The sequence below is a fragment of the Actinomadura montaniterrae genome, from assembly GCF_008923365.1.
Lineage (GTDB): Bacteria > Actinomycetota > Actinomycetes > Streptosporangiales > Streptosporangiaceae > Spirillospora > Spirillospora montaniterrae.
Genome location: NZ_WBMR01000068.1, coordinates 1 through 43,819, shown reverse-complemented (window position 1 = coordinate 43,819; position 43,819 = coordinate 1). Strand labels below are relative to the sequence as shown.

The following is a 43,819-nucleotide window of genomic DNA, read 5'->3' as shown; positions in this document are numbered from 1 at the left end:
GGCCTCGCGCTCCGCGGCGGCGGCGCGCTGCGCGGCACCGCCGGGCTGGCCGCGCTCGCCGTCGCGGGCTCGCTGACCGCCGCCTGCGAGGTCTCCATCGGGCACGGGAAGTCGGGGTCCGGGCCGTCCTCGGCCGCCGCCGCGGGCCCCGCCGGGCCGACCACCGCCGGCGACCCGTACGTCCCCGGCGACGGGAACGGCGGCTACGACGTCCAGAACTACAACCTGAAGCTGAACATCACGCCGGACGCGTCCACCGAGCTGACCGCGACGGCGACGATCACGGCGACGGCCAAGGAGCGGCTCGGCCGCTTCAACCTGGACCTGACCGGCCTGACGATCTCGTCCATCACCGTCGACGGCAAGCCGGCGCGGCAGCAGCGGGCGGGCAGCGAGCTGGAGGTCACCCCGGCCAAGGAGCTGGCGAAGGGCGCGAAGTTCACCACCGTGGTGAAGTACTCGGGGACGCCGCGCACCATCTCCGACCCGATCCTCGGCACCTACGGGTGGGTCCGCACGTCCGACGGGGTGTTCATCGCCTGCGAGCCGAGCGGCGCGCACACCTGGTTCCCCGCCAACGACCATCCGAGCGACAAGGCCACGTTCGACTTCGAGGTCACGGTGCCGCAGGGGCTGACGGCGATCGCCAACGGCGAGCCCACGACGCCGGTGACCGGCTCGGACGGAGGCGGCACGCCCGGCCTCCCCGGCGCGCCCGGCGGCGGCTCGGGCGGCGGTCCGGGCGGCGGGGAGTCGCCCGGCGGCGGGTCCCCGAACGGCGGCCCGTCGGTCGTGCCGGCCGCCGACCGCCGCGCCACGACCACCACGACCTGGCACGTCAAGGAGCCGATGGCGACGTACCTGGCGACCGTGGACGTCGGCCGGTTCGCGGTCCGCACCGGCAAGACCGCCGACGGCAAGCCGGTGATCACCGCGGTGGACCCGAGCGTCCCGGGCGTGAACGTGGACGCGTTCGCCAAGCTGAACGCCGACGTCATCGACCAGTGGTCGAAGCTGTTCGGCCCGTACCCGTTCGACTCCGCCGGCGGGCTGATCGACAACGCGCAGGTCGACTTCGCGCTGGAGACCCAGACCCGCCCGGTGTACGGGGCGTTCGGGCTGCAGCCGACGGTCGTCGCGCACGAGCTGTCGCACCAGTGGTTCGGCGACAGCGTGAGCGTCGGCCGCTGGCAGGACATCTGGCTGAACGAGGGCTTCGCGACGTACGCCGAGTGGCTGTGGGGCGAGAAGTCCGGCGGGCCGAGCGTCCAGCAGCAGTTCGACGAGCGGTACCGGGAGGGGTCGGCGGGCGAGCTGTGGGACGTGCCGCCGGGCAACCCGGGCCGCCGCCAGATGTTCGGCCGCTCGGTGTACGACCGGGGCGGCATGACGCTGGTCGCGCTGCGGAGCCGGATCGGCGAGCCGACGTTCTACAAGCTCCTGCAGACGTGGACGAAGCAGCACAAGTACTCGACCGGCACGACGAAGGAGTTCATCGCGCTGGCGAACGAGGTGTCCGGCAAGAAGCTCGACGCGTTCTTCGACGCCTGGCTGTACCGCAAGGGCCGCCCCGCGAAGTGACCTAGGGACGGCAACGGTCTCGGAAAATGCGGCCCGGTTCCCGCACCCGCGGGCCGCGCGTACGGCACCATCCAGCAGTGAACGGACCTTCCGGACCGTCCGCCGTCCGCGGCGGGCGGCCCCCTGGTCGGCTCGCCGGAGCGGCGGGCGGCGGCGCCTTGTCCACAGCCCGTACCGCCGGCCCCCGTTCCGGTTCCGCCGCGAAATCCGTCCCGGACCAACGAATTCGAGATGGAAACGCGCTTGAACACCGCCCCGGCAGCGGAAATTCTTGATCCACTTGTGTCGTCTCACCCGAGGACGAGATCGATGAGCAGAACCCCCAGAGCTCTTGCCGCCGTGGTGCTCGGCGCCGCGGCGGGCCTCATGGTGTCGGCGGCGGCCCCCGCCGGCGCCGACGCCGTGCGGTTCACCCCGGGCGCGCCCGGTGCCGGCGACCCCTACTTCCCGGACATGGGCAACGGCGGATTCGACGTCTCCCACTACGACATCGCGCTCCGCTACGACCCGAAGACGAAGGCGATCCAGGCCGTCACCACCGTCACCGCGCGCGCCACGCAGGACCTGTCGCGGTTCGACCTGGACTTCCAGGGCCCGCTGAAGATCTCCTCGCTGACCGTGGACGGCCACAAGGCCGCCTACACGCGCTCCGGCGCGCAGGAACTGGTGATCACGCCGCGGAAGGGGCTGCGCGAGCACCGCCGGTTCCAGGTCCGCGCCGTCTACTCCGGCGTCCCGCAGACCATCAACGACCCGGCGCTGGGCGTCTCCGGGTGGATCCCGACGGCCGACGGCGGGATCATGCTGAACCAGCCGATCGGCGCCGCCACCGTCTACCCGGTGAACGACCACCCGACCGACAAGGCGACGTACTCGTTCACGCTCACCGCGCCGCAGGACCTCACCACGCTCGCCAACGGCGACCTGACGGACAAGCGCACCAAGGCCGGGCTGACCACCACCCGCTGGGAGATGCGCAGCCCCATGGCCAGCGAGCTGGCCATGGTCGCGTTCGGCAGGTACGACGTGGTCACCGGGCGCACGAAGGGCGGCGTCCCGAACCTCACCGCGACGGACCGCGCGATGGCGATCTCCGCGGCGGACGCCAAGAAGTTCAACCAGCAGACGGCCGAGGTCGTGGACTTCGAGTCCGGGCTGTACGGCCGCTGGCCGTACTCCTCCACCGGCGGCGTCACGGTGAAGGCGGGCGTCGGCTACGCGCTGGAGACGCAGGGCCGCCCGGTGTACGACCTGGGCCGCCACCCCGGCGCGATCCCGTCCGGGGACCTCCTCGCGCACGAGCTCGGCCACCAGTGGTTCGGTGACTCGGTGTCGCCGGAGCGGTGGGCGGACATCTGGCTGAACGAGGGCTTCGCGACGTACTCGGAGTGGCTGTACGGCGCCGCGCACGGAGGCAAGACCGTCCAGCAGGCCTTCGACGACGACTACGCGACCCCGGCGAGCGACGACCTGTGGAAGGGCAAGGTCGCCGACCCGGGCCGCGACCACATCTTCGACGGCCTGGTGTACGACCGCGGCGCGATGGCGATCCACGTGCTGCGCCAGACCATCGGCGACAAGGCGTTCTTCAAGCTGCTGAAGGCGTGGCCCGCCCGCTACCGCTACGGCAACGCCTCGACGAAGGACTTCGTCGCGTTCGCCCAGCAGATCGGGCACAAGGACGTGAGCGACTGGGCCGCCAAGTGGCTCTACTCCGAGGGCAAGCCGGCCCTCTGACCGACGCTGCGGAGGGCGCGGCCCGCCCGCTCCCTCCGCAGCGGTCTCCTCAGCCGTTAACGACCCCGAGCGTCGCGATCGCGAGCGAAGCCGGATTCGAGCGAAGCGAGAATCCGATCGCGCAGCGAGCCCCTGGGCGAGCCGGAGCGATGCAGCGATCGCACGCAGTGCCCGTTGAAGGGAGGGCCCCCAGGGCCCGACCGCCAAGGGCGCTGCAATTCAACTCAGCGTCAGGGTGTAGCCCTTGGCGCGGAGGCGGCCGATGACGTCCTCGGAGTGGTCGGCGCCGCGGGTCTCCAGGTGCATGAGCACCTCCGCCTCCTCGACGTGCAGCCGCGCGGCGACCCGCTCGTGCATCACGTCCAGCACGTTGACGCCCAGCTCGGCCAGCTCGCTCAGCAGCGTGACGAGCGCGCCCGGACGGTCCTTCAGGCGGCAGCGGACGACCAGGTACCGGCCCGCGCCCGCCAGGCCGTGCCGCAGCACCTTCGACAGCAGCAGCGGGTCGATGTTGCCGCCCGACAGCAGCACGACGACCGGCGGCTTCACCGCGTACGAGTGCTCCAGCAGCGCCGCGACCCCGGCCGCGCCCGCGGGCTCGACGACCTGCTTCGCGCGCTCCAGGCACAGCAGCAGCGCCTGCGAGATCGACTCCTCGGTCACCGTGACGACGGCGTCGACCAGCTCGCTGACCAGCCCGTAGGTGATGTCGCCTGGACGGCCGACGGCGATGCCGTCCGCCATGGTGGGCTGCAGCTCGACGCGGACGGGCTGCCCGGCCGCGAGCGACGGCGGGAACGCGGCGGCGCGCTTGGCCTGCGCGCCGATGACCTTGACGCCGGAGTCGCGGCCGAGCTCCTTCGCGGCGCCCTTCACCGCCGCCGCGACGCCCGACATCAGCCCGCCGCCGCCGACCGCGCCGACGACGGTCGCGACGTCCGGGCACTGCTCGAGGATCTCCAGCCCGATCGTCGCCTGCCCGGCGACGACGTCGAGGTGGTCGAACGGGTGGATGAAGACCGCGCCGGTCTCCTCGGCGTGCTTCTGCGCGGCGACGAGGCAGTCGTCGACGGTCGGGCCGGGGAACCGCACCTGCGCGCCGTACCCCTTGGTCGCGGCGATCTTCGGCAGCGGCGCGCCGACCGGCATGAACACCGTCGACGCGCAGCCCAGCATGGACGCGGCGAGCGCGACGCCCTGCGCGTGGTTCCCGGCGCTGGCGGCGACGACCCCGCGGGCCCGCTCGTCCGCGCTCAGCCGGGCGATCCGCACGTACGCGCCGCGGATCTTGAAGGAGCCGGTGCGCTGCAGGTTCTCGCACTTCAGCAGCACCGGCCCGCCGATGAGCTCCGACAGCACCCGGGAGGAGATCAGCGGGGTGGGCACCGCCACGTCGCGCAGGAGGTCCCGTGCGGCGCGTACTTCGTCGATGAAGACGGCACTCATGCCACGATCTTCCCACGGGCGGCACCGGGCCCCGGCCCGCACGGTTCGGCCCCGCCCGGTTCGGTCCCGCCCGGTTCAGTCCCGCACGTTCCAGTAGCGGTCCGCGGCGAAGACCAGCGCGGCGGCGCCGATCAGCCCGGCGGTCTGCCCGAGCGCCGCCGGGACGATCTGCGTCTTGCGCGCGAAGGCCATCCACGCGTGCGCCCGGAACGCCTCCTCCACCGGGTCGAACAGCAGCGCGCCCGCCTGCGACACGCCGCCGCCGATCGCGACGACGTCCAGGTCGCACAGGTGGGTCGCGGACGCGATCGCGACGCCGATGGCGTGCCCCGCGCGGCGCATCGCGGCGACCGCGACCGGGTGGCCGCGGCGCGCGTCGGACGCCAGCTCGACGCCCGTGACGTCCTGCCCGCCGGGCCGCCAGCCCTCCCCGCGCGCCCAGGCGACCAGCCCGGGGCCGCGGGCGATCGCCTCCAGGCAGCCGTGCCCGCCGCACTCGCACGGCGGCCCGGACGGCTCGACGACCACGTGGCCGATGTGCCCCGCGTTGCCGCTCGCGCCGTCCACGAGCCGCCCGCCGAGGATCAGGCCGCCGCCGACGCCGGTGGACACCACCATGCCGAGCAGGTTGCTGCGCCCGCGCCCGGCGCCGCGCCAGTGCTCGCCGATCGCGACGCAGACGGCGTCGTTGTGGACGCGGACGGGCAGCCCCGGGTACCGGTCGCGGAGCCGCTCGCGCAGCGGGAACCCGCGCCAGGCCGGGATGTTGAGCGGCGACACCTCGGCGGCGGGCCAGGTCATCGGGCCGCCGCAGCCGCAGCCGACGCCCGCGAGCGCCGGCGAGCCCGCGTCGGCGTGCACCTTGTCGAGCAGGCCCTGGAGCGTCCGCCACAGGCCCTCGGCGTCCAGCCCCTCCCCGCTCGGGGTGGCGACGCGGTCGTAGGCGACGACGCGCCCGCCGGGCTCGACGACCGCCGCGGCCAGCTTCGTCCCGCCGATGTCCACCGCGAGGACGGGCGCGGCCCTGCCGCCGCCCGCCGCCGCGGCCTCGGCCGGATCCGCAGCCGCCATCACCGGTCCCCCGCCCGGCCGAACGCCAGGATGGACGCGGTGAACCCGTGCACGTGGTTGCGCCCGGCGACCGGGCCGATCTCGCCCGCGGCGAAGAACCCGCCGACCCCGGCCGGCCCGAACGCCCGGTCCAGCACCTTGGCGTCGTGGTCGGAGTCGGGGAACATCGCCTGCCCCCGCCCGTTGCAGGAGATCAGCAGCGCCCCCTCGACGGGCGCGAGGTCGAACCGCTCCAGCAGCGCGGTCAGCTCCTCCTCCGCGGCGCCCGCGTCGCGGACCTGGAACCGGACGGTCCGCCCCACGTCCACCACGTCGCCGATCGCGATCGCGCCGCTGTCGGTGTCGGCGCCGACCACCCCGCGGACGAGGAAGTCGCCGCGCTCGTGCTCGTCGGCGTACTCGTCCATCGCGACGCCGATCAGCAGGCCGCGGCCGGCCAGCTCCTGCTCGTCCTCGGGCAGCTCCAGGACGATCTGCTCCAGCTTCTCCAGCGCGGGCACGCCCGCCAGCTCGTACAGCACGTTCTCGTCGGCCTTCGTCACCACCATGTCGGGCCCGATCGGGCGGGCGCCCTGGCTGACGACGGTCGCGGCGCTGACGGCGCCGCCGATGACCACGCCGACCGCGCCGTCCTCGTACACGTCGCCGTCCACGAACAGCCGCGCCTCGCCGTGCTCGCCCGCCTCGGCGAGGCCGCCGACGAGCGCGAGGCCGGGCAGCGCGTCGTCGGAGCGCTCGACGAACGCGTCCACCGGGAAGCTGTAGGGGTCGGCCAGCAGCAGCCCGACCACGTCGTCGTCCTGCCCTTCCGGCATGCCGACCACGATCAGCTTGTCCTCGGCCTTCAGCGTCTCCAGCCGGAACGCCTCCAGCCGCGCGCCGGGCAGCACCGCCGCCCACGCGCTGACCGCGCCCGCGTCCTCCACGCCCCGGCCCCCGCCGATCACCCCGGACGCGCTGCAGCCGATCACCAGCGCGGGCGCCGCGGCCAGCGCCGCGCGCCGCGCCGCGGCCGCGATCTCCTCCGGGTCGTCCCCGGAGATGAAGACGCAGACCAGGTCGGGCGCCGCGGACAGCGGCGCGAGCGCCTGCTCGACCGCGGACACGGCGGCACTGGACAGATCGGGGCCGAGGGCCAGGCCGTCACCGAATCGCGCCATCGGCGCCGCCTCCCTCTCTCCGTTCACCGGGTCGCATCACACCTCCCAGTCTCCCCCGCCGGACGCATCTGACCCAACATCGAGGTCTCGCTCGGGTCTCGGCGCGCCCGGGCGCGGGGGCCGAGGAATCCGCGGCGGACGGGTGCGATCGCGCGCTTCGGCGACGTAGTGTCGATCGCGTGCGTTCATCCACACCACGCGAGACCACACTGGGCGAGCTGCGCACCAGCGGCCACGTCCAGCGATCGGTGAAGGCCGAGATCCGCCGCAACCTGCTCGCCCGGCTGAGATCCGGCGAGCCGCGCTTCCCCGGCATCCTCGGCTTCGACGACACCGTGCTCCCCCATCTCGAGCGCGCCCTGCTCGCCGGCCACGACCTCGTGCTGCTCGGCGAGCGCGGGCAGGGCAAGACGCGGCTGATCCGCACCCTGGTCGGGCTGCTGGACGAGTGGACCCCGGTGGTGGCCGGCTGCGAGATCAACGACCATCCCTACGACCCGGTGTGCGTGCGCTGCCGCCGGCTCGCCGCCGAGCTCGGCGACGAGCTGCCGGTCGAGTGGCGGCACCGCGACGACCGCTACGGCGAGAAGCTCGCGACGCCCGACACGAGCGTCGGCGACCTCATCGGCGACGTCGACCCCATCAAGGTGGCCGAGGGCCGCACCCTCGGCGACCCGGAGACCGTGCACTTCGGCCTCGTCCCGCGCACCAACCGCGGGATCTTCTCCATCAACGAGCTGCCCGACCTGGCCGAGCGGATCCAGGTGGCGCTGCTGAACGTGCTGGAGGAGCGGGACGTGCAGATCCGCGGCTACGCGCTGCGGCTGCCGCTGGACGTGCTGCTCGTCGCGTCCGCCAACCCGGAGGACTACACCAACCGGGGCCGGATCATCACCCCGCTGAAGGACCGCTTCGGCGCGGAGATCCGCACCCACTACCCCCTGGAGCTGGACGCCGAGCTGGCGCTGATCCGGCAGGAGTCCGACTTCGCGGACCTGGCGGGCCTGCCCGCCGAGGTGCCCGACCACCTGATCGAGGTCATCGCCCGCTTCACCCGGCTCGTCCGGGAGTCGACGGCGGTGGACGCGCGGTCGGGCGTGTCGGCGCGGTTCGCGCTGGCGGGCGCCGAGACGGTCGCGGCGGGCGCGGTGCGGCGCGCGGCGCTGGCCGGCGAGGAGCGCGCCGTCGCGCGGGTCTGCGACCTGCCGGCGGTGGTGCCGTCGCTGATGGGCAAGGTGGAGTTCGAGGTCAGCGAGGAGGGCCGCGAGCAGGAGGTGCTGGAGCACCTGCTGCGCCGCGCGGTCGCCGAGACCTACCGGCGCACGCTCGGCCCCGCCGACCTGTCCGGGCTGCTGGACAAGTTCGACTCCGGCGACACCGTCGAGTCGGGCGAGCTGGTGCCCTCCACCGAGCTGCTGCGGCGGATCGGGCAGGTGCCCGGCCTCGCCAAGATCATGGAGCGGCTCGGCATGTCCGGGGAGTCCCCCGAGCAGGCCGCGGCCGCGCTGGAGTTCGCCCTGGAGGGGCTGTTCCTGACCCGGCGGCTGTCCAAGGACGTGCAGGGCGGCCGGGCCGACGGGACGGCGACGTACCGGACCTGAGCGCGGGTCCTGGAGGCGCCATGTCCGAGGAGGTTCGATGAGCCGGTACAGGTACGGCGCGTACGAGGACGGGCCCGACCCGCTCGCACCGCCCTACGACGTCCGCGACGCGCTGGACGCGATGGGCGACTCGGTGCTGGACGGCACCCGTCCCGACGACGCGCTGCGGGAGCTGCTGCGCCGCGGGCTGCCGAACGCGCAGGGCCGCCGCGGCCTCGACGACCTGCTGCGGGAGGTGCGGGAGCGGCGGCGCGCGCTGCGCGAGCGGGGCCGTCTCGACGGCACGCTGGAGGAGGCGCGGGCGCTGCTCGACACGGCGATCGGGCAGGAGCGGGCCGAGCTGTTCCCGGACCCGTCCGACGACGCGCGGCTGCGGGAGGCGGAGCTGGACGCGCTGCCGTCCGACACCGCGCAGGCGATCCGCCGGCTGTCGGACTACCAGTGGCGGTCCGACGCGGCGCGGCAGACGTTCGAGCAGCTGAAGGACCTGCTGCGGCGGGAGGTGCTGGACTCGCAGTTCCAGGGCATGAAGCAGGCCCTGCAGAACCAGGATCCGGCGGCGATGCAGCGCGTCAAGGACATGATGGCGTCGCTGAACGAGATGCTGGAGAAGGACGCGCGGGGCGAGCACACCCAGGCCGACTTCGACCGGTTCATGGACGAGTACGGGGACATGTTCCCCGACCGTCCGGAGAACCTGGAGGAGCTGGTCGACCAGCTCGCCCGCCGCGCCGCCGCGATGGACCGGCTGCTCGCGTCGCTCAGCCCCGAGCAGCGGGCCGAGCTGGCGGGGCTGATGGAGCAGGCCATGCAGGACGCGGGCCTGGCCATGGAGATGACGCGGCTCGGTGACGCGCTGCGCGCGCGCCGTCCGGACCTCGGCTGGGGCCAGCCGGAGCAGATGGACGGCGAGAACCCGCTCGGGATGGGCGACGCGACGACCGCGCTGGCGGAACTCGCCGACCTGTCGGAGCTGGAGGCGGCGCTCGGGCAGGACTACCCGGGGGCGCGGCTCGACGACATCGACGAGGACGCCGTCCGGCGGGCGCTCGGCCGGCAGGCCGTCGACGACCTCGACGCGCTGCGCCGCCTGGAGAAGGAGCTGGAGAAGCAGGGCTACCTGCGGCGCAACCGCGGGAAGCTGGAGCTGACGCCGAAGGCGGTGCGGCGGCTCGGCGAGACGGCGCTGCGCCGGGTGTTCTCGCAGCTGACGTCCGGCCGGCAGGGCGACCACGACCAGCGCGACGCCGGCCAGGCGGGCGAGCTGACCGGGGCGAGCCGGGAGTGGCGGTTCGGCGACGAGCAGCCCCTCGACGTCGTCCGGACGGTCAGCAACGCGATCCGGCGCAGCGCGATGGAGGGCCCTCCGCCCGGCGCGGCGGCGGGGCTCGTCGCGGTCCCGGCGGCGTCCGTGGAGTCGCTCGCCGCGGCCGAGGTGCTGGAGCCGGTGGGCGCCGACGCGGTGGACCCGCGCGGTCCGGCGCGTCCGGCGCGGGTGCGGCTCGGCGTCGACGACTTCGAGGTGCACGAGACCGAGCGGCGCACCGGCGCGGCCGTCTGCCTGCTGGTGGACCTGTCGTACTCGATGGTGCTGCGCGGGACGTGGGCGGCGGCCAAGCAGACCACGCTGGCCCTGCACACCCTCGTGACCAGCAAGTTCCCGCAGGACGCGATCCAGATCATCGGGTTCTCCAACTACGCGCGGACGCTGCACCCCGAGGAGATGGCCGGGCTCGACTGGGACATGGTGCAGGGCACGAACCTGCACCACGCGCTGATGATCGCGGGCCGGCATCTGGACCGGCACCCCGACTTCGAGCCGATCGTCCTGGTCGTCACCGACGGGGAGCCGACCGCGCACCTGCGCCCGGACGGCCGCTCGCTGTTCGACTACCCGCCGTCCACCGACACGCTGGTGCTGACGCTCGCCGAGGTCGACAAGATGACCCGGCGCGGCGCCACGATGAACTTCTTCATGCTGGCCGACGACCGGCGGCTGGTGTCGTTCGTGGAGGAGGTCGCGCGCCGCAACGGCGGCCGGGTGTTCGCGCCGGACGCCGACCGGCTCGGCGAGTACGTCGTCAGCGACTACCTGAGGGTCCGCCGGGGCCGCCGGTAGGCCACAGGGCCGCCGGGCCAGGGCCGCCGGTGGCGCGGCGCCCCGGCACGCCGGGGGCTAGGGTCGGCACATGTCGACCTCCGACCGCATCCTGCTCATCCTGCACATCGGGTTCGCGATCTTCACGCTGGGCCCGCTGACCGCCGCGACGATGTCCACGCCGCGCTACATCCGCCACCGCAACGCCACGGTGGTGCGGTACCTCAACCGCACGACGCAGATCTACGGCGCGGGCACGCTGCTGATCTTCCTGTTCGGGCTGTGGCTGGCGAAGGGCGAGCTCGCGCACGTGTGGCTGTCGGCGTCGATGACGCTGTTCATCGTGGCGCTGGTGCTGCTGCTGATCGTCGAGCGGGACCAGCGGAAGGCCGCGAAGCTGCTGGACGAGGCGGGCCCCGCGCCGGCGGCGGTCGCGGCGGCCGCGCCCCAGGCGGAGGCCGAGGCGGCCGCCGAGGCCGAGGACGGCGGCGAGTCGGGCGCCGCGAAGACCACCGGGGAGACGCCGGTGGCGGCGAGGCCCGCGGCCGGCGAGGTCGCCCAGGTGGAGCGCGGACGCATCGCCGCCATCTCCGGCGTCATCGCGCTGATCTGGCTGGTGATCCTCGTCCTGATGGTCTGGAACGCCTGACGTCGCGCGGGGCGCGTCCCGCCGGGGTCAGGGGCGCGCCTTCGTGTGCGCCTTGATCCACTGCATGATCTCGGGCGTGACGCCGGGGACGTTCAGCATGTCCGAGGCGTGCATGACACCGTCGACCGTCTGCACCTTGACCTGGACGCCCGCGGCGCGCAGCGCGCTCGCGAGGCCCTGGCTCTGCGTCACCGGCACGAAGTCGCCGGTGGCGTGCAGCAGCAGCATCGGCGCGTCGCCGGCGGACGCGTGGGTGGTGGTGTCGGCGTCCTCGACGCGCTTCCAGCAGTCGGCGGCCTCGGCGGTCTCCTCCGCCGAGCCGGGCACGCAGTGGACGAGGTCGACGACGGCCTGGCGCAGCTTGCGCTGCCGGGACGAGGCGTCGAGCAGCGCGCCGTCCTTGTAGGCGAGGAACGGGTTGTTCGGCGGCGACAGGGCCACGACGCCGCGGACGAGATCGGTGCCGGTCCCGTGGGTGCCGATCTGCGTCGCGAGCTGCCCGCCGGACGACGAGCCGAGCACGACGATGCGGTCGGGGTCGAGGTTCCACGTGCGGGCGTGCTTCTTCATGAACCGGAGGGCGCCGAGGGCGTCGTCGCGCTGCGCCGGCCACTGCGCCTTCGGCGCGAGCCGGTAGTTCGCCGACAGGACGACGTAGCCGGCGTCGCTCAGCCTCCGCGCGAAGTACTTCCAGCTGTCCTTGCTGCCGCCCAGCCAGTACCCGCCGTGGATGATCAGCACGCCGGGCCGGGCCGCGGTCTGCGCGCCTGCGGCGCCGGCGGGGGCGCGCTTGGCGCCGCGGGCCTTGGCCCGCTGGGCGGGCGTCGGCTGCCAGTAGGCGTCGACGCGCTGGCTCGCGGACGGCCCGTAGCTGTACGTCGCGAACCGGGGGAGCTTGGGCGTCACCATGACGGCCTTGGCGCGGACGACGCCGTCGGTGCCGCCGGCGGTGCCCTGCGGCTCCCCGTCGGGGGCCTGCGACGACGGCGTGCCGGACGGCGACCCGGTGCCGGGCGCGCCGCTGCCGGAGGGACCGGTGGGGGCGTCGGATCCGGGGGCGTCCGTGGGGACGTCCGACGGGGCCGACACCGACGGCGTGGGGCTCGGGCCGGGAGTGGTGGCCTGGGCGGCCATCGGCACGGCTACGGCGGAGACACACGTCGCGGCGAACGCCGCCCCACTGACCAGTACTTTGCGCACCCCGGGCCCCTTCGTGAACGAACCTGGCGGGCTGAGTATAGATGTTTGATCACGTGCCTTGCGGGAAGCATGGGGCGTTCGGGGTTTTCGCCCTCCGGCACGGCGACGCCCCCGTCCGCGCGGACGGGGGCGTCTTCGCAGGTCGGAACGTTACCCCAGGGCGAGCTCCAGATCGCGGAGGAGGTCGTCGGCGTCCTCGATGCCGACCGACAGCCGGACCAGGTCGCCCGGGACCTCCAGCGGCGACCCGGCGGCCGACGCGTGGGTCATCCGGCCGGGGTGCTCGATCAGGGACTCGACGCCGCCGAGCGACTCGCCGAGCGTGAACAGCTTCGTCCGCTCGCACACCCGGACGGCGGCGTCCTCCGAGTCCATCCGGAACGAGACCATGCCGCCGAACGCCCGCATCTGCTTGGCGGCGACCTCGTGGCCGGGGTGGTCGGGCAGCCCCGGGTAGAGCACCTCCCGGACGGCCGGGTGCCGGGTGAGCAGCTCCACGACCTTCTCGGCGTTGGCGCAGTGCCGGTCCATCCGGACGCCGAGCGTCTTGATCCCGCGCAGCGTCAGCCAGGCGTCGAACGGGCCCGCGACGGCGCCCATCGCGTTCTGGTGGAACGCCAGGCGCTCGCCGAGCCCGCCGTCCGCGACGATCAGCGCCCCGCCGACGACGTCGGAGTGCCCGCCCATGTACTTGGTGGTGGAATGCACCACGACGTCCGCACCGAGCTCCAGGGGCCGCTGCAGGTAGGGCGAGGCGAAGGTGTTGTCGACCGCGAGCAGCGCGCCCGCGTCGTGCGCGATGCCCGCGAGCATGGCGATGTCGGCGATGCCGAGCAGCGGGTTCGTCGGCGTCTCCACCCAGATCAGCTTCGTCTCGGGACGGATCGCCGCGCGCACGGCCGCCGCGTCCCCGAGCGGCACCGGGTCGAACGAGACGCCCCACGGCTCGGCGACCTTCGCGAAGAGGCGGTAGGTGCCGCCGTAGGCGTCGTTCGGGATGATCACATGGTCGCCGGGTTTGCAGACGGTGCGGATGAGCGCGTCCTCGGCGGCGAGCCCCGACGCGAACGCCAGCCCGCGCGCCCCCGCCTCGATCTCGGCGAGGCATACCTCCAGCGCGGTACGCGTCGGATTGGCCGATCGGGAGTACTCGTAGCCGCCGCGCAGCCCCCCGATCCCGTCCTGCTTGTACGTGGAGACCTGGTAGATCGGCGGGACGACCGCCCCCGTGGCGGGGTCGGGCTCCTGTCCCGCGTGGATGGCCAGGGTCTCGAACCCCCGGTGAACCTCGTTGTCCATGGGTACGAGGCTATCCACCCTCCGCCCCTCCTCTGGGAGGAGGAGCTCCCCCGGAGGTATCAGCCCCCATTTCAGCACGCGGGTTGACGGCAGGAGCGCGAGCGTTCCCTACCGTTTAACGAGTATCCCGAGTTGACCCTTTATTTAAGGAAGACGCATGTTCGCTCGGCTCGCGCGCTTCGTCGTGAGACACCCATGGTGGACCATCGTGGCCTGGTTGGTGGCCGCCGGTCTCATCATCACGCTGTCCCCCAAGCTGTCCACCGAGTCCGACCAGGGCGACTTCCTGCCCTCCAAGTACGAGTCGGTGCAGGCGGCCAAGATCGCCCAAAAGGCGTTCCCGCAGCAGGAGGACACCTCCTCCATCGTCGTCGTCAAGCGCTCGGACGGAGGGAAGATCACCCCGGCGGACACCCGGGTGATCGACAAGGCCGCCGCGTCCATGAACGCGCACAAGCCGGCCACCGTGCTCAACTTCCTCACCGGCCAGCAGCTGGTGGCGCCCAACAAGGCCGTCCAGGTCATCTCCGTCCCGATGAAGGGCACCGACCAGGCGGCCAGCGAGAAGCAGGGCGACGCGGTCAAGGAGATACGCAAGCAGCTGCCGACGCTGCTGAAGGGCAGCGGCCTGGAGGCCAAGGTCGGCGGTGACGTCGCCGGCTTCGTCGACAACGAGGACTCGTTCAACAAGTCCTTCGAGATCGTCGGCATCGCCACCTTCGTACTGATCATCGGGCTGATCCTGGTGATCTTCCGGGCGCCGATCGCCGCGGTGCTGCCGATCGTCGTGATCATGCTGACGATGCAGGTCGCGATGGGCCTCATCGGCACCGCCTCGAAGCTGTTCGGCTTCTCCGGCGACGACAGTCTCAGCACCATCATCCTCATCGTGCTGTTCGGCATCGGCGCCGACTACTACCTGTTCGTGATGTTCCGGTTCCGCGAGCGGCTGCGGGCCGGCGAGGACAAGAAGACCGCGATGATCCACGCGGTGGAGCGGGTCGGCGAGGTCATCTCCTCGGCCGCCGCCGCCATCGCCGTCACCTTCCTGGTCCTGCTGCTCGCGACGTTCGGCGTGTTCAGCGCCTGGGGCCCGGCCCTCGCGATCTCCGTCGTCACCATGGGCATCACCTCGCTGACCCTGTTCCCTGCGATCGTGTCGCTGCTCGGCACCGCGGTGTTCTGGCCGTCCAAGGCCTGGAAGAAGCAGCCCAAGGAGCGGGTCTCCGGCGCGATCGGCCGCGGCGTCGGCCGCCACCCGGCGGTCGCCGCGCTGGCCGCGGGCGGCGTCATGGTCGTGCTCGCCATCGGCGCGCTCGGCTTCAAGTCCGACTACGACTTCGCCGCCGGGTTCCCGCAGGACACCGAGTCCGCGCAAGCCACCAAGGACATGGAGCGGGGCTTCCCGCCCGGCCTCACCCAGCCCGTCCAGGTGTTCATCAAGAGCGCGAACGGGCAGCCGGTCGGCAAGCAGCAGCTCGCCGAGTTCTCGAAGAAGGCCGAGACCGCGCCCGGCGTCGGGCGCGTCAACCCGGCCGAGCCCGGCAAGAACGGCGTCGCCCGGGTCGACCTGGTGCTGAAGAAGAACCCGGCCTCCAACGACGCGATCAGCCTGGTCAAGAACGACCTGGCGCCGGCCGTGCACAAGATCGCACCGCCCGGGACGCGCGCCTACGTCGGCGGCCCGACGGCGACCTACGCCGACATCAACGCCGTCAACAACCGCGACCTGTCGGTGATCCTGCCGGTGGCGGCGGTGCTGATCGCGCTGATCCTGGCGCTGCTGCTGCGGTCGGTGGTCGCGCCGCTCTACCTGGTCGTGGCGGTGCTGCTCGGCTTCGCCTCCACGCTCGGCTCCGCGGTGTACGTCTTCCAGTACGCGCAGGGCAAGGAGGGCGTGATCTTCCAGCTGCCGATCATCCTCTACCTGTTCGTGCTGGCCATCGGGACCGACTACAACATCCTGATGACCGCGCGGCTGCGCGAGGAGGCCAAGGAGGGGTACTCCCCCCGGGAGGCGGCGTCCCGCGCCGTCCGGCACGGCGGCCCGACGGTCGCCGCGGCGGGCCTCATCCTGGCCGGCACCTTCTCGGTGATGCTGCTGGCGCCGGTGTCCATGCTCAAGCAGATGGGCTTCTCCGTCGCGATGGGCATCGCGCTGTCGGCCTTCGTGATGTCGACGTTCCTGGTGCCGGGCATCACCGCGATGCTGGGCCACCGGGCCTGGTGGCCGGGCCACGGCGACGAGCCGAAGAAGAAGCTCGGACGCCCCGACCCTATGCAGGACCAGTACGTCGGCACGGGCCGCCCGTCCTAGGACGGAGGCCCCCGCAGACGCCGGATTGCGGAGCCCCGGTCAGAAATGCCGCCCACGGGCCGCGGCCCCGCAATCCGGTTCCTTCCAAGGCGAAGCGCCGAGGACCAAACGGTCCCCGGCGCTTCGCCGCGTCCAGGGCGGGGAAGCCCGCGTGGCCAGGAGGCCGGTGGTTCGGCCGTTCCCGGGCTGCGGTGGCGCGGGCGTGGGTCAGTTGCCGGCGTCGGCCAGGTAGGCGAGGAGGTCCTGGCGGGTGATGAGGCCCTTCGGCTTGCCGTCCACGAGGACGACGGCCGCGCCCGACTTCTCCAGGACGCCGACGGCCTTGCTCACCGGCTCGCCGGAGCCGATCGTCGGCAGCGGCGGGGACATGTGCGCCTCGACCGCGTCCAGCAGGCCGGAGCGCTCCTTCACGAGGACGTCCAGCAGCTCGCTCTCCACGACCGAGCCGATCACCTCGGCCGCCATCACCGGCGGCTCCTCCTTCATCACCGGCAGTTGCGACACCTCGTACTCGCGCATGATCGAGATGGCGGTCTGCACGCTCTCGTGCGGGTGGACGTGCACGAACTCCGGCAGCGCCCCGCCCTTGCGGGTCAGCACCTCGTCCACGCGGGCCTCTTCGGTGGAGGACGGCAGGAAGCCGTAGTCCTCCATCCAGCTGTCGTTGAAGATCTTGCTGAGGTAGCCGCGGCCGCCGTCGGGCAGCAGGACGACGATGACCGCGTCCGGGCCGGCCGTGGCGGCGACGCGGAGGGCGGCGACGACCGCCATCCCGCAGGAGCCGCCGACGAGCAGGGCCTCCTCGCGGGCGAGGCGGCGGGTCATCAGGAAGGAGTCCTTGTCGGAGACGGCGATGACGTCGTCGCAGATGTCGCGGTCGTAGGTCTCCGGCCAGATGTCCTCGCCGACGCCCTCGGTCAGGTAGGGGCGGCCCGAGCCGCCCGAGTACACCGAGCCCTCCGGGTCGGCGCCGATGATCTTCACGCGGCCGCCGGACACCTCCTTGAGGTACTTGCCGGTGCCGCTGATGGTGCCGCCGGTGCCGATGCCCGCGACGAAGTGGGTGATGCGGCCCTCGGTCTGCTCCCACAGCTCCGGGCCGGTCGTCTCGTAGTGCGACACCGGGTTCTGCGGGTTGGTGTACTGGTTCGGCTTCCACGCGCCGGGGATCTCGGCGGCGAGCCGGTCGGAGACCGAGTAGTAGGAGTCGGGGTGCTCCGGCGAGACGGCCGTCGGGCAGACGACGACCTCCGCGCCGTACGCGCGCAGCACGTCCACCTTGTCCTTGGCGACCTTGTCAGGGCAGACGAAGACGCACTTGTAGCCGCGCTCCTGCGCGACGATCGCCAGCCCGACGCCGGTGTTGCCGGACGTCGGCTCGACGATCGTCCCGCCCGGCTTCAGCGCGCCGGACTCCTCCGCGGCGTCGATCATCCGGACCGCGATGCGGTCCTTCACCGAGCCGCCGGGGTTGAAGTACTCCACCTTGGCCAGCACCTGCGGGCCGCCGTCCTTCGACGGGCCGCCGGTCACCTTGCGCAGCCGAACGAGAGGGGTGTTGCCCATCAGCTCGACGAGCGAGTCGTGTACGTGCACCGCGACGTCCTTGTCGTTCAGTGAGTCGGAATTCAACGGGTCGCGCGCCCGTTCCAGCAGCGTGTGACGCAGGGTAACCGGCGCGGCGTCGGGGGATGCCCCAGCACCGACGGTAGCCGAGATCGGCGGCCGCGGGCATCGAACGGCCCCCGCGGGGGTACAACTCAATCACGGAGGGTCAACGGAACATGCTGAGAGCGTTCACGGCGCGCCGGATCGCGGCGGCCGCGGCCTACGGAGGCGGGGGCATCACGGCCCTCGGCGGCATCACGTTCGGGCTGCTGGTGGCGGAGGCCAAGCTCGCCCGCAAGATCATCCAGGCGACGCCGAACGGGGATCCGCCGGTGGCGGACGGCCTCTACGGCGGGGCGTTCGCCGGCCCGCCGCTGTCCCTGGTGATGCTGGGCGACTCGACCGGGGCGGGGCTCGGCGTGCACACCGCGGAGGAGACGCCGGGGGCGATGCTGGCCTCGGGGCTTGCGGCGATCGCGGGGCGGCCCGTCCGGATGACGAACGTGGCGCGCTCGGGCGCGCGGTCGGCCGAGCTGGCGGGCCAGACGGACCGGGCGCTGGAGGTCAGCCCGGACCTCGCCGTCATCATGATCGGCTCGAACGACGTGACGGGCCGGGTGCCGCCCGGCACGTCCGTGCGGTATTTATCGGACGCGGTGGTGCGGCTGCGCGCCGCGGGCTGCCAGGTGGTCGTCGGGACGTGCCCGGACCTCGGCACGATCAAGCCGCTGATGCAGCCGCTGAAGTGGATCGCGCGGCGGGCGAGCCGGCAGCTGGCCGCGGCGCAGACGATCGCGGTGGTGGAGCACGGCGCGCGGTCGGTGTCGCTGGGCGACCTGCTGGGGCACGAGTTCGCCGCGGACCCGATCTCGATGTTCAGCGAGGACCGGTACCACCCGTCCGCGCGGGGGTACGCCGCCGCCGCGGCGGCGGTGCTGCCGTCGATGGCGCACGCGCTCGGCCTGGAGCCGGATCTGGACGCGCTGCCCGATCCGCGGCTCGGCGAGGGCGTGCTGCCGGTGTACCTGGCGGCGGCGGAGGCCGCGGAGGTGTCCGGCACGGAGGTGTCGGGGGCGTCCGTCGCGGGCCGCGACCGGGGTCCCCGGGGGCGGTGGGCGCGGCTGCTGCGCCGCCGTTCCGCGCCGTCCGCCGACCCCACGCCGCCGTCCCCGGCGGTCGCTCCGGACATCGCCTGACGCGGCCGGGCGGCCGGGACTCTTCGCCCAGGTGAGTAAGCGGATACTTATTGGACTCACCGTCAACACAGCCGGAGGGGCCGGGTTGCGCGCGGGTGCGGCGCGGGAGCTAGATTGCTCGTGACCGGCGAGTAACACCGTCCGCACGCGACGGTCGCGCCGGGGTCCGGAGACGGCCGCTGAGACAGGAGACCCGCACATGCCCGAGGCAGTCATCGTCGCCACCGCGCGCTCGCCCATCGGACGCGCCTTCAAGGGGTCGCTGAAGGACATCCGGCCCGACGACCTCACCGCCCAGATGATCACCGCCGCGATGGCGAAGGTCCCCCAGCTGGACCCCGCGCAGATCGACGACCTGCTGCTCGGCTGCGGGCTGCCCGGCGGCGAGCAGGGCTACAACATGGCCCGCGTCGTGTCGGTCCTGCTCGGCTGGGACAACGTGCCCGGCGCGACCATCACCCGGTACTGCTCGTCCTCGCTGCAGACGACCCGGATGGCGCTGCACGCGATCAAGGCCGGCGAGGCGGACGTGATCATCTCGGCCGGCGTGGAGACCGTCAGCCGGTTCGCCAAGGGCAGCAGCGACGGGCTGCCCGACACCCAGAACCCGGTGTTCGCCGACGCGCAGGCCCGCACCGCCAAGACCGCCGAGGGCGGCGCCGGCGTGTGGCACGACCCGCGCCAGGACGACCAGGTCCCCGACATCTACATCGCGATGGGGCAGACCGCCGAGAACGTCGCGGGGATGCGCGGCGTCAGCCGGCAGGCGCAGGACGAGTTCGGCGTCCGCTCGCAGAACCTGGCGGAGAAGGCCCTCGCCAACGGGTTCTGGGAGAAGGACATCACCCCGGTCACCCTGCCCGACGGCACCGTGGTGTCCAAGGACGACGGCCCCCGCCCCGGCACCACCTACGAGAAGGTGTCGCAGCTGCAGCCGGTGTTCCGCCCGGACGGGACGGTCACCGCGGGCAACTGCTGCCCGCTGAACGACGGCGCCGCCGCGGTCGTCATCATGAGCGACACCAAGGCCGCCGAGCTCGGCCTCACGCCGCTGGCCCGGATCGTGTCGACCGGCGTCACCGGCCTGTCCCCCGAGATCATGGGCCTCGGCCCGGTGGAGGCGTCCCGCAAGGCCCTCGCCAAGGCCGGCATGACCATCGGCGACATCGACCTCGTGGAGATCAACGAGGCGTTCGCCGCGCAGGTGCTGCCGTCCGCCGAGGACCTCGGCATCGACCTCGACAAGCTGAACGTCAACGGCGGCGCGATCGCGGTCGGCCACCCGTTCGGCATGACCGGCGCCCGGATCACCTCCACGCTGGTGAACGGCCTGAAGTTCCACGACAAGCAGTTCGGGCTGGAGACCATGTGCGTGGGCGGCGGCCAGGGCATGGCGATGGTCCTGGAGCGGCTCTCCTGACGAGCACCCTTCGGTGGCCCGTACCGAGCGCTCCGGCGCCGGTGCGGGCCACCTGCGTTTTTTTCCGGAGGACATCCCCGTTACGAATGATCTACGTAACGTAATAGATAGGTCCCCGTTAGGGGGTTGTCACATACGGGCCGGTGTTGCAGAGTGCCAGGAAGAGCCCCGCGACCTGGAGGTGCCAATTGTCACTGAACCACTCGCCGGAGACGCACAGCAAGCTGATCGCCCGCATCCCGTTGGTCACAGGACGTGACCTCCCCGAGTGGTTCTCCACGATCGAGAACGGTCCCTCGTTCACCCGCTGCGAGGAACGGAGCAGCTGGCTGGCCGACGAGCACAACCTCTCGCACGGCTACGCCGCCGCTCTCGTCCGCGAGCACGAGCGGGCGCGCCGCGAGCGCCACTACTGACGGCGCCGCGCGAGCCGCCCGGACAACCGCATACGGTCGAACTTCATACGGACCTGGTGGGATCCCGCCAACGGATGCCCCCGCCGTCGTGCCGCTGCGCCCGAGCAGCCGCCACGACACTGGCGCAGAGATCCCACGCGCGATCAGCCCCTCGCCGGCCGCGGCGAGGGGCTGATCGATGCGCACGGGTGCCCCTGGTCGGACTCGAACCGACACAATGGCTCTTTTAGGGAGCCCGCCTCTGCCATTGGGCTACAGGGGCGGCGTCATCATACCGGGACGGTGACCCCCGACACGGCGAGGAGAACGCACCCGGGCGCGTGCCGCCGTGCGGCGCGACCTGGGCCGGAGCCCCGCCGGCCCCGCCGGCCCCGGCCTCCCCGGGCGCGCCGCGGCCTCCGGGAACGTCCCGCCGCGGCCCTCAGGCGTCCTCGGTGGTGCGGCCCGCCGCGAGCTCGAACTCCTGCCGGGGCCACTCCAGCTCGCCGAGCGAGACGATCTCGCGCCGGAAGAACAGCGCGAGCGTCCAGTCCGCGGTGATGCGGAACTTCCGGTTGACGGTCGGCATCCGCGACAGGTGGTACGTGCGGTGCATGACCCACGCGGGCAGCCCGCGCAGCTTGACCCCGTAGACGTTCGCGACGCCCTTGTGCAGGCCGAGGCTCGCGACGGACCCGACGTACTTGTGCTGGTAGGGCTTGCGGGGCTTGCCGCGCAGGTCCGCCACGATGTTGTCGCCGAGCCGCTTGGCCTGCCGCACCGCGTGCTGCGCGTTCGGCGCGGTGAACTCGGCGAAGCCGGACCGGTCCGGGACGGCCGCGTTGTCCCCGGCCGCGTAGACGCCGTCGAGGCCCTCGACGGTCAGCTCGTCGGTCGTCCTGATCCGGCTCTTGTCGTCCAGCGGCAGGTCGCTGGCCTTGACGACGGGGTGCGGTTTCACGCCGGCCGTCCAGACGAGGGTGCCGGCGTCGAACTCCTCGCCGTCGCTCAGCACGATGTGCCGCTTCTCCGCGGACTTCAGCAGCGTCTTCAGCTTCACCTCGATGCCGCGGCGGCGCAGCGCCTCGGTCGTCCACGTCCCCATCTCGGGACCGACCTCCGGCAGGATCCGGTCGGTCGCCTCGACCATCATCCAGCGCATGTCGGACGGGTCGAGGTCCGGATAGAACCTGCACGCGTCGCGCGCCAGGTCCTCCAGCTCGGCGAGCGCCTCGATGCCCGCGAACCCGGCGCCGACGAACACGAACGTCAGGGCCCGCCGGCGGACCTCCTCGTCGTCGGGGTTGGAGGCGGCGATGTCGAGCTGGTGCAGCACGTGGTTGCGCAGGAAGATGGCCTCCTCGACGGTCTTGAAGCCGATCCCGCACTCGGCGAGGCCCGGGATGGGCAGCGTGCGGGAGATCGAGCCGAGCGCCACCACGAGCCGGTCGTAGCCGATCGTCCGCTCCGGCACCCCGGCGGTCCGCGCGCCGGCGGGGCGGACCGTGAGGCTGCGCGAGGCGTGATCGATCTTCGTGACGTAGCCGTTGACGATCCGGCAGCGCGGCAGGACGCGGCGCAGCGGCGCGACGACGTGCCGCGGTTCCAGGTTCCCGGCCGCCGCCTCCGGCAGGAACGGCTGGTAGGTCATGTAGGACTGGGGGTCGATGACGGTGACGGCGATCTCGCCGCGCCGCAGCTCGCCGCGCAGCCGCTTCTGCAGCCGCAGGGCCGTGTACATGCCGACGTAGCCGCCGCCGACGATCACGATGTGCTTGCGCTCGGAAGGCATAACGGGACCGATACCCGCATACGCCAGCGGATCACGCCAAGCGCATCACACCGGAAAGATCGCCAGAAGGCGCGAACTTCCCCGGACGGCCCGGCATCTCACCGTACGTACCCACCAGAGAGAGGACGGACCGGGACAGGGCCGGACGGGGGCGCCAAGCGGCCTCGCGCGATGACCGGGAACAGGGGCCGGCCATCGCCCATCAGGGCCCGCTTGGCCAAGGCCCTGCCCCACCGTCGACGACTCCCACCACGAAGGGGATGCGCGAGCATGCAACGAATCATCTGGGGAACTCTGGCCGCCGCCGCACTGGCCGCAGCCCTCACCGGATGCGACGCCAGTTTCAGCGCCAGCCCCAGCTCCTCCACCCAGGACGGCGGATCGTCACAGACTAGCGCACCCCACGGGGGAAGCGGTACCTCCACCACGTCCGGGACCGGCACCGGAACCGGCACCGGGAAGCGGCCGAACGGGGCCTCCGGGACGCGCCACTGCACCACCTCCGACCTGCACGCGTCCGCGTACTCCAACGGGGACGCGGGCGCCGGGCAGCGGTACGGAACGCTCCAGCTGACGAACAACTCCGGGACGGCCTGCACGACCGGCGGCTGGTCCGGGCTCGGCCTCGCCAACGCCAACGGCGCGCTCCCGACGAAGGTCGTCCGCGAGGGCACCGCCCGCACGATCACGATCCCGGCCGGCGCGTCCGCCTACGAGCAGCTGCACTGGGGCGTCGTCCCGGGCGACGGCGACGACCAGGGCGCCCAGTGCCAGCCCACCGCCAGGGCGCTGCACGTCATCCCGCCCAACCAGACGACGTACCTCAGCGTCGGCTGGATCGGCGGCCCGGTCTGCCAGCAGGGCCAGATCCGGCTCACGCCGATCAAGCTCGGCAAGATGTGAGGCGGGACGCGACCCGCCACCGCGCGGACGCGACCCGCCACCGCGCGGACGCGGCGCGCTAGGCGTAGTCGCGGGCGCGGGCGAAGACGGCGTCGAGCATGTCCTCGGTGACCCGTCCGGTGAAGGTGTTCTGCTGGCTCGGGTGGTAGCACCCCAGCAGCAGCACCGGATCCCGGCGGGCCGCCGAGGGCGGCGGCGCCAGCTCGACCTCCGCGGCGTGCCCGAACTTCGGGCGCGGCCGCGGCACCTCGTATCCGGCCTGCTTCAGCGCCGGCCACACGCCCTGCCACGCGAACCCGCCGAGGCACACGATGCAGCGGACGCTCCCGGCGACGTCCTCGACCTCGCGCGCCAGCCACGGCAGGCACGTCGTGCGCTCCAGCGGCGTCGGCTTGTTGTCGGGCGGGGCGCACCGCACGGTCGCGGCCATCCGCGCGCCGATCAGCCGCTGCCCGTCGGCCGCGTGCACGCTCGTGGCCTGCGACGCGAGCCCCACCCGGTGCAGCGACGCGAACAGCCAGTCGCCCGACCGGTCGCCGGTGAAGATCCGGCCGGTGCGGTTGCCGCCGTGCGCCGCCGGCGCCAGCCCGACGATCAGGATGCGCGGCTCCGGGTCGCCCCAGCCGGGGATCGGCCGCCCCCAGTACTCCTCGTTCGCGAACGCGCGGCGCCGCTCCACCGCGACCTTCTCCCGCCACTCCACCAGCCGGTCGCAGGCCCGGCACACCGACTGCCGCGCGCACAGCTCCGCGAGGTCCGGCGCCCCGGCGGCGAGCTCGATCACCTCGCCGGCGCCGTGCGCGACGGGCGTGTCCGGGGCGGCGGGGTCGTCAGGCCATCCCGTCCCAGGTGGCACATAGGGCGCGCGGGCATCGGTCATGCCCTCGATCCTCGCACGCCCCGGCGACGGCCCTCGGTACGATGCGGTTCCGCCGGTCGGGGACGCGGGGCGTCCGGCGTGCGCCATTGCCGAGCGGAGGCATGCCTTGTCGCAACCGGGCTGGTATCCCGACCCCTACGGAACCGGCAGCCTGCGCTGGTGGGACGGCCGGACCTGGACCGACCGCCTCAACCCCGAACCCGACCGCCCGCCGCGTCCCCGCACGTCAGAGCAGGGGTACCGGCAGCAGCCCGAGCAGTACGCCGGGTACGGCGGGCAGCCCTCGTGGGGCGGGCCGGCCGCCGTCCAGGGCGTCGCCGCCACCGTGCACGGGCTGCGCCTGCACGCCGACGAGCAGGGCGTCGCGTACGGGCAGGCGGCGCTGGCGTGGCCGCACGTCGAATGGGTCGCCTACTGGGCCGCGCAGATCCCGGCCGGATCCGGCCAGGCCCCCGGCACCCGGTGGATCTTCCAGGCCGGCCGCTACCCGTTCCACGGCGGCCCGCGCGTCGAGGTCGTCATCGAGGCGGGCGGGACCGTCGAGCCGGAGACGGTCTGGGGGCGGCTGATCCAGCTGTGCCAGGCGTGCGCGGAACCGCGGCTGGTCGCCGAGCTGGCCGGACGCGTCCGCGCCGGCGAGTCGGTGGACGTCGCGCAGGGCCTCACCGTCCACCCGGGCGGCGTGCGCGGCAACCGGGTGTCGCTGAGCTGGACGTCGATCTCCGGTGCCGTCGTCGACGGCGGCCGGGTCTGGATCCGGCAGGCCAGCAGCCCGTCGCCGGTCCTGTACGTCCCGCAGCAGAACCCGAACGCGGTGCTGATCCCCGCGCTGCTGTCGGCCCTCAAGGGCTGACCCGGGCGCACGGCCCGGGCGCACGGCCCGGGCGCACGGCCCGGGGTCAGACCAGCGACCAGGCGATCCCGTCGAGGATGTCGCGCTCGCTGACCACGACCGCGCCGAACCCGTACTCGCGCATGATCCGGTCCAGGATCAGCGCGCCCGCGCCGATCACGTCCACCCGGCCCGGGTGCATGACGCCGATCTCCGCGCGCTCGGCCCGCGTCGCGTGCAGCAGCCGCCGCGTCACCTCGTGCACCTGCGCGGCGGTCACCCGGGACAGGTGGATCCGGGTCGAGTCGTACTCCGGCAGGTCCATCGCGATGCCGGAGACCGTCGTGACGGACCCGGCGAGCCCGACCAGCGTGCGCGCCTCGTCGACCGGGACCGTGCGGCGCACCTCGGCGAGCGCGGCGTCGATGTCGGCGACCGTGTTGGAGATCTGCTCCGGGGACGGCGGGTCGCCGTCGCGCAGGTGCCGCTCGGTCATCCGGACGCAGCCGATGTCGACCGACCGGGCCGCCGTCACCGACGAGCTGCCCAGCACGAACTCGGTGGAGCCGCCGCCGATGTCGACGACCAGGTAGGGGCGGGCCGGACGCAGCGCCGCCAGCTCCCGGGTGGCGCCGGTGAACGACAGCTCCGCCTCCTCGTCCCCGCTGATCACCTCGGGGACGACGCCGAAGATGTCGACGACGCCGCTGACGAAGTCGGCCCGGTTCTCGGCGTCGCGGGTGGCGCTCGTCGCGACGACCCGGGTCTTGATCGGGCCCTCGCCGGTCTCGGACCCGTGCCGCTCGATCAGCTCGGCGTACCCGCGCATCGCGGTGAACGTCCGCTCCAGCGCGGCGGGCGACAGCCGGCCGGTCTCGTCGACGCCCTCGCCGAGCCGGACGATCTCCATCCGGCGCTCGACGTCGGTGAGCGTGCCGCCGTCCGGGCCGGCGGCGATGTCGGCGATCAGCAGGCGGACCGAGTTGGTCCCGCAGTCGATGGCGGCGACGCGCGTCACTTGGCCTCCTCGGCGTCGGTGTCCTTCTGGGCTGCGGGGTCGTGCTGGTCGGCAGGGTCGTCGTGGTCGGCAGGGTCGTTCTGCGGGGCGGCGTCCTTGCCGGGGGCGGCGCAGACGCACGGGCCGGAGCGCCACCACTCGGGCAGCGCCGCCAGCGCCTCGCGGCCGAACGGGTTGCCGCCCGGCACCGCCAGCTCGTGCGCGACGAGGGCGTGCAGGCACTTCACCCGCTCGGGCATCCCGCCCGCGCTCTGCATGCCCTCCGGCAGCGGCTCGATGCCGTCCTCGCGGGCCGCCGCGTCACGGCGCCGCAGGTAGTCCTCGTGGGCGGCGGCGTACGCGGCCTTCAGCGCCGGGTCGTCGGCGAGCCGCGCCTGCATCTCCCGCATGGCGCCGCTCCCCTCCAGCGTGCCGATCGCCGACGCCGCCTTCGGGCAGGTCAGGTAGAACAGCGTCGGGAACGGCGTGCCGTCGGGCAGCCGCGGCGCCGTCTCCAGCACCGCCGGCAGCCCGCACGGGCAGCGGTAGGCGACCCCGCGGATGCCGCGCGGCTCCCGGCCGAGCTGCGCCGCCACCGCCGCGACGTCCCGCTCGGACGCCGGTTCGGACCGCGGCTCGCGCGCCGGGGCCGCCGCCCCCGCCGTCCGGGCCGTCGCGGCCGTCCCGGTCCCGGCGCCTGAGAGCGCTCCCCCGGATGCCCCTGTGCAACGTTCGTCGATCATCCGTCCCCACCCGCGGATCCCGCGATCCGTGTCGGCCTGCCGCGCCTCCGGCCCGCCCGCGCCCGGCCCCACCCGCCGGTCGCGGCCGCCCGTCCCGCCCCGCCGCGGAGCGGGATCAGCGCGGCCTGTCGGCGGTCTCCACGGACCGCCACAACGTCTCATACCACGGCGGCCGGCTCGCCGGGCCGTCGCTGCGGGCCTTGCGCCCGTCGTCCCCGCCGCCGTCCAGCACGATGTAGCACGTCACGTCCGGACGGCAGTAGTGGAGCCTTCGCGTCGCCTCACGCTCAATGTACGACTTGTCGCCCAGCTGCCGCTTGCGTTGGGCGAGTTCGTCGACCTTTTTGCGGGAGGCGGCCTGCTTGCGCTGGAGATCGGAGATCTCCTTACGCTGCGCGATGTACTCGCGCACAGGGTAGGCGAGGCTCAGCGCGATCGCGCACATCACCACCGCGAGGATCGCGGCCCGGCTGGTCAGCGCCGGGCTGGTGCGGCGCGCGCCGGCCCCCGGGGAGCCGTCCCCCCGGGGGTCGTCCCGCTCGTCCCGGGACATCGGCGTGTCAGGCGCCCTGCGCGTCGAAGCGCGGGAACGCGGCGGCGCCGGCGTAGCGGGCCGCGTCGTCCAGCAGCTCCTCGATGCGCAGCAGCTGGTTGTACTTGGCGACGCGGTCGCTGCGCGCCGGGGCGCCGGTCTTGATCTGGCCGCAGTTGGTCGCGACGGCGAGGTCGGCGATCGTGGTGTCCTCGGTCTCGCCGGACCGGTGGCTCATCATGCAGCGGTAGCCGCTGGTCTGCGCGAGCGACACCGCGTCGAGGGTCTCGCTGAGCGTGCCGATCTGGTTGACCTTGACCAGCAGCGCGTTCGCGGCGCCGGCCTTGATGCCGCGGCCGAGCCGCTCGGGGTTGGTGACGAACAGGTCGTCGCCGACGATCTGGACGCGGTCGCCGACGGCGGCGGTGAGGCCCTCCCAGCCCGTCCAGTCCTCCTCGTCGAGGGGGTCCTCGATGGAGACGAGCGGGTAGTTGCCGAGCAGCTCGCCGTAGTAGGCGGCCATGTCGTCGGACGAGCGCTTGGTGCCCTCGAAGGCGTACTGGCCGTCGGCGTGGAACTCGCTGGCGGCGACGTCGAGGGCGAGCGCGATGTCGCGGCCGGGGGTGAAGCCGGCCTTGCCGATCGCCTCGACGATCAGGTCGAGCGCGTCGCGGTTGCTCGGCAGGTCGGGCGCGAACCCGCCCTCGTCGCCGAGCCCGGTGTTCAGGCCGCGCGACTTCAGCACCGACTTCAGCGCGTGGTAGGTCTCGGCGCCCCAGCGCAGCGCCTCGGCGAAGGTCGCCGCGCCGATCGGCGCGATCATGAACTCCTGGACGTCGACGTTGCTGTCGGCGTGCGCGCCGCCGTTCAGGATGTTCATCATCGGGACGGGCAGCAGGTGCGCGTTCGGCCCGCCGACGTAGCGGAACAGCGGCAGCCCGGCGGAGTCGGCGGCGGCCTTGGCGACGGCGAGGCTGACGCCGAGGATCGCGTTGGCGCCGAGCTCGGACTTGGCCGGCGTGCCGTCCAGGTCGATCAGCAGCTGGTCGATCAGCCGCTGGTCGGAGGCGGGGTAGCCGACGAGCTTCTCGTCGATGGTCTCGTTGACGGCCTTGACGGCCTTGCGGACGCCCTTGCCGCCGTACCGCTCGTCCTTGTCGCGCAGCTCGACGGCCTCGAACTGCCCGGTGGAGGCGCCGCTCGGGACGGCGGCGCGGGCCTCGGTCCCGTCGGCGAGCAGTACCTCGACCTCGACGGTCGGATTGCCGCGGGAGTCAAGGATCTCCCGGGCGAGTACGGCCTCGATGGACGACACGGGCAACCCCCTGGTGGTACGGGACAGATCGGTGCGGTCACCGAGCCTATCCCGCGCGCCCCCTCCACCGCCCAACTGGCTCGCCGTTCGGCGGCCGCGGCCGTTACACGACCGTGCCGCGCAAGCGACTTGACGAAATCATTGCCCACCTTATCTACTAAGCACGTCAAACACACTTGGTAAGTAGGGATTACTGACAATGCATCGCAGACTCCGATGGCGCGCGGCCGCCGCGGCACTGATCGTCCTGGCCGGCGCGGGGACGCTCAGCGCCTGTGGCGACGACGGCGGCGATGGGAAGTCCGGTGCGGACACCCAGCTCAGGCTCGGGTACTTCCCGAACATCACGCACGCCACCGCGCTCGTCGGCGTCGAGAAGGGCATCTTCGCCAAGCACCTCGGCAAGGCGCCGAAGACCGCCACCTTCAACGCCGGGCCCGCCGCCGTCGAGGCGCTGTTCTCCGGCGCGATCGACGCGACCTTCGTCGGCCCGAACCCGTCCATCAACGCCTGGGCGCAGTCCCACGGCAAGGCGGTGCACATCATCTCCGGCGCGGCGTCCGGCGGCGTCGCGCTGATCGTCAAGCCGGGGATCAAGAGCGCCCAGGACCTCAAGGGCAAGAAGATCGCCACCCCGCAGCTCGGCAACACCCAGGACGTCGCCGTCCGCTACTGGCTCAAGCAGCAGGGCCTCACCGCGAACAAGGACGGCAGCGGCGACGTCAAGATCGTCCCGCAGGAGAACGCGCAGACCCTGCAGACCTTCCAGCAGGGCACCATCGACGGCGCCTGGGTCCCCGAGCCCTACGCCTCCCGCCTGGTCCTCGAGGACAAGGGCGTCAAGCTGCTGGACGAGGCGTCGCTGTGGCCCGGCGGCAAGTTCGTCATCACCAACCTGCTCGTCAGCCAGGAGTTCGAGAAGAAGCACCCGGACGAGGTGAAGAAGCTCCTGCAGGGCGTCGTCGAGGCCACCGACTACATCAACCAGAACAAGGCCGACGCCGAGAAGGTCACCAACGAGGCCCTCACCAAGCTGAGCGGCAAGCCGCTCAAGCCGGCCGTCCTGGACTCCGCGTTCAAGTCGATCACCTTCACCGTCGACCCGGTCGCGTCCTCGCTGACCGCGGGCGCGCAGCACGCCGAGCAGATCGGGCTGCTGCAGAAGACCGACCTGAACGGGATCTACAGCCTCGGTCCCCTCAACGACGTGCTCAAGGCGAGCGGGAAGGCACAGGTCAGCGACAAATGACAGAGGCCGTCACGGCCGCCCCGAGCCGGACCGCCGCCGCGGTCCGGCTTCGTGGCGTCTCCAAGGCGTTCGGTTCCGCGAAGACCCGGCTGCTCGCGCTCGACCAGGTGTCGCTGGACGTCGCGCCCGGCGAGTTCGTCTGCCTGCTCGGCGCGTCCGGATGCGGCAAGAGCACGCTGCTGAACCTCGTCGCCGGGCTCGACAGGGTCAGCGCCGGGACGATCGACACCGAGGACGCGCGCGTCGCGCTGATGTTCCAGGAGCCCGCGCTGTTCCCGTGGCTGACCGTCACCGCGAACATCGAGCTGGCGCTGAAGATGCGCGGCGTCCCCCGCCCGGACCGGCGGCCCCGCGCCGCCGAGCTGCTCGACTCGGTGCACCTCGGCGGGTTCGCGAGGAAGCGCCCGCACCAGCTGTCCGGCGGCATGCGGCAGCGCGTCGCGCTCGCCCGCGCCCTCGCCCTGACCGAGGACGACGGCGACGGCGACGGCCGGGGCACCGTCCTGCTGATGGACGAGCCGTTCGGCGCCCTCGACGCGATGACCCGCGACCTGCTGCACGACGAGATCGAGCGGATCTGGCGGCAGCGCGCCCTGTCGGTGCTGTTCGTCACGCACAACGTCCGCGAGGCCGTGCGGCTCGGCGACCGGGTGGTGCTGCTCAGCAGCCGCCCGGGCCGGGTCGTCGAGGAGTTCCCCGTCCCGATGGACCGGCCGCGCCGCATCGACTCCCCCGAGGTCGCCTCGCTCGCCGCGACCATCACCGACCGGCTGCGCGAGGAGGTCGGACGCCATGGCGCATGACACGACCAGCAGGAACGACGCGCCGCCCGAGGTCGCCGCGACCGGCGACGCCCCGGCGGCGAGCACGGCCGACCGGCTGAACCGCGAGCTCGCGGGCCTCGACGCGCTGGAGCTCGGCGGCGGCACCGGCCGGCGGCTGCTGCAGCGGACCTGGTCCGCCCTCTGGCCGATGGCCGCCGCCGTCGTGATCGCGCTGCTGGCCTGGCAGGCGGTCGTCTGGAGCGGCTGGAAGGACCCGTGGGTGCTGCCCGGCCCCCGCGACACCTTCCCGGTGCTGTGGGACCAGGTCACCTCGTCGCGGTTCTGGAAGGCCGTGGCGCTGACGATGCAGCGCGCGATCATCGGGTTCGCGCTGTCGATCGCGGTCGGCGTCGTGGTCGGCGCGCTGGTGTCGCAGTTCCGGGTGCTGCGCCGCGCGTTCGGCTCGCTGATCACCGGGCTGCAGACGATGCCGTCGATCGCCTGGTTCCCGCTCGCCATCCTGCTGTTCAAGCTGAGCGAGAGCGCGATCCTGTTCGTGGTGGTGCTCGGCGCGGCGCCGTCCATCGCCAACGGGCTGATCGCCGGCGTCGACTACACCCCGCCGATCCTGCTGCGCGCCGGGAAGGTGATGGGGCTGCGCGGGTTCAACCTGTACCGGCACCTGGTGCTGCCCGCGTCGCTGCCGTCGTTCATCGCGGGGCTCAAGCAGGGCTGGGCGTTCGCCTGGCGCAGCCTGATGGCCGGCGAGCTGCTGGTGATCATCGGCAGCACCACCTCGCTGGGCGTGCTGCTGTCGCAGGCCCGCGAGCTGAACAACACCGCCGACATGATCTCCTACATGATCGTCATCCTGGTGATCGGGATCGTGATCGACCAGCTGTTCGGGGTGCTGGACCGGGCCGTCCGCGGCCGCTGGGGTCTGGAGGACTGACCGCCGGGGCGCCTCCCGGGGCCGACCGATCTTTTACCCGCCGCCCACGGTCGCGTTTGCCCTGCTCAGGCAAGAAACACCGGGTATCGGCAACATACCCGGGAGGTCGCCATCGGTGTCCGGCTCCGCCGTGCCGCAGCGGGCCTGACCCGCTGTGTGTGGCGGGTCGCGCTGCACGGCTCGCGGGTCCGGTTCCGGGTGACGGTGACGGCGGCGCTCGCGGCGTTCCTGCTGACCACCGTCCTGTACGTGGTCTTCGTGGTGCTGATCAGGCAGGACGTGAAGGGCGACCTCAACGACGACCTGGCGCGGGAGGGCCGGCGCATCGCCACGGTGATCCACGCCGGCGTCCTGCCGGTCCCGCACGTCTACACGGTCGGCGACACGCTCGCGCAGGTCGTCGACGGCCGGCACCGCGTCATCGCGGCGAGCAGCGGGATGCAGGGCCGGCCCCCGCTGGCGTTCCCGCGCCCCCCGCCCGGCAACGACCGCCGCATCGGCCGCAGCTGCGCCGTCGACGCGCCCGGCGGGCCGTGCTTCCAGATCGTCGAGTACCGGGTGGGGATGCCCGGCCCCGGCGCGGAGTACGTCTACACGCTCGCGCCCGAGCCGGGCCTGTTCCCGCGGCCCCTGCTCGCGGCGCTGATGGCGCTCGGCATCCCGATCGTCACCGCGCTCGCCGGGTACGGGACGTGGCTGTCGGCGAGCCAGGCGCTGCGCTCGGTCGAGGCGATCCGCCGGGAGCTGGACGAGATCACCGCCACCGACATCCAGCGCCGCGTCCCCGTCCCGGAGCGGCGCGACGAGATCGCGGTGCTCGCCGACAGCATCAACGCCACCCTGGACCGGCTGGAGGAGGCGGTGGCGCGGCAGCGCGCGTTCGTCGTCGACGTCTCGCACGAGCTGCGCAGCCCCCTCGCCGGGCTCCGGATGGAGCTGGAGCTGGCGCTCGCCGACCCCGACGCCACCGACCTGCCCGACACGCTGCGCGCCCTGCTCAACAACACCGACCGGGTGGGGGCCGTCGTCGACGACCTGCTCGCGCTGGCCCGGCTGGAGGCCGACCGCAACTTCCCGCGCGAGACCGTGGACCTGACGGAGCTGGCCGACCAGGAGGTGCTGCGCCGTCCCCGGCGCGCCCGGGTCACCGTCCTGTCGGAGGGCCCGGTGACGGTGACCGCCGGGCGCTCCGAGCTGGCCCGGCTGCTCACCAACCTGATCGACAACGCCGACCGGCACGCCCGGTCCGCGGTCACCGTGATCGTCGGCACCGAGGAGCCGTCGACGGCCGTCGTCGAGGTGATCGACGACGGCCCCGGCATCCTGCCCGAGGACCGCGAGCGGGTCTTCGAGCGCTTCACCCGGCTCAACGAGGGCCGGCACCGCGACGCCGGCGGCACCGGCCTCGGCCTCGCGATCTCCCGCGACATCGCCGCCGCGCACGGCGGTTCGCTGATCCTCGCCGACCGCCGCAGCGACGACGAGGGCGCCCGCTTCGTCCTGCGCCTGCCCAGGAAGGGCGCCTCCGCCGGCACTCCCAGCCTCGGACGGTAGGCGCGGATCAGGCGGGATGGGCTCGATCAGGCGGGATGGGCGCGATCAGGCGGGATGGGCGGGGTCAGGCGAGGTCGGCCGCGGTCAGGGAGACGTCGACCTTCTCGGCCGGGCCCACGCCCATGGCCCGGGCCAGGTTCCGGTACGTGCGGGCCTCGGCGGGGCGGTTGCGGCGCTCCAGCGTGCGGGCCAGCGCCTCGTGCGCCCAGCCGTTGCACGGGTCCAGGTCGACGAGGCGCCGGAACGTCTCCTCGGCGCGGCCGAGCTGGGCGCTGTGGAAGTAGGCGCGGGCCAGCAGCTCGACGGCGGCGCGGTTGCCGGGCTCCTCGGCGGCGATGGGGGCCAGCAGCCGGGCCGCGCCGGCGTAGTCCTTCGCGTCGAAGAACAGGGTCGCGCGCTCGAAGTCCTCGTAGGTGATCACGTGGCCCCCTCTCACGGGTTGCTTGACGCAACCATGAACCTGAGCCCCGGTTCGTTTGTTCCCTGCTCCGCTATCCGGCCCGCCCCCGTCGGCGGCTACGCCATGCCCAGCTCCTCGCGGAGGCGGTGGCGCTCGTTCTCCAGCGCCTCGATCTGCCCGGCGAGCTCCTCGCGGGCGGCGAGGTTCTGGCCGGCGTCGACGAAGTCGGTCGCGTCCGCCGACGGCGCGGGCAGCTCGGCGCGCAGCCGGGAGATGTTCGCGTCGAGGTCGCGGATCCGGGCGCGCTTCTCGTCCTCGGTGCTCATGTGGGCCTCCTAACGGGGGTCTGTTCGGGACTGCATGCCCGCATGGGGGCCGCGATCACCTCAGATCCGGATCACCGTCTTGCCGCGCGCCCCGCCGGCGCGGTTGTCGGCGAGCGCGTCGCCCGCCGCCTCGAGCGGCACCTCGCGCTCGACCATCACCCGCAGCTCGCCCGCGTCGATGAGGTCGGACAGCCGGTCCAGCATCTCCGCGGACGGCGCGCCGATGTGGTTGACGCCGCGGTGCCCCTGCGCCTCCATGACGTCGGGGTTCACCGACCAGGTGGTGCTGACGTAGGTGCCGCCCGGCCGCAGCAGCTGCGCGAGCCGCTCGGTGCCCTGCGCGTCGCTGACCACGTCGAGGATCGCGTCGATCCCGTCGCCGTGGACGCGGAGCACCTGGTCGTTCAGGTCGCCCCCGGAGTGGTCGACGGTCTCGTCCGCGCCGAGCCGGCGGATCGTGCCGGCCATGTCGTCGCGGGCCGTGGCGATCACCTTGGCGCCGGTGAGCGCGGCGAGCTGCACCAGGGCCTGGCCGACCCCGCCGGTCGCGCCGACGATCAGGACGGTCTGCCCCGTGTCGAGCTCCGCCTCGTCCACCATGGCCATGGCGGTGCCGCAGGCCGTCGGCACCGCGGCGGCCTGCGTGTAGATCATCCCGGCGGGCATCCGGGCGACCGGGCCGTCCTCGGCGGCCAGCGCGTACTCGGCGTAGCTGCCGATGCCGCGCTCCACGTCGCGGAACATCCCGTACACCTGCTCGCCGTGCCGCAGCCGCGTGACGCCCGCGCCGACGGCCTCGACGACCCCGGCGCCGTCCTGGCCGAGGATCAGCGGGAAGCGCGCCTCCACCGAGTCCTTCAGCATCCCGTCGGCGATCTTCCAGTCGACCGGGTTGAGGCCCGCGGCGATCATCTTGACGAGGATCTCGCCGGGGCCGGGCTCCGGCCGCGGCAGGTGCGTGGGCGCCGGCGTGGCGCCGTACTCGGACACGGCGATGGCTCGCATGACGATCGTCCCCCCGATGGACTGCGGACTGGGATCCCCCGTCCGATGATCTACCCCGGTACCGGACGATCACACAGGTGCGCAGGTCAGCCCGGGATTCCGTGGCGCGGACCGCCGGCCTCGTCGCGGCGCTTCGGACCGCCCGCGCCCTTGCCCGGGCCCTTGCTCGGGCGCAGCGTGACCGTCCCGCCGGGCTGCGCCGACGACGGGGAGACCTCCGCGACCGTCCCCTTCGGGTAGTCGGACTTCACCGGGGCGCCGACCCGCACCTTGAACCCGGCGCCGCGCAGCTTCGCGGCGGCGTCCGCGACCTTCATCCCGCGCACGTCGGGCGGCTTGGCGGTCTCCTCGCCCGACCCCTTGCTGAAGAAGCGCGACGGCGGCCGGACGAACGACGACGCGGGCGTCCCGGCCAGCGCGCCGACCATGCTCTGGTGCCAGATCGGCGCCGGGATCGTCGCGCCGTAGACGGGGCCGTAGCAGCGGCCGTCCATGCACAGGTCCGACATGGGGTGCTTGTAGCCGCCGCGCGGGTCGCCGACCCACACCGCGGACGCCAGGTCCGGGGTGTACCCGGCGAACCAGGCGGCGGAGAAGTTGTCGACGGTGCCGGTCTTGCCGGCGGCGGGACGCCCGATGCCCTGACCGGCGGCGGTGCCCTTGGTGAGCACACCGCGCAGCACGTAGTTGACGGCGTCGGCGGTCTCCCTGTCGAGGGCCTGCTCGCAGTGCGCGCTCGGCACCTTGAGGCGGTGCCCGGCCGCGTTGGTGATCTGCGTGATCGCGATCGGCGAGCAGTACCGGCCGCGCGCCCCGAACGCCGCGTAGGCGGCGGCGAGCCGGACCGGCGAGACCTGGTTGATGCCGAGCGTGAACGACGGGTACTGCTGCAGCGGCGCGCCGGTGGCCTGCCGCATGCCGAGCTTCTCGGCCATCTTGACCGTCGGGCAGAGCCCGACCTTCTTCTCCAGCGCGAGGAAGAAGGTGTTCACCGAGTGCTGGGTGCCGGTGACGATGCTGAACGGCTTGCCGCCCTCGCCGTCGCCCGCGTTGTGCAGCGAGGCGCTCGCGTCGCCGACGCGGCGGCCCTTGCAGTCGCGGTAGCCGACCGGCGTGAACTCCTTCGGCGCCATCAGCCGGGTACCGAACGGCAGGCCCTGGTCGAGGGCCGCGGCCAGCGTGAACGCCTTGAACGTCGACCCGGCCTGCATCCCGATGCTGGAGCCGTGGTCGGCGTCCGCGGCGAAGTTGATCCAGGTCTTGCCGCGCACCTTGTCCGAGCCGAGCCTCCGGTCGACGACCATCGCCTTGATCCGGCCGCTGCCCGGCTCCACCATCGCCTCGGCCGCCGCCTTGTGCGCCGAGTTCCTCGCCGGGACGGCGTCGTCGACGGCGCGCTGCGCGGCCTTCTGCGCCCGCCGGTCCAGGGTGGTGCGGATGGTGAGGCCGCCGCGCTTCAGCAGCTTCTCCCGGTCCCCGGACGTCGCGCCGAACACCGGGTTCGCGAGGATCTCCCGCTGGACGTAGTCGCAGAAGAACGGGGCCGTGCTGGTCACGCAGCCGCTCTTGACGTCCTGGACCTTCAGCCGGACCGGCTGCCGCTCCGCCGCCGCGGCGGTGTCCTGGGTGATGTACCCGAGGTCGGCCATCCGCTGCAGGACCGTGTCGCGGCGCTTGCGGGCCGCCTCCGGATGCCGGGTCGGATCGTAGGCGAACGGGTACCGGACGACCCCGGCGAGCAGCGCCGCCTCCGCGAGGTTCAGCTGCGACGCGTGCTTGGAGAAGTACCGCCGGGACGCCGCCTCGATGCCGTAGGCGCCCGCGCCGTAGTAGGCGATGTTGAGGTAGCGGCGCAGGATCTCGTCCTTGGAGTACCGCTGCTCCACCGCCACCGCGTACCGCAGCTCGCGGATCTTCCGGGCCGCGGAGATCTCCTTGGCGGCGTTGCGCTCGGCCGTCGAGTCGGCCTGGGTGAGCAGCAGGTTCTTCACGTACTGCTGGGTGATGCCGGAGCCGCCCTGGGTGACCTCGCCGTTGCCGAGGTCGCTGACGAGCGCGCGCAGCGTGCCCTGCGCGTCGATCGCGCCGTGCTCGTAGAAGCGGCTGTCCTCGATCGCCACGACCGCCTTGCGGGCGATCGGCGCGATCCCGTCGAGCGGGACGTCCACCCGGTTCTGGTAGAAGAACGTCGCGAGCGTCGAGCCGTCGGCGGCGAGGATCCGGGACCGCTGCGGCACGCCGGAGGTGTCGAGGTCGGCGGGGACGCTGTCGAACCAGCGCGCCGAGTCGCGGGCGTTGACCCCGGCGGTGCAGGCCGTCGGCAGCACCAGCAGCGCGACGAGCAGCCCGGCGACGCCGCCGAGGACGCCGAGGCCGCGCAGCGCGCGGAACTTCTGGGCACGGGTGGTGGAGGCGGTCAGCACCCGGCGGCGACGGCGCACCGGTGACCGGTTCCCGTCCCCGCCGCCGTCCCTGGCCCCGTTCGGCACGCGCTCACTGTAGACGGGCGACTTCCGGCGGACCACCCCATCGGGGATCTTCCGCCCGGGATCCACCGGATCAGCCGTGCGCCCGCCGCCGTTCCCACGCTCTGACACGATCGCGGAATACCCGGGAAACGGCCCGCAACTCCGCTTCGGCGTCGAGTCCGCGATCAGCGGCCTCCCGAACCAGGGCGAACAACCGTATTCCCAGGTCATCGCCGGTGTCCCCGGCGGTCGGGACGAGCTCGTCCGGGGCGTCCATGCGGCCCGCGCGGCGCTGCAGCTGCGCCGCGAGCGTCAGCGCCGGCTGCCCCATCGGGACGCCGTCCAGCGCCGACGCGTCCGCGCCGCTCTTCGCCGCCCGCTCGGCCGCCTTGATCTGCTCCCAGTTCGCGTTGACCTCGTCGGCGCCGGACACCGCCACGTCCGCGAACACGTGCGGGTGCCGCCGGACGAGCTTGTCGACGATCCCGGCGGCGACGTCGTCGATGGTGAACGCGGTGTCGTCGGTGCGCTCGGACGCCACCTCCGAGTGGAACACCACCTGCATCAGCACGTCGCCGAGCTCCTCGCGCAGCGCGCCGTAGTCGCCGGTCTCGATGGTGTCGAGCACCTCGTAGGACTCTTCGAGCAGGTACGGGACGAGCGTCTCGTGGGTCTGCTCCCGGTCCCACGGGCAGTTGCGCCGCAGCCGCTCCATCACCGCGACCAGGTCGAGGAGCCGCGCGCCGGGCAGGTCGTAGGAGCCGTGCAGCACCTCGACGTCCAGCGGGTCGGTCACGACGAGGGCGCCGACCGCGCGCATCAGGTCCTCGTCGCCCTCCGGCGCCGCGATCCACACGACCTGCGCCTCCCGCGCGGCGGCGACCAGCGCGGCCGGGTCGGGGACTGCGGTCTCCTCGGCGGACACCCCCGCGTCGCGCAGGTACGGCAGCAGCGGATGGCCGGGCCGCGTGAGCACCCGCCCCGCCGACCGCAGCGCGTCCCACGCCTTCCAGGTCAGCAGGCCGGGCGCGACCCGGTGCGTCGTCGCCAGCAGCGTCAGGCCCATCCGCGCGCTCCCCGCGACGCCCTGACCACTCGCGCGCGCGCCGCCTGCGGGGGGACGACCCCCCGCACCCCCCGGTTCGCTTCGCTCATGCGCGCCGCCTGCGGGGGGACGACCCCCCGCACCCCCCGGTTCGCTTCGCTCATGCTCCGTCGGTACCCGTTTCGGCCGACGACAGGTCGTACACGACCGGCCCGATGTCGACCTTGGCCGCGTCGTACCGGCCGAACCGCGGGTTGATCTTGATGTGCATGTCGCGCGCCGCCTTCTGGAACTTCAGCCCCCACTGCTGCGCCGCCTGCACGGTCAGCGGGCTCTGCGCGTTGCCCAGGTCGGCGCCGAACTTCTGCATCACGGCCGTCTGCGTGGCGATGAAGCGCGCCAGGTCCCGAGTCCGGGACCGCGGCAGCCCGCTGGCCAGGGTGATCGAGCCGGCGCCGCCCCGCTGGTCCATGAGCGCCGTGGTCTGGTCGGCCAGCCCGTCCGGCACGGAGACGCCCGCGTCGCGGGCGACCCGGTCGGCGACGCGGAAGTTCACCAGCAGGCTCAGCGCGCCCTCCATGTCCGTCTCGGACTCCTGGTCGGCGAGCCCCGGCGCGAGCCCGCTGGAGTTCGCCCGGATCTGGTTGGCGACCGGGTCGTCCTTGAACTGGCCGCGCCAGTCCCGGACGGTCTGGTCGAGGGAGGTGACGGTGATGCGGTCGCCGCCGACGAGGGCGGCGGTGCCGACGCGGGTCTGGCCGCCGCAGCCGGCCAGCGCGCCGGCCGCCACCACGGCGGCCACCACGACCTTCACGGACTTACCGGGCACGGAATCCTCGTCTCGTCGTTCGTCGCTGTGCGTCGCCCGGCGCGTCGGGACGGCCCTGGCCCCTGATCACCGGCGATCCGGTGCAGCCTATCCCCGCCCGGCGGACGCGGGCGAGGCCTCCAGGAACAGCGCCTCGACCAGGTCCGTCGCCCACTTCAGCAGTTCCTGGTCGCGCAGCGGCCGGCCGCCGAGCGGCGCCGTCTTCGGCGCCGGCACCAGCAGCGTGTCGCTGGCGGCCTTGAGGATGCTCTTCGGGTACAGCCGCTGCAGCCGGACCTGCTTGGAGTCGGGCAGGTCCACCGGCGTGAACTTGATGTGGTTGCCCTGGACGGTGACGTCGGTGAGCCCGGCCTTGCGCGCCTTGGCGCGGAACCGCGCGACCTCCAGCAGGTTCAGCACCGGGACGGGCAGCGGCCCGAACCGGTCCTTCAGCTCGTCGTGCACGGCGCCGATCTCGTCCTCGGACGTGATCGCCGCGATCCGCCGGTAGGCGTCCAGCCGGAGCCGCTCGCCCGGCACGTACTCGTGCGGCAGGTGCGCGTCGACGGGCAGCTCGACCTTGGTCTCGACGGCCTCGGGCTCGGCGCCGCCCTCCTTCAGGTCCCGGACGGCCTCCCCGACCATCCGGACGTACAGGTCGAACCCGACGCCGGCGACGTGCCCGGACTGCTCCGCGCCGAGGATGTTGCCCGCGCCGCGGATCTCCAGGTCCTTCATCGCGACGTACATGCCGGCGCCGACCTCGGTGTGCTGCGCCAGCGTCGCGAGCCGCTCGTGCGCGGTCTCGGTCAGCGGCTGCTCCGGCTGGTACAGGAAGTAGGCGTACGCGCGCTCCCGGCCGCGCCCGACGCGTCCGCGCAGCTGGTGCAGCTGCGACAGCCCGTACATGTCGGCGCGGTCGACGATCAGCGTGTTGGCGTTCGGGACGTCCAGCCCCGACTCCACGATCGTCGTGGCGACCAGCACGTCGTAGTTCTTCTCCCAGAAGTCGACCATGACCTTCTCGAGCTCGTGCTCGTTCATCTGGCCGTGCGCGATCGCGACCCGCGCCTCCGGGACGAGCCGCGCGATGTTCGCCGCGACCTTGTTGATCGACCGGACCCGGTTGTGCACGAAGAACACCTGGCCCTCGCGCAGCAGCTCGCGGCGGATCGCCGCGGCGATCTGCTTCTCCTCGTAGGGGCCGACGAACGTCAGCACCGGGTGCCGCTCCTCCGGCGGCGTCAGGATCGTGGACATCTCCCGGATGCCGGTGAGGCCCATCTCCAGCGTCCGCGGGATCGGCGTCGCCGACATCGCGAGGACGTCGACCTGGGTGCGCAGCCGCTTCAGCTCCTCCTTGTGCTCGACGCCGAACCGCTGCTCCTCGTCGATGATCACCAGGCCGAGCTTCTTGAACTTCGTCCGCGCCGACAGGATGCGGTGCGTGCCGACCACCACGTCGACGGTGCCGTCGGCGAGGCCGCCGAGGGTCGCCTCGATCTCCCCGTCGGTCTGGAACCGGCTGATCGGCTTCACCACGACCGGGAACGCCGCGAACCGCTCGGCGAACGTGGACAGGTGCTGCTGGACGAGCAGCGTCGTCGGCACCAGCACCGCGACCTGCATGCCGTCCTGGACGGCCTTGAACGCCGCGCGCACCGCGATCTCGGTCTTGCCGTAGCCGACGTCGCCGCAGATCAGCCGGTCCATCGGGACGGGCTTCTCCATGTCGCCCTTCACCTCGTCGATGGCGGCGAGCTGGTCGGGCGTCTCCACGTAGGGGAAGGCGTCCTCCAGCTCGCGCTGCCACGGGGTGTCGGTGCCGAACGCGTGCCCGGGGCTCGCCATCCGCGCCGAGTACAGCCGGATCAGCTCCCCGGCGATCTGCTTGACGGCCTTGCGGGCGCGGGACTTGGCCTTCTGCCAGTCGGCGCCGCCGAGCCGGTGCAGGCTCGGCGCCTCCCCGCCGACGTAGCGGGTCAGCTCCTCCAGCTGGTCGGTCGGGACGAACAGCCGGTCGCTCTTGGCGTACTCCAGGATCAGGTACTCGCGGGTGGCGCCCTGCACCGTCCGGCTGACCATCTCCACGTACCGGCCGACGCCGTGCTGCTCGTGGACGACGTAGTCGCCGGGCTTGAGCTGCAGCGGGTCGATGCCGCCGCGGCGCCGCGACGGCATCCGCCGGACGTCCTTGGTGGACGACTTCTGCCCGGACAGGTCCGTCTCGGTGAGCACCGCGAGCTTCACCGGCTCCCAGACGAAGCCGTTCTCCAGCAGCCCGGTGGTGACGGTGACCACGGACGGCTCGGGCGGCGCGGCCACGTCGGCGAGCCGCGCGCCGATGCCCTCCTCGCCGACGAGCTGGACGAGGCGCTCGGCGGGCCCGTGCCCGGCGGTGACCATGACGACGCGCCAGCCGGCGTCGATCCAGCCCTTGAGGTCGCCGACGACGCGGGTGGTGTCGCCCCGGTACGCCTCGGCGGCATGGACGCCGAGGTTCAGCGCGTCGCCCTCGGGGTTCAGGGCGGTGACGCTCCAGCGCGGCAGGCCCAGCTCGGTGCTGTGCTGCCGGACCTCCTCCAGCGACCGGAACGCGGCGGCGCCGAGGTCGATGGGCGCCTCGCCGCCGGCGGCGGCGTTCACCCAGCTGGCCTCGAGGAACTCCTGGCTGGTGCGGACGAGCTCGACCGAGCGGGTGCGGATCCGCTCCGGCTCGCACACCAGCAGCGCCGACCCCTCGGGCAGCAGGTCGGTGAGCAGCTCCATGCTGTCGGCGAGGACAGGCGAGAACGCCTCCATGCCCTCGACGGTGTCGCCGTCGGCGATCCGGCCGAGGATCTCCTCCAGCGCGGGGTGCTCCTCGGCGAGCAGCTTCGCGCGCTCGCGGACCTTCTCGGTCAGCGGCAGCTCGCGGCACGGCGGCGCCCAGAGCCCGTCCTGCGCGACCTCCAGGGACCGCTGGTCGGCCGCCTTGAAGTAGCGGATCTCCTCGACGGTGTCGCCCCAGAACTCCACCCGCAGCGGGTGCTCCTCGGTGGGCGGGAACACGTCGAGGATGCCGCCGCGCACCGCGATCTCGCCGCGCTTCTCGACCAGGTCGACGCGGTGGTACCCGGCGTCGACGAGGCGGCGGACGGCGTCGTCCATGTCGGCGTCCTCGCCCGACACCAGCCGGACCGGCTCCAGGTCGGCGAGGCCCGACACGATCGGCTGCAGGACGGCGCGGACCGGCGTGACGACGACGTCCAGCGCGCCGCCCTTGCCGGGCAGGTGCGCGCCGGCCTCCTCCTCGGTGGGCGTGTCGCCCGCGTCGGGGTGGACGAGCCGGCGCAGCACGGCGAGCCGCTGCCCGACCGTGTCCGAGCGCGGCGACAGCTTCTCGTGCGGCAGCGTCTCCCAGGCCGGGAAGTGCGCCACCCGGCCCGCGCCGATCAGGCTGGTCAGCGCGGCGGTGAGGTCCTCGGCCTCGCGGCCGGTCGCGGTCACCGCCAGCACGGCGCCGTGCCGTCCGCCGGGGCCGGCGGAGCGCGCGGCGACCGCGCGGCTCAGCGCCGCGGCGAGGATCGGCCAGGTGGCGGCGGGGGCGACGACCTCGGTGTCGGTGCGCGCCTGCTTCAGCGCGCGCTCCAGCTCGGCATCGGCGCACGCAAGGTCAACAAGTCCAGAAAGCGTCATTTTCGCCCGTAAGTTCGCATTCACCCCGAGGGGCAGGGCAGCCCGAAGAACCGGAATCCGTGACCGGACCCGGCACCGCGTACCAGACTACGCGCCCGCGCACGCCGTCGTGCTGGCGACGTCGCAGGCCGCAGGACCGGCATCCATGATCGCGGAGGGCGACACGGCGGTTACCAAGAATGGGCAAATAGCGGACAGAGCGCAGTCGGGCGATTACGCTGCGAGACTGTGACCGATCTGCGTACGCCGCCGGTCAACGACGGCGATCTCTTCTCAGAACGCGCAAGGCAGTACGCACTGGAGAAGCCCCTGCAGCGGATCCACATCCTGGAGGCGGGCTGCGGCTGGGGCGCGGGGCTGGACCTCGGCGACCGCGAATGCCTGGTGACCGGGGTCGACCTGGAGTCCCCGGAGCTGCGCGCGCACGCCTGCGAGCGGCCCGACCTCGACCAGTGGCACCTCGGCGACCTGCGCACGGTCCCGATGCCGCCGCGCGCCTACGACATCGTCCACGCCACCTACCTCGTCGAGCGGGTCCCGCACGCCGAACTGGTCCTCGACCGGTTCGTCGCGGCGCTCAAGCCGGGCGGGCTGCTGCTGGTCCACCTCCGCGACCGCAACACCGCGTTCGGGTTCCTCGACCGCCACCTGCCGCGCTGGATGCACGCCTCGGGCCGGCGCCGCAAGTCCCGTCCCGGCCGGGCCGCGCGCGGCGCCCACGCCCGCGTCCCCGCCGAGGGGCAGGCGGAGGGCCCGGCGGAGAGCGCCGCGGAGACCGCCGCACAGGGTGCGGCGGAG

General features: G+C 73.1%; 35 protein-coding genes and 1 tRNA gene. 16 read left to right on the top strand and 20 right to left on the bottom strand.

Annotated elements, in window-relative coordinates; all coding sequences use genetic code 11:
* The coding region (locus tag F9B16_RS23060) for a M1 family metallopeptidase (RefSeq protein ID WP_318839253.1) at nt 1–1,581 on the top strand (1,581 nt) is incomplete at its 5' end.
* Between the two features lie 309 nt (nt 1,582–1,890).
* Nucleotides 1,891–3,318 (top strand): M1 family metallopeptidase, encoded by a 1,428-nt coding sequence (locus F9B16_RS23055; RefSeq protein WP_151542188.1) that lies wholly within the window; start codon nt 1,891–1,893, stop codon nt 3,316–3,318.
* 219 nt (nt 3,319–3,537) lie between these two features.
* Here the strand turns inward: F9B16_RS23055 and ilvA are convergent, their stop codons facing one another.
* The 3 genes from ilvA to F9B16_RS23040 form a co-directional block, all read right to left on the bottom strand.
* Nucleotides 3,538–4,764, bottom strand: coding sequence for a threonine ammonia-lyase (gene ilvA / locus F9B16_RS23050; RefSeq protein WP_151542187.1), 1,227 nt, complete (start codon nt 4,762–4,764; stop codon nt 3,538–3,540).
* Nucleotides 4,765–4,839: 75 nt separating this feature from the next.
* Complete coding sequence (locus F9B16_RS23045; protein WP_151542186.1) at nt 4,840–5,835, bottom strand: ROK family protein; 996 nt, start codon at nt 5,833–5,835, stop codon at nt 4,840–4,842.
* On the bottom strand, nt 5,835–6,995 hold the full coding sequence (locus F9B16_RS23040) for an FIST signal transduction protein (protein ID WP_151542185.1): 1,161 nt from the start codon (nt 6,993–6,995) through the stop codon (nt 5,835–5,837). The genes F9B16_RS23045 and F9B16_RS23040 overlap by 1 nt, the downstream gene beginning before the upstream one ends.
* 179 nt (nt 6,996–7,174) lie before the next feature.
* Here F9B16_RS23040 and F9B16_RS23035 point away from each other — a divergent pair, with 179 nt between their 5' ends.
* The 3 genes from F9B16_RS23035 to F9B16_RS23025 all read left to right on the top strand — a co-directional run bounded on the left by F9B16_RS23035 (nt 7,175) and on the right by F9B16_RS23025 (nt 11,343).
* Nucleotides 7,175–8,596 carry a sigma 54-interacting transcriptional regulator gene (locus F9B16_RS23035; RefSeq protein WP_151542184.1) on the top strand — a complete coding sequence of 474 codons (1,422 nt, stop codon included), beginning with the start codon at nt 7,175–7,177 and terminating at the stop codon, nt 8,594–8,596.
* 37 nt (nt 8,597–8,633) lie between these two features.
* Nucleotides 8,634–10,715: a vWA domain-containing protein gene (locus tag F9B16_RS23030; protein ID WP_151542183.1), complete on the top strand. Its 2,082-nt coding sequence runs from the start codon at nt 8,634–8,636 to the stop codon at nt 10,713–10,715.
* A 70-nt stretch (nt 10,716–10,785) separates the two neighbouring features.
* Nucleotides 10,786–11,343, top strand: a complete 558-nt coding sequence (locus F9B16_RS23025; protein ID WP_151542182.1) for a hypothetical protein — start codon at nt 10,786–10,788, stop codon at nt 11,341–11,343.
* 27 nt (nt 11,344–11,370) lie between these two features.
* Here the strand turns inward: F9B16_RS23025 and F9B16_RS23020 are convergent, their stop codons facing one another.
* Together F9B16_RS23020 and F9B16_RS23015 are read right to left on the bottom strand one after the other, a co-directional pair.
* Nucleotides 11,371–12,543 carry an alpha/beta hydrolase gene (locus tag F9B16_RS23020; protein WP_225991874.1) on the bottom strand — a complete coding sequence of 391 codons (1,173 nt, stop codon included), beginning with the start codon at nt 12,541–12,543 and terminating at the stop codon, nt 11,371–11,373.
* A gap of 150 nt (nt 12,544–12,693) precedes the next feature.
* Complete coding sequence (locus tag F9B16_RS23015) at nt 12,694–13,842, bottom strand: cystathionine gamma-synthase (RefSeq protein WP_151542181.1); 1,149 nt, start codon at nt 13,840–13,842, stop codon at nt 12,694–12,696.
* A gap of 208 nt (nt 13,843–14,050) precedes the next feature.
* Here F9B16_RS23015 and F9B16_RS23010 point away from each other — a divergent pair, with 208 nt between their 5' ends.
* A complete protein-coding gene (locus tag F9B16_RS23010; protein ID WP_225991873.1) occupies nt 14,051–16,159 on the top strand; it encodes an MMPL family transporter in 2,109 nt (702 codons plus the stop codon).
* A 207-nt stretch (nt 16,160–16,366) separates the two neighbouring features.
* Here F9B16_RS23010 and F9B16_RS23005 read toward each other — a convergent pair whose 3' ends face one another.
* Nucleotides 16,367–17,755 carry a cystathionine beta-synthase gene (locus tag F9B16_RS23005; RefSeq protein ID WP_151542190.1) on the bottom strand — a complete coding sequence of 463 codons (1,389 nt, stop codon included), beginning with the start codon at nt 17,753–17,755 and terminating at the stop codon, nt 16,367–16,369.
* A 188-nt stretch (nt 17,756–17,943) separates the two neighbouring features.
* On the opposite strand from F9B16_RS23005, the gene F9B16_RS23000 reads away from it, so the two are divergent.
* From F9B16_RS23000 to F9B16_RS22990, 3 genes are all read left to right on the top strand, one after another.
* Nucleotides 17,944–18,963, top strand: coding sequence for an SGNH/GDSL hydrolase family protein (locus tag F9B16_RS23000; RefSeq protein WP_151542179.1), 1,020 nt, complete (start codon nt 17,944–17,946; stop codon nt 18,961–18,963).
* A gap of 199 nt (nt 18,964–19,162) precedes the next feature.
* A complete protein-coding gene (locus tag F9B16_RS22995; protein WP_151542178.1) occupies nt 19,163–20,383 on the top strand; it encodes an acetyl-CoA C-acetyltransferase in 1,221 nt (406 codons plus the stop codon).
* A gap of 188 nt (nt 20,384–20,571) precedes the next feature.
* Entirely contained in the window at nt 20,572–20,799 is a 228-nt protein-coding gene (locus F9B16_RS22990; RefSeq protein WP_151542177.1) for a DUF4287 domain-containing protein, read from the top strand.
* A 189-nt stretch (nt 20,800–20,988) separates the two neighbouring features.
* Here the strand turns inward: F9B16_RS22990 and F9B16_RS22985 are convergent.
* Together F9B16_RS22985 and F9B16_RS22980 are read right to left on the bottom strand one after the other, a co-directional pair.
* A tRNA-Leu gene (locus tag F9B16_RS22985) sits at nt 20,989–21,061 on the bottom strand.
* A gap of 159 nt (nt 21,062–21,220) precedes the next feature.
* On the bottom strand, nt 21,221–22,570 hold the full coding sequence (locus F9B16_RS22980; protein WP_151542176.1) for an NAD(P)/FAD-dependent oxidoreductase: 1,350 nt from the start codon (nt 22,568–22,570) through the stop codon (nt 21,221–21,223).
* A 270-nt stretch (nt 22,571–22,840) separates the two neighbouring features.
* On the opposite strand from F9B16_RS22980, the gene F9B16_RS22975 reads away from it, so the two are divergent.
* On the top strand, nt 22,841–23,473 hold the full coding sequence (locus F9B16_RS22975) for a DUF4232 domain-containing protein (RefSeq protein WP_192808948.1): 633 nt from the start codon (nt 22,841–22,843) through the stop codon (nt 23,471–23,473).
* Nucleotides 23,474–23,531: 58 nt separating this feature from the next.
* Here the strand turns inward: F9B16_RS22975 and F9B16_RS22970 are convergent, their stop codons facing one another.
* Nucleotides 23,532–24,353 (bottom strand): uracil-DNA glycosylase, encoded by an 822-nt coding sequence (locus tag F9B16_RS22970; RefSeq protein ID WP_151542174.1) that lies wholly within the window; start codon nt 24,351–24,353, stop codon nt 23,532–23,534.
* 106 nt (nt 24,354–24,459) lie between these two features.
* Here F9B16_RS22970 and F9B16_RS22965 point away from each other — a divergent pair, with 106 nt between their 5' ends.
* Complete coding sequence (locus tag F9B16_RS22965) at nt 24,460–25,206, top strand: DUF2510 domain-containing protein (protein WP_225991872.1); 747 nt, start codon at nt 24,460–24,462, stop codon at nt 25,204–25,206.
* Between the two features lie 46 nt (nt 25,207–25,252).
* On the opposite strand, the gene F9B16_RS22960 is transcribed toward F9B16_RS22965, so the two are convergent.
* From F9B16_RS22960 to eno, 4 genes are all read right to left on the bottom strand, one after another.
* On the bottom strand, nt 25,253–26,203 hold the full coding sequence (locus F9B16_RS22960; protein WP_151542172.1) for a Ppx/GppA phosphatase family protein: 951 nt from the start codon (nt 26,201–26,203) through the stop codon (nt 25,253–25,255).
* Nucleotides 26,200–26,925, bottom strand: coding sequence for a DUF501 domain-containing protein (locus F9B16_RS22955; protein ID WP_151542171.1), 726 nt, complete (start codon nt 26,923–26,925; stop codon nt 26,200–26,202). The genes F9B16_RS22960 and F9B16_RS22955 overlap by 4 nt, the downstream gene beginning before the upstream one ends.
* A gap of 115 nt (nt 26,926–27,040) precedes the next feature.
* A complete protein-coding gene (locus tag F9B16_RS22950) occupies nt 27,041–27,478 on the bottom strand; it encodes an FtsB family cell division protein (RefSeq protein ID WP_151542170.1) in 438 nt (145 codons plus the stop codon).
* Nucleotides 27,479–27,485: 7 nt separating this feature from the next.
* Nucleotides 27,486–28,772 (bottom strand): phosphopyruvate hydratase, encoded by a 1,287-nt coding sequence (gene eno / locus F9B16_RS22945; protein WP_151542169.1) that lies wholly within the window; start codon nt 28,770–28,772, stop codon nt 27,486–27,488.
* A 199-nt stretch (nt 28,773–28,971) separates the two neighbouring features.
* Here eno and F9B16_RS22940 point away from each other — a divergent pair, with 199 nt between their 5' ends.
* The 4 genes from F9B16_RS22940 to F9B16_RS22925 all read left to right on the top strand — a co-directional run bounded on the left by F9B16_RS22940 (nt 28,972) and on the right by F9B16_RS22925 (nt 33,291).
* Nucleotides 28,972–30,021 (top strand): ABC transporter substrate-binding protein, encoded by a 1,050-nt coding sequence (locus tag F9B16_RS22940; protein WP_151542168.1) that lies wholly within the window; start codon nt 28,972–28,974, stop codon nt 30,019–30,021.
* A complete protein-coding gene (locus F9B16_RS22935) occupies nt 30,018–30,824 on the top strand; it encodes an ABC transporter ATP-binding protein (RefSeq protein WP_151542167.1) in 807 nt (268 codons plus the stop codon). Before F9B16_RS22940 ends, F9B16_RS22935 begins: the two co-directional genes overlap by 4 nt.
* Entirely contained in the window at nt 30,814–31,737 is a 924-nt protein-coding gene (locus F9B16_RS22930) for an ABC transporter permease (RefSeq protein ID WP_151542166.1), read from the top strand. Before F9B16_RS22935 ends, F9B16_RS22930 begins: the two co-directional genes overlap by 11 nt.
* 156 nt (nt 31,738–31,893) lie before the next feature.
* Entirely contained in the window at nt 31,894–33,291 is a 1,398-nt protein-coding gene (locus tag F9B16_RS22925; RefSeq protein WP_151542165.1) for a sensor histidine kinase, read from the top strand.
* A 64-nt stretch (nt 33,292–33,355) separates the two neighbouring features.
* Here F9B16_RS22925 and F9B16_RS22920 read toward each other — a convergent pair whose 3' ends face one another.
* The 7 genes from F9B16_RS22920 to mfd all read right to left on the bottom strand — a co-directional run bounded on the left by F9B16_RS22920 (nt 33,356) and on the right by mfd (nt 43,021).
* Nucleotides 33,356–33,712 carry a tetratricopeptide repeat protein gene (locus F9B16_RS22920; protein WP_151542164.1) on the bottom strand — a complete coding sequence of 119 codons (357 nt, stop codon included), beginning with the start codon at nt 33,710–33,712 and terminating at the stop codon, nt 33,356–33,358.
* A 95-nt stretch (nt 33,713–33,807) separates the two neighbouring features.
* Entirely contained in the window at nt 33,808–34,017 is a 210-nt protein-coding gene (locus F9B16_RS22915; RefSeq protein ID WP_151542163.1) for a hypothetical protein, read from the bottom strand.
* A gap of 60 nt (nt 34,018–34,077) precedes the next feature.
* Nucleotides 34,078–35,022 carry an NADP-dependent oxidoreductase gene (locus tag F9B16_RS22910; RefSeq protein WP_151542162.1) on the bottom strand — a complete coding sequence of 315 codons (945 nt, stop codon included), beginning with the start codon at nt 35,020–35,022 and terminating at the stop codon, nt 34,078–34,080.
* Between the two features lie 86 nt (nt 35,023–35,108).
* Entirely contained in the window at nt 35,109–37,511 is a 2,403-nt protein-coding gene (locus tag F9B16_RS22905) for a penicillin-binding protein (RefSeq protein ID WP_225991871.1), read from the bottom strand.
* 70 nt (nt 37,512–37,581) lie between these two features.
* Complete coding sequence (locus F9B16_RS22900) at nt 37,582–38,556, bottom strand: MazG family protein (protein ID WP_151542161.1); 975 nt, start codon at nt 38,554–38,556, stop codon at nt 37,582–37,584.
* 139 nt (nt 38,557–38,695) lie between these two features.
* Nucleotides 38,696–39,364, bottom strand: a complete 669-nt coding sequence (locus tag F9B16_RS22895) for a hypothetical protein (RefSeq protein ID WP_151542160.1) — start codon at nt 39,362–39,364, stop codon at nt 38,696–38,698.
* Between the two features lie 87 nt (nt 39,365–39,451).
* Nucleotides 39,452–43,021, bottom strand: coding sequence for a transcription-repair coupling factor (gene mfd, locus F9B16_RS22890; protein WP_151542159.1), 3,570 nt, complete (start codon nt 43,019–43,021; stop codon nt 39,452–39,454).
* 228 nt (nt 43,022–43,249) lie between these two features.
* Here mfd and F9B16_RS22885 point away from each other — a divergent pair.
* Nucleotides 43,250–43,819 (top strand): class I SAM-dependent methyltransferase (locus tag F9B16_RS22885; RefSeq protein ID WP_151542158.1); only part of this gene is annotated, 570 nt, incomplete at its 3' end.

Bases quoted from the DNA above. Each gene is read 5' to 3' on its own strand.
- F9B16_RS23055 (WP_151542188.1), top strand. From the start codon at position 1,891: ATGAGCAGAACCCCCAGAGCTCTTGCCGCCGTGGTGCTCGGCGCCGCG.
- ilvA (WP_151542187.1), bottom strand. From the start codon at position 4,764: ATGAGTGCCGTCTTCATCGACGAAGTACGCGCCGCACGGGACCTCCTG.
- F9B16_RS23045 (WP_151542186.1), bottom strand. From the start codon at position 5,835: ATGGCGGCTGCGGATCCGGCCGAGGCCGCGGCGGCGGGCGGCGGCAGG.
- F9B16_RS23040 (WP_151542185.1), bottom strand. From the start codon at position 6,995: ATGGCGCGATTCGGTGACGGCCTGGCCCTCGGCCCCGATCTGTCCAGT.
- F9B16_RS23030 (WP_151542183.1), top strand. From the start codon at position 8,634: ATGAGCCGGTACAGGTACGGCGCGTACGAGGACGGGCCCGACCCGCTC.
- F9B16_RS23025 (WP_151542182.1), top strand. From the start codon at position 10,786: ATGTCGACCTCCGACCGCATCCTGCTCATCCTGCACATCGGGTTCGCG.
- F9B16_RS23015 (WP_151542181.1), bottom strand. From the start codon at position 13,842: ATGGACAACGAGGTTCACCGGGGGTTCGAGACCCTGGCCATCCACGCG.
- F9B16_RS23000 (WP_151542179.1), top strand. From the start codon at position 17,944: ATGCTGAGAGCGTTCACGGCGCGCCGGATCGCGGCGGCCGCGGCCTAC.
- F9B16_RS22995 (WP_151542178.1), top strand. From the start codon at position 19,163: ATGCCCGAGGCAGTCATCGTCGCCACCGCGCGCTCGCCCATCGGACGC.
- F9B16_RS22980 (WP_151542176.1), bottom strand. From the start codon at position 22,570: ATGCCTTCCGAGCGCAAGCACATCGTGATCGTCGGCGGCGGCTACGTC.
- F9B16_RS22975 (WP_192808948.1), top strand. From the start codon at position 22,841: ATGCAACGAATCATCTGGGGAACTCTGGCCGCCGCCGCACTGGCCGCA.
- F9B16_RS22970 (WP_151542174.1), bottom strand. From the start codon at position 24,353: ATGACCGATGCCCGCGCGCCCTATGTGCCACCTGGGACGGGATGGCCT.
- F9B16_RS22955 (WP_151542171.1), bottom strand. From the start codon at position 26,925: ATGATCGACGAACGTTGCACAGGGGCATCCGGGGGAGCGCTCTCAGGC.
- F9B16_RS22950 (WP_151542170.1), bottom strand. From the start codon at position 27,478: ATGTCCCGGGACGAGCGGGACGACCCCCGGGGGGACGGCTCCCCGGGG.
- F9B16_RS22940 (WP_151542168.1), top strand. From the start codon at position 28,972: ATGCATCGCAGACTCCGATGGCGCGCGGCCGCCGCGGCACTGATCGTC.
- F9B16_RS22935 (WP_151542167.1), top strand. From the start codon at position 30,018: ATGACAGAGGCCGTCACGGCCGCCCCGAGCCGGACCGCCGCCGCGGTC.
- F9B16_RS22930 (WP_151542166.1), top strand. From the start codon at position 30,814: ATGGCGCATGACACGACCAGCAGGAACGACGCGCCGCCCGAGGTCGCC.
- F9B16_RS22915 (WP_151542163.1), bottom strand. From the start codon at position 34,017: ATGAGCACCGAGGACGAGAAGCGCGCCCGGATCCGCGACCTCGACGCG.
- F9B16_RS22910 (WP_151542162.1), bottom strand. From the start codon at position 35,022: ATGCGAGCCATCGCCGTGTCCGAGTACGGCGCCACGCCGGCGCCCACG.
- F9B16_RS22900 (WP_151542161.1), bottom strand. From the start codon at position 38,556: ATGGGCCTGACGCTGCTGGCGACGACGCACCGGGTCGCGCCCGGCCTG.
- mfd (WP_151542159.1), bottom strand. From the start codon at position 43,021: ATGACGCTTTCTGGACTTGTTGACCTTGCGTGCGCCGATGCCGAGCTG.